The sequence below is a fragment of the Rhodoferax sp. genome, assembly GCF_028689295.1.
Classification (GTDB): Bacteria; Pseudomonadota; Gammaproteobacteria; order Burkholderiales; family Burkholderiaceae_C; genus Rhodoferax.
The window spans coordinates 57,672-113,244 of the sequence record NZ_JAQTWL010000011.1 but is presented as its reverse complement, the minus strand read 5'-3'; the positions used below and the strand labels follow the sequence as shown (position 1 = coordinate 113,244).

The window sequence follows — 55,573 nt, the reverse complement described above, 5'->3', positions numbered from 1 at the left end:
GAGCCAGTTCAATACCGAGTTCATGGTGACTTTCTCAGGTGTAGCGCCGCGCGATCCAGTGGTCCAGCGACAGTTTGCCCGCGCCGTTCACCATCAGCAGCAACAGCACGGCGGCCCAGGTGCCGTGGGTGGGATAGGCGTCGGGATAAACGAACAACTGGATGGTCAGCGTCATGCCCAGCAGCGCCAGCGCAGACAGGCGGGTGGCCAGCCCGAGCAAGAGCAGCAGCGGTAAAAAATGCTCGGCAAAGGCGGCCATTGTGGCGGCAATTTCCGGCGGGATCATGGGCAGCTGGTATTCTTCGCGGAACAAATCCACCACCGAGTCCGACAGGCGCGGCCAGCCCAGCGTGAATTCCTGGTTGACGATGTCGATGGCAAAACCCTGGATTTTGGTCTCACCGGACTTCCAGAATACCGCTGCAATCGAGAAGCGTGCCAACAACGCCACCAGCGTATGGGGAATGCGCGTGCAGACGGCGACAAAGCGCTGCATCAAATTGGGGATCAAACCACGCGCTGATGTGGCGCTCAAGGGTTCAGTGCGTGTGTTCATGAGGTGGGGCTCCGAAGGTGGTGTGGGTGATGAGCTGCCAACGCAGCAACAAGCCCAGGGTGTGGGTCAAATCGAACTCGGCATCCATCGTGCTGGCTTCGCCCGTGGCCACCAGCAGGCTCACACCGTCTTGCAGGCGGGTGACAAACAGCGCCGTGGCAGCGTCCAATGCCAGCGTGTCCACGTCGAGCCCGTGCCTGAAGACCAGCACCGCCTGGGGCACGTCGGGATCGACCGTGCTGATGCACAGCGCCCCCTGATGCGCCGCCCACAGCGAATCAATGGCATAGGGCGACGACAGCACCTGCACCGACGGGTGCAACACCAGGCTCAACACCGTGAGTTGCTCCGGCTCGGCCAGCGCATGGTGCAAGATGTCGGTGTTGATGGGTGGCACATCCGCCGCGTGGTAAGCCTGAACCCGGGCCATTTCCAGGCGTGCGACATCGGCCAGATATGGCACCAACGCGGCAGGTGGGAAGCTGCTGACAAAATCAGCGAACTGGTCCCCGTAATACGCCATGAGGCGCGAACGCGGCGGCTGGGCCTGCACAAACACCTTGGCCATGGCGCGAAAGAAATCTTCACCCACCATTTCTTGCACGACAGGAAAGGTGTCAGCCAGCGCGTCGATCAGCGACACCGTGACATTGTTGCGATAGACCGCAAAACGCGTGGCGGGGTCCGAGCCGTTACAGGTGGTCAAGCAGCCGGGGCAAGGCAACTCCGGGTTCAGCAAGGCTTGCGCGAAGGTGGTCTGGTAGCTCATGCCATGACCTCTTCAGCCAGCAGCATTTGCAAACGCTGCTCGGCCAAACCGGCTTCCGAGAGCAGCACCGGCCAGACCGGGATGTCGTTGTCACGCTCAAGCAAGGTGGGCTGGGCGCCGGTCAGTCCCAGCGTGAAGTCATAAAGCGCCCACACCGCCTGCGCCACTGGCGCGCCGTGGCTGTCGATCAGCAGCGGATCGCCGTTGCCATCGGTTTGATCGGCAAAGCCGGCCAGGTGAATCTCGCCCACCGCGTGCAGCGGCATGGCACGGATGGCGGCGTGCGCATCACGCTGGTGGTTGATGCTGCACACATGCACGTTGTTCACGTCCAGCAGCAAACCGCAACCGGTGCGGCGCACCACCTCGGTCAAAAAGGCGCCCTCTTCCCAGGTGGACGCCGCAAACTCGACATAAGTGGCCGGATTTTCCAGCAACATGCGCCGCTGCAGGTGCACCTGCACCTGGTCGATGTGGTCGCACACCCGCTGCAAGCTGGCCGTGTTGTACGGCAACGGCAGCAGGTCGTTCAGAAACGCCTTGCCATGGGTGGACCAGGCCAGGTGCTCGGAAAAGGATTGCGGCTGGTAACGCTTGAGCAGCATCGCCAGCGCATCCAGATGGTCGGTATCCAGCGGCGCATCGGCGCCAATGGACAGGCCGACGCCGTGGATCGAGAGCGGGTAGCGCTCGCGGATACGGGTCAGGTAATGGTGAAACGGCCCGCCGGCCACCATGTAATTTTCGGCATGGACTTCGAAGAAGCCGATGTCGGGCTCGGTGGCCAGAATGTCCTGAAAATGCTCGGGCTTGAGCCCCACCCCGGCCCTTGCGGGCAGAGTGGAGGCAGCTGCACCCGGGGTCAGCAGGGGCAACATGACGCTTGCGGCCATACCGGGTGCTCCAGTTGACTGTGACCTTATCAGGCCTTGACTTCCTTGAACTCTTTGAGCTGGCCATGGCCGGTGGGTGAGGTCTTGGACACGGTTTTTTCGCACGTGCCCTTGGGCACCATCGACCAGGCGTTGCCCTGGTAGTCCACTTTGGAAGTGCCAGCGCACGTGGTGCCAGCACCGGCTTTGCAGTCGTTTTTGCCTTTGAGCGCCACGCCAAAGCACTTTTCGGTGTCAGCAGCCTGTGCAGCCGTGGGCGCGGCGGCAATGCCCAAAGCGGCACTCATGGCCAGGGCCAGGCCAGCGGCAGAGGCGGTACGGCGGGTCACAGGAGATTGGGATGCGGTTGTCATGAGGATGTCCTTTAATGCATGAATGGTGGATAAAAAAGTGATCGCTTTTCAGCAAATGACCACTTGATGGTCACTGCTGCTGGATTGGTCGAAGCAGCAGCGGGTTTCTTACGGCGTGTAAATAAAAAAAAATTTGGCATCATGAAAATGTCATCTGCGTTCTCTTCAATTTTGACTGGGCAATGGGCTAGTGGTAGGCGTGGGCATTCATGGGCAAGTTTTTGATTTGCACTGCCGTACAAGTGCTATTGGGACAGCAATGCGTCAAGCTTGCCTGCTTTGTCCAGCGTCGTCAAATCATCAAAACCACCCACGTAAAAATCACCGACGTAAATTTGCGGCACAGTACGCTGGCCGGTTTTTTGCATCATGACTTCGCGTGCCCCCGGCTCCTGATCGACCAGAATTTTGTCGATCTTGGTAACGCCTTTGCGTCTGAGCAAGTGCTCGGCACTTTGGCAATAGCCACAGCTCGCTGAGCTGTACATCGTGACATTGATCATCATTTTTTTCCTTGAGAATGGCTGTTTGGTTTGACCTCGTACGGCGCAGGAAGCAAAGAAAATCAAAGCGTTTTTGGAGCCTTGTCCTTGAGGCGAAGCCAGTTCTTGTCGGACTTCGCCAAGTTGCCCTTCACGTCTTCGAGCCAGCGCGTTTGCGCTTCTTTGTGCACGTTGAGATACAACTTGCCGTCAACCACACGCCAAAGTTGCGGATTGACATCGAGCTTTTGTTCCAGTGCGACCCCCATGGCGCAAAAGCCGCCATAGGCAGGAATGTATTTGGCAGGGTTGGCAGCGAATGTGTCACGGTTCTGCAAGTTGGCGAACTGGTAGGTCGCACCGCCGTGTTTTGCAGAAATTTCCGCTTTACCCGCAGCCGGACCACTTGGCGAGAAGTACGACACCGGGTCATACCCCTTTAACGCGATGCCATTTGCATCAACGTTCAAGGCGCTTGTTGAATTTTCGTCATAAGCAAGAGCAAGCTCGGGGAGCGCAAATGATGCGATTGTCATCAGCGCGCTGGCTGCAACAAAATTACGACGTGACGCACGAAACTGATTAGACATGGTGATTTCCAAAAGTGTAAGAGTTGATGAAGGTCGTTAGTGAGGCAAACCGGTAAGGCAACATCGCTATCGACGGGGTTAACTTTAATGGTCATAATGATACGAAAAGTAGTTAAAAATATCATAAATATGATTATTCGTTTCAAATATCATGGACAGACTCTCCGCATTACTTGAGCACTTTTCGCTGCACGCGAGTGTTTTTTACACTGGCAACATCTGTGGCATTCATGACTTTGCGCAAGATAGCCTGCATGGACATATTCATCTCATCAGGCGCGGTCCGGTGCGGATCATTGGTGTGAAACAGCAAGTTTTAGATGTCATAGAACCCACCTTGTTGTTTTTGCCACGTCCTCATACTCACCGGTTGATAGCGGATGAACGCACTGGCGCGGACATCGTGTGTGCGACGGTTCAGTTTGGCGGGGGGCGCAGAAATCCGGTAGCCGACTCCTTGCCCGATCTTGTGATGATTGAACTATCTGCTTTGCCAGGTGCGCACGAACTGTTGGGGTTGATGTTTGATGAAGCCTTTGCCAACAATGACGGCCGTCAGGCAGTGCTTGATCGTCTGTGTGAGGTGCTGATGATCCGGCTGTTGCGCCATTGCATTGACCAGGGTTTAACTCAGGGCGGCACATTGGCGGGGCTGGCTGATGCGCGACTTGCCAAAGCCATTGCAGCCATTCATGAAGACCCCGCCAGCAAGCGCAATCTGATGAGTTTGGCCGCATTGGCAGGTATGTCACGTGCGCGCTTTGTCGTGCGGTTCCGTACCATCACCGGCGAAACTCCGGCGAACTATATGGCGACTTGGCGAGTCATGGCAGCGCAGCGGCTGCTCAAGCAAGGCTTACAGCTCAAACACGTGGCTGACAATGTCGGCTACGGCAGTGCCAATGCACTCACACGTGCGTTTATTCGAAAGCTAGGTTGTTCGCCAACGCAGTGGCTCAATGGTGAAAAAATGGCACGCCAGAATCCGGATTGAGACAATCGACAGGTCAAAAATGCAGTGTGCGCAAATGCGAGGCCATCGAATCGACGAACGAACGGACTTTCGCCGACGAATGACGACCTTCACGGTGCATGATGTGGATCGGTACTGGGGGGCTTTCGAATTCGCTGAGCACGATCTTCAGTTTGCCAACGTGTAGCGGTTCGGCAATTTGGTAGGTCAGCAAGCGGGTAATACCCATCCCGGCCATGGCCGCATTAGCTGCCGAGTCGTTGTCACTGACACTCAATATCGGTTGTAACTTGATCGTCTGTGTTTGGCCGTCGCGCAGAAAACGCATTTCATCATTTGGATTCAAGCCTCGCGCAAGGATAACTTGATGCGTGTGTAAATCCTGTGGCGTTTGCGGAATGCCGTGCTTGTCCAAATAGTCGGGTGATGCGCACAACACCCTCCTTGCTGAGCCGACTCGCTGCGCCCGGTACGATGAGTCCGGCAGTTCGGCAATGCGGATCGCCATGTCCACACCTTCCTCCAGCATGTTGACAACCCGGTCAACAAACAGCGCATTGACTTTCATTGCCGGATATCGGCGCAGGAACTCAATGATGACTGGCATCACATACAGCCGACCAAACAATACCGAGGCCGTGACCGTCAATTGACCTCGCGGCTCGGCATGGATACCCAAAGCGGCATCATCGGCTTCATTGGTCAAAGCGATGATCTGTTTGGCATCCTCATAGTATTTCTGGCCAGCCTCGGTCATCCTCACATAGCGGGTGGTGCGGTTCAACAATTTGACGCTCAAACGGTCTTCCAGAGCTGCCACCGCGCGCGTCACTGCGGGTGGTGACATATGCAGCTTTCGGGCACCGCCAGCAAATCCTTGGCTCTCAACTACCGCGATGTACACACTCATCAAGTGAAATCGATTCATTTAGTGTTCCGATTAATGGAATAGTAAATTGATAATTTTATGTATTCTTAACTTTATTGGAACAAGACACACTATGTCCACCTGCTGAATTTCTCACAGGTCAAGCAACCATTTTTGGAGAATTTATATGAGCCGTATTACTGCCGTCAGCAACGAAAACGCCAACACCGAACAACGCAGCTTGTTGGACGCGATTCAAAGCCAGCTGGGCATGGTGCCAAATTTCTTGCGGGTGTTCGCCCATTCACCGGATGCCCTGAAGGCCTTTCTCGGCTTGCATCACATTGCCAACAAGGGTTCACTGGACGCGGCCACCCGCGAACGCATCGCGCTGGCACTGGCGCAAAAAAACCAATGTGAGTACTGTCTGTCTGCCCACTCTGCGATTGGCCGCAAGGCTGGTTTGAGTGGGGCAGAAATTGAAGCCAACCGGGCTGGCTCCAGCATGGATGTCAAAGCCTCTGTTGCAGTCAAATTTGCCCGCGCTCTGGCTGAGCACAATGGCGAGGTCACCAATATGGAGTTGCAATCGATGCGTGATGTCGGCTACAGCGATGCTGACATCGTTGAGGTGATCACCCACGTTGGCATGAACATACTGACCAACATCCTCGGTAAATCCAGTCGGGTTGAGATCGACTTCCCGAAAGTGGCGCTGAAATTGGCAGCCTGACCAAATCGCCCACGCAAAGTGCAAGGTTCAAGATTGAACCTTGCACGGACTATTGCTGCTCAATGGGTACCACATCAAGGCGTTATGTCCATCCAGCGCGCCTGGTGGCAATGCCCAGGCAAATGCCAATGTTTCAATTCAAATTTAAGGAGCAAGGTCATGGCCATGGCGTTTGCAAAAATCAGTTTTACCCCGGATGTACAGGCGGTTCAAACCGAAATGGGTAGCCGATCTGCGTATCGGTCAACAGAGCTTGGGGAAACTGAGGTGCCAGCACTGAGTGCAGTCGAGCGGGCTTTTATAACCGAACGCGACAGCTTTTATCAGGCCACCGTGAGCCAGACTGGCTGGCCCTACGTGCAGCATCGGGGCGGGCAGGCGGGATTCTTGAAGGTGCTGGACGATCGGACCCTCGGTTACGCAGATTTCAGCGGCAACCGGCAGTACATCTCGGTGGGAAATCTTCGCGGTGACGACCGTGTCAGCCTGTTGCTGATGGACTACCCGCAACAACGACGTCTGAAAATCTGGGGCCGGGCGCGAATGGTGGACGAGCTCAACGAGCCAGAACTGCTGGCGCAACTGGAATCACCCGAGTCCCGCGCGCCTGTGGAGCGCGGTATCGTCATCCACGTTGAAGCATTTGACTGGAATTGTCCCAAATACATCACCCCACGCTACAGCCAGCAAGAAGTAGATGCGCTGCTCCTTGGGGCCAAACTGCCACAGCCAGTTCCTGCCGCCGAGAAAATCCCAGAGACTCTTGGAAATGGCGCATTGCCATTGACCGTCGTCGGCCTACAGCAATTGACACCGGACATTCGAACCTATGAGCTACGGCATACCAATGGCGAAGCGTTGCCACCGTACCGGGCTGGGGCGCATATCCGCGTGCCAGTTGCGATGCCTGATGGCGGTATCACCTCTCGCACTTATTCGTTGACCACCGCCGATGACGACTTGCGTCAGTACCGCATTGCAGTTTTCCGGATCGTCAATGGCGATGGCGGCTCCCGCGCATTGCATGACGGATGGCAACTAGGCACGCGCCTCAACGTCGACGTGCCTGGCAACCATTTTCCGCTGCACGAGGACAGTCGCCCGGCATTATTGATTGCAGGGGGCATTGGTATTACACCAATCAAGGCAATGGCTGACGAACTGGCAGCACGCGGCCTGAGTTTTCAACTGCATTACGCTGGCAAAGCACCTGAAGAAATGGCATTTGTCGAAGATTTGCGGCGGCATTTTCCGAGTCGATGCCGGTTCTATTTCAGCCAGACGTCAGAGCCAAACCGGCTGGATGTGTCATTGGTGTTGGGTAGCGTATCTGCCGATGCAATCATTTACGTTTGCGGCCCGGACCGCTTGATTGACGACGTGCGCAAAACCGCCCGGCGACTCGGCATTGCCGACGAACGGGTGCAGTCTGAACGATTTATTTAACCAGGAAAACATCATGACCTCTGAGATCAAAGCCCCTGTGCCACCCTTTACCGCTGATTCTGCTGCGCAGAAAGTTCGCATGGCCGAAGATGCCTGGAACTCACGCGATCCAGATCGCGTGTCGCTGGTATATACCGAAGACACGCTCTGGCGCAATCGCGGTGAATTTCCGCAGGGTCGCGATCAAGTCCGTCAATTTCTACAGCGTAAATGGGCCAAAGAGCTGGAATATCGTTTGATCAAGGAATTATGGGCGTTTGCCGACGACCGTATTGCCGTCCGTTTTGCCTACGAATGGCACGATGATTCCGGTCAATGGTTCCGAAGCTATGGCAACGAAAACTGGGAATTCAACCGGCAAGGCCTCATGCAACGTCGTTTTGCCAGCATCAATGATGTACGGATCGCGCAAGAACAGCGCCTGCTTAACTGGCCATTGGGGCGCCGTCCCGACGATCACGCCAGTTTGGGCGAACTGAACTTGTGAAACACGATGTGACATGCCTATGACTTCCTACAGAAACCCGACCCGGGCATTAACTCAATCCGCCATGCCAAATCGCCGGCGCAGGCGAATGCCCAACCAGGTACCCGGCAAGGCCGCGGTAATCCACAACCAGCCATGCAGGCTGCCCGAGGCCACCCCCGACACAAACGCGCCAATATTGCAGCCATAGGCAATGCGCGAGCCGTAACCCAGCAGCAGACCGCCGAGCAGCGCGGCCAGCAGCGAGCGCCAAGGAAAGTCCCAGCGCGGTGCGAACCGACCAGCCAGCGACGCGGCACACAAAGCACCCAGCATGATGGCCAGGTCCATCATCGACGTGGTGTCATCGAGCACACCGCCAGCCAGCGCGCCGCTTTGAAAGTCACCCTGCCAGAAGCCGTCGGGCGCTGGCCGCCAGCCCAGCCACCCGGCCACCTTGGCCCCCCAGAGCGTGAAACCCCAGGTGATTGACCACGGATGACCCGCCAGCAGCAACGTGCTCACGTTCCCGAGTGCGAGCACCACGGCAGCGACCATGACCGGCCAGGGGCCAGAAAATACCCGCGCCAGCACGGCGCTGGTTGTCGATTCGTTAGTCGCTGGCCTTGGTACTGGCGCGACAGGCCGCGCCAGCCGCCACAGTAAAAATGACAGCAAACCGAAGATACCCAATTGCAGCGCCAAAGCCATGCGCCAGCCCAGCAGGTCGGCCAGCACGATGGCATCTTTTGAGGGCAGTTGTTGCCACCAGCCCATGTGCAGGCTGGCCCAGAACGAACCCGCACAGGCGCTCACCAGCACCAGCATCATGCGCAAGCTGCCGCCGCCCGCGGTGTACAGCGTGCCCGAGCCACAACCGCCGGCGATCTGCATGCCAATGCCGAACATGAACGCGCCCACTGCCACCGACACGCCCACCGGCGCCCAGGCGCCGCCCAACACCTGCCCGAAGGCTGTACCATTGGCAAAAACCGGCGCAAAGCACAGCGTGGTCAATGCCAGCAACAGCAATTGCGCCTGCACACCACGCATGTCGCGCGCCAGCAGCATGCGCCGGTAGGCGTTGGCAAAACCGAACGATGCGTGGTACAACGCCACGCCCAGAACCAGACCGGTCAGCCAAAGGGCAACCTGTCGCCAGCCATCAGCACCCAGGCGCACAGCTACCAGCAGCAAGGTGGCAAGGCCCGCCACCAGTGGCATAGGCTGGCGTCCGGCGGGCCAGGCTGGCAGCACCCGACTTTGACTAACCGCCGGTGGCATCGCGCACGATGCGCTCAAAGATGGGGTCGAGCTCAACCGCCATCGCATCGAGCTGCTCTGACTTGTAGGGGGCAAACACCGCGCTGGGAGTGCGGTAGCTCAGGCTGGCCGTGCCATCGGCGTTTTCGGTCACATAAAGCCGGATCGGCGCCTCGATACCGGCGGGCACGCTGGCCTGCAACATGCGCACGGCGAAGTCGTTGCGAAACACCATCAGCACCGTGTTGCCAGGAATGGTGATACCGCGCCCGGCAGCACCCGCGCTGGCGCTGGCCGATGCCACCAAACCCATTTTTTGCGCACCGATGGCTGCTTCCGTGCGCGCAACCAGCGTTTTGAAATCATGTTTGCTGGCCAGCGTCTGCGTGCCGGGCACGGTCGGCGCTTGCGCGTAAGCGGCACTGGCAGCTAGCAGCACCATGGGCAAAAGCCATGCGCGAACTTGTGAAATATTCAGGTAAGACATGATGAAATTCCTTTCCTTGCAGACGTTAACGGGATGAAATGCTGATTCAGCCCAGCAGAGCCTCGACACGACTGATCTGCTGTTCGACTGAAATGGGCATTGCGCTGGTGATGTCGAGCGCGCGGTCTTCGAACACGTCGGCCGCCGGATGCCGCGCAGCCCAGTTCGCCACGGTCACGTCGCGCTGCATCAGCAGACTTGCCATTTGCGGGCGAAACAGCACGAACATGGCGCTGATCCAGCGGTTCACCGGCCATGACGGCGCGGCGTGATCGATACGAAAGCGCGCCAGCAACCGGGCGGCGTCAGCGGCGCTGTACCAGGCCTCGTCGGTCACCCAGCGGTTGGTGGTGAACAAGCCCGTGGGGAAACCATAGGCGTTCATCGAGATGGCAATCAGGTGGCAAAGCGCGTCAGTCCCTTGCGGCCAGGGCTCGCTGGCCTGGCAGACCACGGGCACCATGCCCTCAGGCATGCCGGGCTGGCGCACAAAGGTATGAAAGTGGCCGTGTTCACCGTCGAGCCCGCGGTGCGCGTGGTAGTAATACTGCGACTGGCTGTCACGGTCGAACACGTCGTCGTCGGGGAAGTGGTTCAGCTCGATGAACTCGCCCTGGCCGCGCAGCATCTCACCGACGACGTTGAGTCCGCCCTTGTCCAGCACGCGGTAACACGCCATGACGTCCTGGCCCGCTGCGCGCATGGCGAGAAGCTCGTCGGTTGTCAGGTCGTGCAGATCATCCATCGTCGGGCACTGGCCGCTTTACTTCTTGGCGGCGCAGGGATTTTTGGCAGCACACGGATTTTTTGCCGCGCAAGGGTTCTTGGCAGTGCAAGGGTTCTTGGCAGTGCAAGGGTTCTTGGCAGTGCAAGGGTTCTTGGCAGCACACGGATTGGCAGCGGCGGCACCGCTCTTGGGTTTGAAGGTTTTCTGCACTTCGGCGGTGTAAGCGGTCAAGGCAGCGAGTTCACGCGAATCCCAGGCCAGCGGTTTGGCGGCCATCGGCACCACCATGCAGAATTGCACCATTTCATCAAGGGCGATTTTTTTCATGCCGCCACGGTCATCGGCCATTTGCACAAAGTGCGGATAGGGCTTGGCGAACGTGTTGAGGTAAGAGTTGCCATTGAAGTGGCATGAATTGCACGACAGCCCGTTGGTGCTGAGCTTGGTGTCGGAAAACAGTTTTTTACCCTCGGCGATGAGCTCGGCCGAATTGCCTTTGGCTAGCTGCGTGCCGGCTGGACGAGTCACCAGCTTGACATCCACTTTGCCACTGGCTGCGCAAGGGTTCTTGGCAGCACACGGGTTTTTCGCGGCGCATGGATTTTTGGCTGCACATGGGTTCATCTTGCGTGGCGCACATGGGTTGCGCGGCGCGCAGGGGCTTTGGGCAAAGGCGGCAGGAGCGCCGAAGGCCATACCAAAAACAGAAGCCAGAATGGCAGAGCGGATGGCGGAAGGTTGTGCGTTCATGGACGACTCCTCAGTTGGTAAGTGGTGGCAATGGGGGGGGCGCAAAGTGATGCTTCCCTGTTTGCTTAGACGTGGTAGGCATCAACTTCTTACACTGTGATATAAAAATTCTTATTTGCGATGGACCAACTCACCACCCTACTCAACCGCTTCTCGTTGCACGCCGGTGTGTTTTATACCGGCAACATCTGCGGCATCCACGATTTCCAGCAAGACAGCGTGCGCGGCCACCTGCACCTGATCCGGCGCGGTCCGGTGCTAGTCATGGGGGTGCGCCCCGGGAGCTTCACCATCACTGAGCCGGCGCTGTTATTTTTGCCGCGCCCCGACACCCACCGGCTGATCGCTGACGAGCGCAGCGGTGCCGACGTGGTGTGCGGCACGGTGCAGTTCGGGGGTGGCAGCAGCAACCCCATCACCGCCTCGCTGCCATCCGTTGTTATGGTGGAATTGCGGCGGTTGCCGGGCGTGGAAGCCTTGCTTGGGCTGATGTTCGACGAGGCCTTTGCCGAGCAGGACGGCCGTCAGGCGGTGCTCGACCGCTTGTGTGAGGTGCTGATGATTCAGCTGCTGCGCTACTGTATTGCGCAACACCTGACGCGCGGCGGCGCGCTCGCGGGCTTGGCCGATGCCCGCCTGGCCAAGGCGCTCAATGCCATGCACCTGAAACCGGAACAGGCGTGGCGACTGGAGGACATGGCCGCTCTGGCAGGCATGTCACGCGCCCGTTTTGCAGTGCATTTCCATCAGGTCACCGGCGAAACCCCAGCCGACTACCTGGCGAGCTGGCGCGTCCTGCTGGCGCAGGGCTTGCTGCAACGCGGGCTGGCGCTCAAGCATGTCGCTGGTGAAGTGGGGTATGGCAGTCCAAGCGCCCTCACCCGCGCCTTCCAGCGCAAATTGGGTTGCGCCCCTGGTGAATGGCTCAAGGGCACACAGGCGCAGTAGCGCGCCCATTGCGCCAGCACTGTAAGCATTGGCGGCCAAGCCCGACAAACTATGGAATGCCGCGGGAATTTCCCGCCAATCCATTGACCGTCGAGGAACGCCAGATGCAGACAACTGCCACCGAAGAGGCCGGCCACAAGCTCTACAAACTGCTCAACGGCGCGATAATTGTGCTGGCGTTGCTGACCGTGCTGGAGGGTTCCGCGCTCACCGAATGGAGCGCCATGGCCACCATCTTCATCACGCTCGGCGCCAATGCCGTGGCCGAGGCCTTCGCGCGCGGACTCGCCGATGAAATCACCTTCAAGCGGCGCCTGACATGGCCGGAGGGGCTCCATTTGTTGCGCCGATCGCTGGTGGTCGTGCTGCCTGCCGTCGTTCCCGCCCTGGCGTTCGCAGCCGTCGCACTGGGCTGGCTGTCGCTGGGCATGGCGTTTGCCGCGGCCTGCTGGTTGCTGGTGTTGGCGTTGTTTGCCGCCGGTTATATGGCGTGCGCGCTGAATGGCCACCAAACTTGGCGCGGCCTGCTGTATGGCGCGGTCATCAGCACCTTTGGCCTGGCCATTGTGGCCTTGCGCTTGCTGGCGTCGTGATCGCAAGGCAACCAGGAGATTGAACCATGGCAAATACCAAAACCCAACCCAAACCGTCCAGCACTAGCCCCGGCTGCGAATTACCTGGCCGCGTGGTGCTTGTCATGCAGGGCGGCGGCGCGCTGGGCGCTTTTCAGGCTGGCGTGTATGAAGCCATGCACCGCGCAGGCATCGAGCCCGACTGGGTGGTGGGCACCTCGATTGGGGCCATCAATGCCGCCATCATCGCCGGCAACACGCCCGAGCACCGGCTCGAGCGCCTGCGCGGATTCTGGCATCTGGTCGGCAGCGCCAACACCTCTTCGTCACTCTGGAACACCTTTGGCAAGCGCAACATGGTGCATAACCTGGTCACGCTCGGCCTGGGCATTCCGGGCTTTTTCAAAGCCAACCCCTACGCGCTGCTGGGCACGCACAACCCGGCTGGTGTGACACAGGCCAGTTATTACAGTACCGAGCCGCTGCGCGAGACGCTGGACGCGCTGGCCAACTTTGAGCGCATCAGCGCCGGCGCCACCCGGTTGACGCTGGGCGCTGTCAACGCGCGCAGCGGCCGGATGCGCTACTTTGACAGCCGTGACACCGCCCTGACGCCAGACCACGTGATGGCCTCGGGCGCACTGCCGCCAGCTTTTCCGGCAGTGATGATCGACGGCGAACCCTATTGGGACGGTGGCATCTATTCGAACACACCACTTGAAGTGGTGATGGACGACAACCCGCGGCAGGATTCGGTCATTTTCGCCGCCCAGTTGTGGCAGCAGGAAGGTGCCGTGCCCGAAACCATCGCCCAGGTCAGCAGCCGACTCAAAGACATCCAGTTTGCCAGCCGGGCGGAGAGCCACACCGAGCGCCAGCAGCAGCTTCATCACCTGCGCCATATCGTGCGCGAGCTGGGCTGCCTGTTGCCACCGGCGACGCGCGCCAAACCAGAGGCCAAGGCGTTGCTGGCCTGGGGCTGCAGCACCGTGATGCACTTGCTGCCGATGCAGGCACCCGCGCTTGACGACGAAGACCACACCAAGGACATCGACTTCACCCCGGATGGCATTCGGGCGCGTTGGCAAGCCGGTGTGGAATTTGCCCAGCGGCAGATTGCAGCAGCGCCGTGGAACCAGCCCGTTAACGCGGTCACGGGCATCGTGGTGCACAAATAGCGAAGGCAGAAGAATGAAACCCGCATTGGCCAAGTGGTGCCTCCTTTGCCATTTTTTCATGCTGTCTGCCTGGCTGGTCAGCAGCACGTTGCATGCGCAGGTCATGAACGGCGTCGACTTGAAAGATCCACTGATCGCGCCGGACCAGATCGTCTCGGGCGGGCCGGCCAAGGACGGCATCCCGGCCATCGACCGGCCGCGCTTCATCAGCGCGAAAGAGGCCGGCTTTTTGCAGGCCAACGACATGGTTTTGGGCCTGGCGCATCAGGGGGTGGCGCGGGCCTATCCGCTGCGCATCCTGAACTGGCATGAAGTGGTGAACGACCAGTTCGGCGCTGAGCCCATCACCATCACCTATTGCCCCTTGTGCGGCACCGGCATGGTGTTCGAGCGGCGCGTCAAAGGCCGGGTGCTCAGCTTTGGCGTGTCAGGCCTGCTCTACAACAACGACGTGCTGCTGTACGACCGGGAAACCGGCTCGCTGTGGTCCCAACTGTTGGCCCAGGCGATCAGCGGCCCCTTGAAAGGCCAGCGCCTGGCCCCGTTGCCGGTCACGCACACCAACTGGAGCGACTGGCGCGCCAGCCATGCAACAACCCAGGTGCTGTCAACCGACACCGGCAACAGCCGCTCTTACGATCGCGACCCCTACGCGGGCTATGACAGCAGCACCCAGATCATGTTTCCACTGGCCTTCCGCTCGGCCGGTTTTCATCCCAAGGAGCGCGTGCTCGGGGTTCAGATTGGCACTGCCACCAAGGCTTATCCGTTTGTCGAACTGGGCAAAACCAATGGCCTCGTGACCGACCAACTCGCTGGCACCCGCTTGACAATCCGTTTTGACCGTGCCGCATCGCGAGCCACGGTGCATGCGGCGGACGGCCGGAAATTGCCGGGCGTGGTAGCGTATTGGTTTGCCTGGTACACGTTTCATCCGGACACGGCGGTATTTCACGCGGCACAGCATTGAACAAGCAACAGGAACCTTCATGACTTCATTCGACACCCAGCTCTTTGTCATCGGTGGCGGCTCAGGCGGCGTGCGCGCCGCGCGCATAGCGGCCAGCCTGGGCGCGCACGTGACGATTGCCGAAAGCTTTCGTTATGGCGGCACCTGCGTCATCCGCGGCTGCGTGCCCAAAAAGCTGCTGGTTTACGCGTCGCACTACGCGCAGGAATTTCGCGACGCCGCGGGCTTTGGCTGGAGCGTGCCGCCCGCCACTTTTTCGTGGCCCAAACTGATCGCGGCCATGGACGCCGAGATCGGCAAGCTCAGTGCCATGTACGAAAAAAACCTGCTGAACTCGGGCGTGCAGGTGCTGCAGGGTGCCGCCCGCGTGATCGATGCCCACACCGTGGAAGTGAATGACCAGCGTATTCGCACCGAGCACATCCTGGTGGCCACGGGCGGCACGCCGTTTTTGCCCGCGTTGCCCGGCATCGAACATGCCATCACGTCCAACGAAGTGTTCAACCTGCCCGAGCAACCGAGGCGGGTGCTGATTGTGGGCGGCGGCTACATCGCGGTCGAATTTGCCGGTATCTTCCACGGGCTGGGAAGTGAAGTGACACTAGCCTACCGCGGCGAGCAGATTCTGCGCGGTTTTGACGACGACCTGCGCGCCCACCTGCACGACGAGATGGCACAAAACGGCGTGCGCATTCTGCTGCACAGCGAGGTGACCCAGATCGAAAAATCAGGCGACGGCAGTCTGCAAGTGGGTTTGCGTAGCGGAAGCGAGGGCACAGCAACCCAACACAGTTTTGACACCGTGCTCTACGCCACCGGCCGCTTGCCCAACACGCAGGGCATGGGCTTGGCTGAGGCGGGGGTGGCGTTGGACAAAACCGGGGGCATCATCGTCGATGCCTATGGCCACAGCAACGTGCCCAGCATCCACGCCGTGGGCGATGTCACCAACCGCATTGCGCTCACGCCCGTGGCGATTCGCGAAGGTGCCGCGCTGGCGCAGACGCTGTTTGGCACCGCGCCCACGACCGCCGACCTGACTACGGTGCCATCCGCCGTGTTCAGCCAGCCGCAGATTGGCACGGTGGGCCTGACCGAAGCGCAGGCGCTCCAAGCAGTGCCGCAAATCGACATCTACCGTACCAATTTTCGCGCCCTGGGCCGTGGCCTGGCCGGTGGCAAAGAGCGCACGCTGGTCAAATTGATCGTGGACAGCGCCAGCCAGCGCGTGCTGGGCGCGCACATGGTCGGCGACGACGCGGCCGAAATCATCCAGAGCCTGGCGGTGGCTATCCGCATGGGTGCCACCAAAGCCGACTTTGACGCCACCGTGGCGCTGCACCCGACTTCGGCGGAGGAGTTTGTGACCCTGAAAGACAAAACCACCCGCAGCCGATCGGACCAAGCAAGCGCATGACACCACAAGCCGAAATTTTGCAGGGCCTGCTGCTGCCACAGGCCAGCATTTCACCCAAGTATTTTTACGATGCAGCAGGCTCTGCGCTGTTTGAGCAGATCACCCTGCTGCCAGAGTATTACCCGACGCGAGTCGAGCGCCAGATCATGACCACGCATGCTTCAGACATTGCCTGCCGCATGGGTGCGGGTGTGACGGTGATCGAGCCGGGTGCGGGCAATTGCGAAAAAGCGCGTGCGTTGTGTGAGCTGATTCACCCCAGACTTTTTGTGGCGCTGGATATCTCGGAAGATTTTCTGCATCAAGCCGTGGCTGGTTTGCGCGCTGCTTTGCCGGGTGTTGAAGTCAGCGCTGTGGTGGCAGACCTGACGCGTGCAATCACACTACCCGTGGATTTGCCAATGGCGCAGCGACTGGTGTTTTACCCCGGCTCGTCCATCGGCAACTTTGATCCACCGCAGGCCCTAGCCTTAGTCACCCGTTTGCGCGGTTTGCTTGCCGACGACGGCGCATTGCTGATCGGCGTTGACTTGGTCAAAGACATGGCGGTTCTGCACGCTGCCTACGACGACGCGCAAGGGGTCACCGCCGCTTTCAACCTGAATGTGCTCAAGCACGTCAATCGGGTCGTCGGCAGTGATTTTGATGTAACGCAGTGGCAGCACCTGGCCTTTTTTAACCCGGTAGCGTCGCGTATTGAGATGCACCTTCAAGCCAGCACTGCCACCGATGTGCACTGGCCAGGGGGCGGGCGCAGCTTTGCCCAAGGTGAGCGCATCCATACCGAGAACAGCTACAAGTACCAGGTAGCGGATTTCGTTGAACTACTCAAGCGTGCGGGACTGTCGCAAACCCAAGTCTGGACCGATCCGGACAACTGGTTTGCCGTGATCCTGGCACACCCATGAGGTACTTTCTGGAGTCTCAAAGTGAATCTTGCGTCATTGGCTTCAGACTATCAGGCGGTGCGCCAGCACACGCTGGCACTGGCTGCCCCGCTGAGTGCCGAAGACTGTTGTGTACAGTCCATGCTTGAGGCCAGTCCTGCCAAATGGCATCTGGCGCACACCACCTGGTTTTTTGAAACCTTTGTGCTGGAGCGCTGGCAGGCGGGCTTCAAGCCTTTTGATGCCCTCTTCAGGGTGCTGTTCAATTCTTACTACAACGCGGTGGGCGACAAACACCCGCGCGCGCAACGCGGCCTGCTCACCCGCCCCGGTCTCGATCAGGTGCTGGCCTATCGTGCCGATGTTGATCAACGAATAGTGCAATTGTTGACAGACTGTGGACCGGATGCCGAGCTGCTGACAATGGTCACGCTCGGCCTGCAGCATGAACAACAGCACCAGGAGCTGCTGCTGACCGACATGCTGCACCTGCTGTCGTGCAACCCGATGCAGCCCTCCTATCAAGTCGGATCCATCGTGCCAGGCGAGGCAACGCCTTTGTCCTGGTTGCGATTTGATGGGGGTTTGGTGGACGTAGGACATGTCGGCGACGGTTTTTGTTTTGACAATGAGCGTCCACAACATCGGGTGTTTTTGCAGCCTTATCAATTGGCCAGCCGGTTGGTGAGCAACGATGAATTCGCAGTTTTCGTTGCCGCTGGCGGGTATGACGACCCGGTTTACTGGCTGGCCGAAGGCTGGGATTGGCGCACGGCGCAAAACCGTGCGCACCCACTCTATTGGCGCAGCTGCGCAACAACCTGGCAGGCGTTCACGCTGCAGGGGATGATTGCACTCGACCCGCACCAACCAGTGCGCCATGTGTCGTATTACGAGGCCGATGCCTATGCGCGCTGGGCCAGTGCGCGTTTGCCGACCGAGTTTGAGTGGGAACACGCCGCACTGAGCCACTCTGCATCGGCGCTGAACCAGTTGTTTGACACGGCGTGGCAATGGACGGCATCAAGCTATGCTCCCTACCCCGGATTTCACACTGCGGCCGGTGCAGTGGGTGAGTACAACGGCAAATTCATGGTCAATCAATACGTGCTGCGTGGCGGCTCGGTGGCCACGCCTGCGGGTCACTCGCGCGCCACTTACCGCAACTTCTTTGCGGCCAGCGCCTGTTGGCAGTTCACCGGTATCCGGCTGGCGAGCGACGTTCAGACTGGCACGGGGGGCAGGGGTTCGCCGGTGTAGGCCATAGAGCCGCCTGGGCTTGATGGATTGATTTTCAAACGCAAGGCCTCACCCGCACAACGTGATCGGCTCCATCGCATCGCTTTGCGTCAATACCCGCCCAATTGCCGCCGTATGAACGTAGCCCAGTTCACGCAGTGCTGCAATGCAGGCATCTGCCCTGTCTGCGGGAACACTGGCCAACAGTCCGCCTGCGGTTTGCGGGTCAAAAATCAGCGGGTAACGCGGGTGGTGCGCCTTCGCCTGCTGGTTGCGCAGGGCGTGGCGCAGCCGCACATTGGCGCTTTGCAGAGAGCTGACGATGCCAGCAGCCACGCATTCCTGTGCGCCATCGAGCAGGGGCAGCGCGTTCAAATCAATCTCTGCATCCACACCCGAGGGGCGAGTCATTTCCACCAGGTGACCCAGCAGACCAAAACCGGTCAGGTCGGTGCAGGCGGTAGCGCCGAATTCGCGCAGGCACTGCGCGCCACGCTGGTTGGACAGCACCATCGACTGCAGTGCGGCGTCAATCCAGCGACCCTTGGCGGCCAGGCGGGCGTGGGCGGCAAACAGGGTGCCGGTGCCAATCGGTTTGGTCAGAATCAGCACATCGCCCGCGCGCATGCCGTTTTTGCGCAAAATCTGCGCCGGGTCGTCGTCGATCAGGCCGTTGACGGCAAAGCCCAGCGCCAGTTCCTTGCCCTCGCCGGTGTGGCCACCCACCAGCGCGCAGTTGGCCTCGTTCAAGACCTCCAGCGCGCCGGTCATCATCTGAAACAGCAGGTCTTCCACCTTGCTCTCCAGGCCCGGGGGCACGGTGGCGATGGCCGTGGCCGATTGCGCCTGCGCGCCCATGGCCCAGAGGTCGCCCAGCGCGTGGTTGGCGGCAACCTTGCCAAACAGGTAGGGATCGTCAATGAACGATCGGAAGAAGTCCACCGAATGCACCATGGCCTTGCCCGGCGGCACGCGCACCACCGCCGCATCGTCGGGGTCGCTCAGGCCTATCAGCACATCGTCGTGCTGCACCGGGTGCAACTGGCCCAGCGCGCGCGACAGCACGGTGGCCCCCACCTTGGCGCCGCAGCCGCCGCAGCGCATGGCCATGGCGGAGATGGCTTGCAAAGACTCTTCTGAGGTGAGCTGCACCGCGCCGGGTATGTTAGCCGATGCAGCGTGCGCACCCCTTGCGTGGGCGTCCATAGGCGCCAAGTCCTGAAACTTGCGCATAAAGTCCCGGTCGATCCAGTCCTTCCAACGCCACACCCAGGCCCCGGCAAACCCGAGCCAGCCGCGCGAGGCCACGGCGTACTGGTTGCCAGTGCTGATGAGCGCCAGCCAGCGCCGCTGCGGATGGTAGGGTTTGAGCGCCGCGCCCTGCACACTCATGCGCAGGTTGCGCGCCAGCGGGGGGCCTTGGCGCACGGCAAACACGCCAGCTTTTTCCAGCGGATGGTTCACCATGGCGGCAATGTCGCCAGCAGCAAAAATGACGGGGTCGGTGACGGTTTGCAAGGTATCTGTGACCTGTATGAAACCATCGGCATCCAGTGCCAGGCCGGTGTCTTTGAGCCATGCGGCACCACCGGCACGAGTGACCCAAATGATCTCGTCGGCCTGCACCACCTCGCCCGAGCCCGTTTGCACCTGCCCCGCCGAGACTTGCGTGACCGCCGCATCGCAGTGCACCTGCACACCGCGCGCGGCCAAAACCGTGTCAAAGGTGCGGCGCACGCGGGCGTTATGGGTGGGCAAAATGTGGGCGTTGTTGGTGAACAGGTGAAACACCAGATCATTCGGGTTGCGCCCCAGTGTGCGCAGTTCATGGCGCAGGCGGTATTGCATGGCCAGCAGCAACTCCACACCGCCCGCACCTGCGCCCACCACCGCGACCGTGGTTGTGCCAACGTGTTTCTGCACGCGCTCAAGCAGCGCCAGCCAGCGCGCATTGAAGCGGGTGATGGGCTTGACGGCAATGGCGTTTTGCAAAGCGCCCGGCACATCGTGGAGTTGCGGCGTGGAGCCGGTGTTGATCGACAACACGTCGTAGGGCACCGGCGGGCGGTTGCGGCACAGCACACGGCGGTTGACGCGGTCGAGCCCGATCACCTCGTCGCGGTACAGGCGCGCGCCGGCGAACACCGCCAGGCGACTGAGGTCGATGTGCACGTCGTCATAGCTGTAATGCCCGGCCACGTAACCCGGCAACATGCCCGAATAAGGCGTATGCACGTCGGTACAAATCACGGTCAGGCGCACGCAGGGAATCGGCTGCATGCCAAAGCTTTTGATGACCCCCACATGGCTGTGACCGCCACCGACCAAAACAATGTCGCGCAGGATGGGTTGTTCAGGGGTTTGCATCGAGTAAATCATTCACCAAATCCCGCACGGCGGCTTGCTCGGTGGCGGGTGAAAACAGGGGTACGCGCAGGGCGCACTGCCGGGACAACTGGGCACAAAAGCCATTGTCGTGATCAAGTTCCGCGCGGCAGCGCAGCAGCAAGTCCGCCAGTGCGGTTGCGTCGCCCAGCGCAAAGTAACCGCGATAGTCCGCCCCCAGCATGCCCACGTTGCCGGGAATGTTTGATGCCAGCACCGGCGTGCCACTGCACACTGCCTCCAAAATCACTTGCGCGCCGCCTTCCATACGGCTGGTGTGCACCAGCACGTGCGCCTGCGCAATTGCCTGCAGCGTGGTGTCATGCGCCATGCCGCCCAGCCAGCGGTACTGCGGGCACGCCACCATGCAGGCGCGGGCTTGCGCGCCTAACGCGGGCTCCAGCGCTTCGCCAATGTGGTCGATAAAGATGTCTGTGTGCGGTTGGAGGATGCGGGCTGCATCCCACAGGGTTCGTGGCGATTTCTCATCGCGCAAATGTCCCGCCATCAGCACCCGCAACTCAGTGGTGGGCTTGGGTAGCGCCTCTTGCGCTGCGGCGGACTGAAAAATCACCCTTGCCTTGTGGCGCAAGGCAGGGGGAAGCGCTTCTGCACCGCACTCCTGCAGCACCACGAGCTGGCGGGCATACTGCAAAGAGGCCTGCGCTTGAGTGTCGGATTGGATGTCTCGGTACAAATCGGTGCCGGTCAACACCACGCCAAGACCTTGTGCATTTTCCGCGGCGCCCTTGGACCGTGCCCAACGTGCGATGGACTCGGCAGATCGCCGGGCATGCAGGGCCAGCATCACGTCAAAAGGTTCGCCGTTCCATCCCAGGGCAATCGTGGCATCGAACGCCGGGCGCAACATGCGCGACCAGCGCCACGCGGTGTGCCAATTGCCATTGTTGGCAGAGGCAGCCGCTGGGCTGATGATGAGCACGCGGGGACGGGTCATGCGCTGAGCCATGCGCTCAATTGAACTCACAGTGTCACCGTTCGAAAACCTGCAAACACATCCGTGCGGTGCGGCTCAAAAAAATTGCGGTAGCGCGGATGGTGCATGCGGGCGTGGCTGGAGAACGCACCGCCGCGCAGCTCGCGGTGGTTGCCGAACCAGGGTTGCGAGTAAGCGTGATATGGGCCGGGCATGAAGCCGGGGTAAGGCGCAAAGGCGCTCGATGTCCACTCCCACACGCTGTGGCCCCAGTGAAAGTCGCATTGCGAGCTGGCCGCGTATTCCCATTCGCTGGCGCTGGGCAGGCGCCGCCCGGCCCACAGGCAGTAGGCCTGCGCTTCGAAGGCGTTGATGTGCATGACCGGTGCCGTGCCGTCCAGCGCCAGCCATTGGTCGAACCAGCGCGCCTGCCATCCGCCGCCCGAGGCGCGCCGCCACTGTTGCGGATGCGCCAGCCGCGACTGCGCGCGCCACGCCCCGGCCTCCTCTGGCCAATACAGCGCGTTGTCATAGCCCCCGGCCTCGACGAAGCGGGCAAAAGCGCCCGCGCTCACCGGCGCGCTGTCGATCTCGAAACCGTCCACCCGAACGGCCATGGCGGGGCATTCGTTGTCGAAAGCAAAACCGGGTTGCGCGGGGGGCCATCCGACGCAGGTGTCGGCACCCGGCACGGCCAGCGGCTGGCTGGTTGGCAACTGGGGTATGGTCAACCCGACAGGCACGTGGTATTCCAGCGCAGAGCGCATCCAGCAAAGGGCTTCGGCGTGCATATCCTCATGGAACAGGGCCAGGCGATGGAAGTACAGCGGGTCTTGCGCGGCATCGGTGGACTCGGCCGCGCCAGCCGCTACCGACGCGATGCAGGTCTCCAACTGGCCCGACAGCATCGGTTCCAGTTCCGCGCGTGTTGGCATGGCCTCATTCCAGCGCTGGGCGTGCGCCAGCCGCGCCGAGTCAAACAAACCATCCGGCCCGGCAAAGCGCGCTGGACGCGCCGCGTGCACCAGGCCCTGCGCGTCGCAATGATGGGGGCCTCGCAATATCCAGAACTCTGCAAACCAGGCGATGTGCGCCAGCTCCCACGCCACCGGGTTGATGCCAATCTGTCTAATCGGACTCCACTGCGCGGGGCTCAAGTCGTCCACCAGCAACAGCGTGCGTTGGCGGCTCTCGCGCAGGGCCGCGACCAGCTCGGCACCGCAGAGTTGGCGCGAGTCAGACACGAGAGTCGCTCCGACAAGGTGCTGCGTTTGGCAAGTTCATGACTCTATTGGATCATGGGCTTTCCTGTGTCACCCGGCACGGTCAATTTCCTTGCGGAAATGGTGCTTCCCCGGAGTCATCACACAAATCGAGCGTACCAATTTGCGAGCCCATTTTGTGGATCAGGTTGAGTTGCTCCTGCACGTTGCGGCAATTGCCGCACATGCTCAGATGCACACGCAAACGCAGCTTGTCAACCATGTCAAGGGGTTCATCCAGTGACTGGGAAATCAGTTCAGCCGCTTTTTGGCATGAATGAAGAAGTGTCATTGGAGGCTCCCGGTAGTGTGTCCTTGGGTGGTCATGCACTGGCGCAGGCCCATGCGAGCCCGATGCAGGATCATGCGGCAATTTTCAGCGCTCAGGCTCAGGCGCTCACAAATTTCCGACGTTTCGAATCCGAGCCACTCGCGCATCATGAAGACCCTGCCGGCCTGGGAAGGCAGGCGCTTCAGACATCCCTCCATGACGGACATCATCTGGCGCTGGGTCTCCTGCCTTTCAGGTTGCTGCCAGGACGGCACGGCTTCCTTGTAGCTGCCCTGCTCATCATAAAGGTCTTCGGTTGAATCGACATCAACTTCATTTTCATCGATCTCAACCCAAGCGCGTCGGCGCTGATGTGGCGAGCGGTACCAGTCGGCAATTTTGTGCTTGAGGATGGCCACGGCCCATGTCATGAGGGAGGCCTCGCCGCGATGGGCTTCGGGCTTTTCCAGCACCGCCACCAGCGATTCCTGCACCAGGTCTTCAGCTTGCGCAGGCTCAAACACCATCATGCGGGCGTGGCGCAACAGGCGTTGCCGCAGTCTGACCCAAGAGGCACCCGAGGCATCAGGGTGCGTGGCAGAGGCTGGCAGCGCAATGGATTCGGTCTGGTGATTCATGGACACACTTTGGTAGCTTTGAAGATTCGACATGGGCTGAGATGCCGGATTCCTGAACACGATGCAAAGTAGTCGTCGCGTAAAGCTGTTTCTTACACTTCGTGAACCAGTGCGCGGGTTGATCAGGCCTGAACACGTCAGACCTGATCCCGTCGGCGCAATGAACACCCCGCTTTCAACGGTGTTCACCCTGAATGTCGAACCTGGTTTGCTCGCGCATCGCGACGACTTCCTGTTGAACCTGCTGCCGAGTCAGCTTGGATGTGCTTTGCTGGCGGCTGAGTCGCTCTGCCTGCCGCATTGCATGCTCGGTGATGTTGATCTGGCCTGTAGCTTTCGCCTCCTGCGACACGGCGATGACTTCGGCACGCGCTTTTCCGGGGTCGGAAGCGCCTTGCTGAGGAACGTAGTCATTGTGGTCGGCCAAGGCGGCAAATGAGGTGGCGACCAGGGCAGCGGCGATAAATACGGTTTTCATGATGTTTCCTTTCGGGTTTGCGACGCTACGGTATGCAGTGCCGTCATAGCCTTGGTCGCATGTCCGTCGGAAAACGTGACAAACATTTTTTTCAGCGCAAGCAGAAGAAATGAAACGACGGGTAGCAAAGCCGAGACGCACAAACACTTTGCCAGCGTCAGCAAGCCCTAGCATGAAAGCCTGTGGCGCTTTATGCGCGTCGCACGGTAAAACTTGTCAACCCTTCAGGAGAAACCCCGTGTCAACCACCCCCATCATCAAAAACCTGCACCCAATCGACCATGCCAGCGCACAGGGCAAGCCCAAGGAAATACTCGACATCGCCCTCAAGCAGGTCGGCTTCATCCCCAACATGTACGCCAACATGGCCAACGCGCCCGCCATGCTTAGCACCTACCTGCATGGTTACGCGCTGTTTCGCAGCGAATCGGGCTTCAGCCCGGCCGAGCAGGAAGTGGTGTTTCTGTCTGTGAGCCAATACAACGGCTGTAACTACTGCACGGCCGCCCACAGCATGATTGCCGACAAGATGTCGGGTGTGCCAAAAGATGTCTTGCAGGCCATCCGCACGCGCCAGTCGATTCCCGACGCTAAGCTCGCCGCGCTGGCGGCCATGGCGGTGGAGATGGTCGCCAAACACGGCCAGCCCGATCGCGCAGTCGTGCAGACTTTTCTGGACGCCGGTTACCGCGAGCAAGACCTGCTCTACATCATCCTCGCCGCGGCGGTCAAGGCATTGAGCAACTACAGCAACCAGGCGTTCGGCACCACAGTCGATGAAAAATTTGCTGCCTACAAAATAGTCTGATCACACACTCCCATGCCGCCCAATTTGAATACCAAAAACCCATGATCACCAACATCAAAGCGCTCACCTTCGATACCGGCGGCACCATCCTGGACTGGCACAGTGGCCTTTGCGGTGCCTTCCAGAAAATCGGGGAGCGCCATGGTGTGTCGCTCGACTGGGATGAGGTGACCAATGACTACCGGCGTCTGGCGATGAAAGGCATCGTCGGACAGATGCAGCCCGCGTTCAACATGGACGATGTCCATCGCGCGGCGCTCAATGAAGTGTTAGCCAAATACAGCCTTCAACAATTCAGCCAGCAAGACCGTGAACACATTTTCCAGGCTTGGCACCAGCTCACGGCCTGGCCGGATTTTCCACCGGCGCTGGCCCGTATCCGGAAAAAACTTCCTGCCATTTCGTTCACCATGTTGCCGCTGTCGCTCGTGCTGGACGTTTCCCGCAAAAATGACCTCGACTGGGATGCAGTGATCTCGTGCGAAATGATCGGCATCTACAAACCCAACTCGCAGGCTTACTTGAAAACAGCGCAATGGCTGGGCCTGGAACCGGCCGAGATTCTGATGGTCGCCTGCCACAATTTCGATTTGAATGCCGCCCGTGCCTGCGGTTTCAAGACAGCATTTGTCCGCAGACCGGCTGAATGGGGGCCAGCGGGTCCGCCGGATCCAACACCGCATCCGGACTGCAATAGGGTTGTCGATGACTTTGTAGCACTGGCAGATCAGCTGGGTGTGTGAGTCCGGGTGCTGCTAGCCGATCTATCAAGATCGATGAATAATCGGATGGCATGAAACTTTCCATCATCGTCCCGGTGATCAACGAAGCAACTACCTTGCCCGATTTGCTGGCGCAATTGTTGCCGCTGCAGCATGACGGCTGCGAGGTGCTGCTCGTCGATGGTGGCAGTTCGGACAACTCAACGGGCCTGGCCGAGCGCGCCGGCCTGCAACTGATTCGCTCGCAGCGCGGCCGGGCACTGCAGATGAATGCGGGGGCAGCGCAGGCCACGGGGGAGGTGCTGTTGTTCCTCCATGCCGACACCCGCTTGCCTGAGGGCGCGCCAGACCTGGTCACGCGCGCCCTGTCTGGCAAGGCGCATTGCTGGGGGCGTTTTGATGTGCGCATCGCAGGCCGCCATGCCATGCTGCGCGTCATTGGCACCATGATGAACCTGCGCTCGCGCTGGAGTGGCATTGCCACCGGTGACCAGGCCATGTTTGTCAGCCGCGCCGTGTTCGCGTCGGTCGGCGGCTTTCCCGCGCAACCGGTGATGGAGGACATCGAACTCAGCAAACGCTTGTGCCGCATCTCCCGACCGGCCTGTATCAGATCCTGCGTGATCACCTCCGGCAGGCGCTGGGAAACCCATGGTGTTTGGCGCACGATGCTGCTGATGTGGCGCCTGCGTTGGCACTACTGGCGCGGCGTGCCCGCAGAGCAATTGGCCAAGGCGTACCGATGAAACTCCTGCGCATCGTGATTTTTGCCAAGGCGGCGCTGCCCGGTTTCGCCAAAACCCGTTTGATACCGGCCCTGGGCGCCCACGGTGCGGCCGAACTCGCCCGGCGTTTGGTGGCGGATGCACTTGTGCGCGCTTTGGCGGCCCGGGTCGGGCCGGTTGAGTTGTGCGTCACGCCCGACACCGCTGACCCGGTGTGGCAGACATTTGCTCTGCCGCGCGGCGTGCAGTTGACCGATCAGGGCGAAGGCGACCTGGGCGCGCGCATGGCGCGCGCCGCCCGACGCGTGCTCGAAGGCGGTGAATCAGTCCTGCTGATCGGCACCGATTGCCCGGCACTCGATGCTCTGCGGCTGCAACAGGCCGCGGCGGCGCTAAAGCACGCCGATGCCACGCTGGTGCCGGCTTTCGATGGCGGCTACGTGCTGTTGGGGCTGAACAAGTTTCATCCATCACTTTTTTCCAGCATGGCGTGGAGTACCAATGACGTGGCTGCAGAGACGCTGCTTCGCTTTAACAAGCTGAACTGGCGCGTCAGCACGCAGCCCGCGCTGCATGACATCGACGAACCCGAAGATCTGAAATGGCTGGCAGCCGTATGACGTTGATCCGACTGGGCTTGCTCTCCCTGGTGACCATGCTGTGTTTTGCAGGCAATTCCATACTGTGCCGGCTGGCGCTGAAGCACACGACCCTTGATGCCGCCAGTTTTACGTCGTTGCGCCTGATCTCGGGTGCCGTGATGCTTGCCTGTCTGGTTTACGCCAAGCAACGTCTGCGGCCCAGGGCAAGCGCCGCATCAAGCCACGCGCCTTTATTGGGAGGAAACTGGATTTCAGCGCTTGCCTTGTTTGTGTATGCCGCTGCCTTGTCTTTTTCTTACGCTGACCTGTCCACGGGTATTGGCGCCCTGCTGTTATTTGGTGCGGTGCAAGCCACCATGATTGCCACCGGACTGTGCTTTGGCGAGCGGCTCAGCAGCCGCCAAATGGTGGGCATGCTGGTGGCGCTGATTGGCGTTGTGGCCATCCTGTTGCCCGCTCTGGATGCGCCACCGCTGGGCAGCGCGGCGCTGATGCTGGCCTCCGGAGCGGCATGGGGCGTTTACTCGTTGCGCGGTCGCGGCGTGGGCGATCCAACCCGCGACACGGCAGGCAATTTTTTGCGGGCGGCAGCCTTGTCCGTGTTGCTCGGCAGCCTGTTTCTGGCACGCCTTCAGTTCGATGCCGTGGGTGTGCTGTATGCGCTGCTGTCGGGTGCCATCACCTCTGGCGTGGGCTACGCGCTCTGGTACGCAGTGCTGCCCCACATGACCCGGACACGCGCCGCAACGGTGCAATTGAGCGTGCCGGTACTGGCCGCTCTGGCGGGCGCAGCGTTTGCGCAAGAACCCATCACGTTGCAGTTTGTGCTCACCTCGCTGGCCGTTCTGGGTGGCATTGCCCTGGTGGTGCTCGACAAAAAACCGGGCACTTGATCGGGCTGGCACCCCCCGGACTCTCGCAAAGCCAAACCACGCCCACTGGAACGTTCAGGCAAAAAGACCTGTCAAGGTGTGCAGCTCGGCCTGGACACGCTCAATCGTTGGAATCGACAAATAGTCGGCTACGCGCGCCCGAACATGCGCAATCAACACAGCTTCGCTGTTGTCCTGCGACCAGTCTTCGCCGCCCGCGCTATGGCTGCGCGGCCGGGTCGATTGGACCAGCCATTTGGCGCACCAGGTCACGGACCACAACCACATCAATTCACGCAGCGGCACGAACGCAGGGGCATAAGCCGCGGCCATGTCGCCAGCGCCGAGCATCCAGGTCACGTAGGCGCTGGCAACTTGGGCGGGCGAAAGCGCGAAGGCAGCGCTCACATCCCAGCTGGTCGAGGTGTATAGCGTGGCGTGTGCCAGATCCAGCGGCGGGTAGCTGTATCGGCACTTCTCCAAGTCAACCAGCACCGCCTTGCCGTTGGGCGTGATCAAAAAATTGCCCGGATGCGCGTCGAAGGTGATCAGGCGTGGCGCAAGCCCCTGGCAGGCTTGAGCGAGCGTGCCTTGCACCAGCTGCAGGCGCTGTTGCAGCAAGCGACGCGTTGGCGCCGCGATGCACGGATCGTCAAGGTAGCGCGCCTGCGCCCGCACCTCAGTCAGCATGCCCGCCAGCGGATCGCGGTCATTGAGCAGCGGCGCCCGCGCCGGGCCAGGCGCCACCGGCAAGGCGTGTATCGCAGCCAGGGCCCGCATGATGGCGTCGATGTGCGCCGGGCCGTCGGCGGAAACACCGTCGATGTCCTCGACCAGCAGCGCACCCCAGGGCAGTCCCGGCGATGGCGCAATCACATGCGCCAGCCGGGGCACGTGGCTGGACGGCGCCGCCCGCTCGAAGCAGGCAGCTTCGTAGCGCAGGTTGTCCACTGCGCCAAGCGCCATCTGGCTTTGTTTGGGAATGCGAACCAATAAGCCGGTGCCTTGCAGGCGCACATGCCAATGTGCCAGACCTTTGTCGTTGAGCAGTCGCAGTTCGGGGGCCTGCCCCAGCGTCTGGGCAAGCGCGTTACGCAGATTCGATATCAATTCAGTCAGTGGCATGCAGGTGGCTTCTGTGATGGGTTCGATGGGAGAGCCCTGACACATTGTCGTTAAAGACTGCCCGCCCTTCTTTCAGTGACAAGTCAACCCCGGTTCTGTACGTCAGCGAACAGACGTCGCGGCTCGATTCACTTAAATTGAGGCTTCCAAGGCCACCCGGCCTGTTCACCAGGAGCCTCATATGCTGCACTACGCTGTTGTATTTTTCGTTATCGCCCTGATTGCCGCCTTGTTCGGCTTTGGCGGCATCGCCGCTGGTGCTGTCAGTATTGCCAAGACGCTGTTCTTCATCTTTCTGGTGTTGGCCATTGCCAGTTTTCTGTTCGGCATGATCAAGAAGCGCTGATTGATCAGAGCAGCCAAAAACCAGTCTCTCCCTTGTCCATTTTTTTAACACGATCAAAGATTGAAGGAGCTCTCATGTTTAATAATAAAGCCACCGACATTGCCAACGCACTTGCAGACCAGGCCACCAATGCCGCCGATCAAGTGGCCAAGTCCAGCCAGCAGCTGGCACACGATGTGATGGACGGCGTGCGCGACACCTCGCACCAACTGCGCGTCAAGGCCGAGCACGCATCTGACAACACGGTGCGTTACATCCAGCACGAGCCGGTCAAAGCCATGCTGATGGCCGCCGCCACCGGTGCCGCCCTGATGGCCCTGGTCAGTCTGATCAGCCGCTCACGCAGCCACCACTGACCCGGCACCCGATTGCCGTCCATGCACCCGCTGCTTGAACTGTTGCTGGCGCGGCCGCAATTACTGGCCGACCATGCGCTGGCTTATGGCGAGCTTTTCACCGAAGAATTGGCCCAGGCGCGTAGCGCCTGGCAGCGCTGGGCGCTGTGGCGGGCCGCCGCCTTGTGCGGTCTGTTGTTGGCAACCCTGCTGGCCGGTGTGGCGCTGATGTTATGGGCAGCGCTGCCCGCTAGCGGCATGCCGATGCCCTGGCTGTTGCTGCTGACGCCCATGCTGCCCTTGGCGGCGGCACTGAGCTGCTGGGGAGTTGCTCAGCAACGGGGCTCGCCCCAGGCTTTTGCCCTGATGCGCGGCCAGATGAATGCGGACATGGCCATGCTGCGCGCAGCCAGACCATCGCCCTGAATCATGAACAACACCCAAACAAGTTGTGACCGGCTGATTCGCTCGCGTGACCGCTTGCGCCAGGCCTTAAACCAAGACGCGAGTCCAGGCGATGACCGTCCAAGGCAGCCCTTCGGAGCCACCACCGCAGAAGCTTGGGCCAAGCTCAAAGGCAGCACCAGCGCGAATATTTTTACCGCCGTCCTCCAAAACTGGTGGCACCAGCACCCGCTGCGCTTGGCTTTGCAGGTCTCTGCGCAAACAGCCGAGGTGGTGGCCACGCCAGTGGCCCAAAAACACCCCATCGCGTTGGTCCTTGGCGCCGGGCTGGCAGGCGCCTTGTTGATGCGCACCAAGGCTTGGCGCTGGCTGTCGGTGTCTGCCGTGTTCGCCGGACTCGCGCCGAAACTGATCAAGGCGCTGGGCACCCAACAGAAAGCCTGAAATGTCCACGCATGAGACCGCAGCGACCAACACCCAGTCCTCGCCGCGTGAACACTGGGCGTTGCTGATCCTGCTGGCGCTGGTCACCCTGGCGCTGGGCAGCATTCTGCTGCCGCTCTATGCGGCCATCATGTGGGGCCTGATTTTGTCGCTGCTGTTCACCCCGCTGCACCGTTGGCTGTTGCCGCGCCTCGGCCATCGGCCAACGCTGGCCGCCCTGTGCACGCTGTCGATCGTGCTATTGATCGTGATTTTGCCGATGATCCTGGTGCTGCTGCTGCTGGCGCAGGAAGCCGCCTGGCTTTACCAGGGCTTGCAGTCGGGCGACATCAATCCAAGCTTGTATTTCCATCGCGCATTCAACCGGCTGCCGGACTGGGTAGGCGCCATCCTGGACCGCTTTGGCCTGGTCAACTTTTCCACTTTGCAACGCCGGCTGTCAACGACGCTGGCGCAGGGTTCCCAGTTTGCCGCCACCCAGGTCTTCAATATCGGCCAAAACACGTTTGAATTCGTGGTGGGCCTGTTCATTGCGCTGTATCTGGCGTTCTTTTTGATCCGCGATGGCGACAGCACGGTGCGGGCCATCGGGCGCATGATTCCGCTGACCCCTGTGCACCGGCAACAACTGTGGCACAAGTTCGCCACCGTGGTTCGCGCCACCGTCAAGGGCAATCTGCTGGTGGCCCTGATTCAGGGCGCCCTGGGCGGTTTGGCATTTTTGGCGCTGGGTGTCAAAGGCGCCTTGTTATGGGCCGTGTTGATGGCTGCTTTATCGCTGTTGCCGGCCATTGGCGCCGCGCTGGTGTGGGGGCCGGTGGCGCTTTACTTTCTGATCACCGGCGCCATCTGGCAGGGCCTGGCGCTGGCTGCCTACGGGGTGCTGGTCATCGGCCTGGTGGACAACCTGCTGCGGCCGGTGCTGGTGGGCAAGGACACCCGCATGCCCGACTACGTGGTGATGATCACCACGGTGGGCGGCATGGCGGTGTTTGGCATCAACGGTTTTGTGCTCGGCCCGCTGATTGCAGCCATGTTCATGGCGGTCTGGCATATTTTTGACACCACGCGTTGACAACGTTTGCGCAATCGCAAGGCATGGTCATCAGGCACCACGCAAACTGACAGCATCATGAAATACAAAGACTATTACGCCATCCTGGGCGTGCCGCGCACAGCCAGCCTGGATGACATCAAAAAGGCCTACCGCAAACTGGCGCGCACCCACCATCCGGACATGTCCAAGGCGCCGGACGCCGAGGTGCGATTCAAGGAAATTGGCGAGGCATACGCCACGCTGAAAGACCAAGCCAAGCGCGCCGCCTACGACGAACTCGGCCACCCCGCCAGTGGCGCAGACTTCAAACCGCCACCGCAATGGCAGCAGGATTTTGCGCCGGGCGGCATGTCGTTCGAAGACCTTGACCTGGCCGATTTGCTGGCCGCCATGGGGCAGGGTCAACGCGGTCAATCGCGCCAGGCCATGCCCCTCAAGGGCCAGGATTTCGAGACCTCGGTCACCATTCCACTCGAACACGCCCGCCGCGGCACCACGGTCAACCTGACGCTGGCCGAGGGCACCGGCGAGCGCACGCTGCAAGTCACCATCCCGCCGGGCGCCTGCCAGGATCAGAAATTGCGCCTGCGCGGCCAAGGCGGCAAGGGCCGCAACGGCGGGCCAGATGGCGACATTTACCTGCACATCAAGCTGGCGCCGCATGCGGTGTTCCGGCCCGATCACCACGACCTGTACTTCAACCTGGCGCTGGCGCCCTGGGAAGCCGCTCTGGGCGCCGAGGTCGAAGTGCCGACGCTCGACGACCCCGTGCTGCTGACGGTGCCGCCGGGCACCCGCAGCGGGCGCAAATTGCGCCTGCGCGGGCGCGGTCTGGCGGCGGACCACAGCGACCTGTACGCCATCGTCCACATCGACGTGCCCGCCACGCTGTCAGCGCGTGAACACGAGCTGTTCCAGGAACTGGCCAAAGTCTCAACCTTCAAGCCCCGAGGGGCCTGACCCCAGGAGGAAATCCATGACACAAGCAAGCTTCGAGAGTTTCAGTCTCGACACCACCGAGATCATCTCGTTGACGGAACTCGCCCAGTGCTGCGGCATGAGCCCGGCCGAGCTCGACGAGCTGGTGGACTACAACGCCCTGGTGCCGCTGACCAGCCTGCCTGAGCGCGCCTTCAGCGCCCATTGGGTGACCCCCATGCGCACCGCTGCCAAGCTGCGGCTCGACTTTGACCTTGACCTGTTTACCGTGGCCATGCTGCTTGAAAAGCTGATCCAGATCGAGCTGCTGGAGCGCCAGGTGCAGGCACTGCAGGCGCTGGTGCCGGCCCACCTGCGGCAGACTTGAAGCGTCGCGGCGCGCAGCACCACTGATAAAAGCAGAGACAGAATAGGGCGCATGCAGACCAGCAAAGACTCCCCTTCGACGCACCCCGCCGACCCACGATCCTGGCACCAGCGCGAGGTGCACGAGCTCACCGCCGAGCACGCGGTGGATCCCGAGCACGGCCTGCATGCGGCCGAGGTCGAGCGGCGTCAGGCGCTGCATGGCCCTAACGAGCTGCCGAGCAGGGCGCAGCGCGGTCCGCTGGCCATTCTGGCGGCGCAGTTCACCGACTTCATGGTGCTGGTGCTGCTGGCCGCTGCCGTGGTGTCAGGGCTGATTGGCGACCTGATCGACACCGTGGCAATTCTGGTGATCGTGGTGCTGAATGCCGTGATTGGCTTTCTGCAAACCTGGCGCGCCGACCGCGCCATGGCGGCGCTCAAACAGCTCGCCGCGGCCCGGGCCACCGTGCTGCGCAGCAGCGAACGCCAGGAAGTGCCGGCGCGCGACCTGGTGCCGGGTGACATCGTGCTGCTGGAGGCAGGCAACAAGGTGCCCGCCGACATTCGGCTGATCCATAGCGCACAACTGCATGTGGATGAGTCTGCGCTCACCGGCGAGTCGGTCACGGTGGCCAAACACACTGCGGCCTTGCCCGATGCGGCTGACAGCGCCCTGGGCGACCGCCTCAACATGGCTTTCAAGGGCACCACCGCCACGTTGGGTCGCGGGCGCGGCCTGGTGGTGGCCACCGGTGCAAAAACCGAATTGGGCAAGGTGGCGCAGCTGCTCGACCCCGAAGACCGCACCACGCCGCTGCAACGGCGGCTGGCCGCCTTCGGCAAACGACTGGCGCTGGTGGTGATCGGCATCTGCGTGGTGATTTTTGTCGCCGGCATCTGGCGCGGCGAGCAGGCGCTGCTGATGGCACTCACCGCCATCAGTCTGGCGGTGGCCGCCATCCCCGAAGCCCTGCCGGCCGTGGTGTCGGTGCTGCTGGCGCTGGGCGCGCGACGCATGGTCGCAGTGAATGCACTGGTGCGGCGCTTGCCTTCGGTGGAAACGCTGGGTTCGGTCACCACCATTTGCTCGGACAAAACCGGCACCCTGACACAAAACAAGATGCGCGCCGAGCTGGTCTGGTCCGACGGTCAAAGCTGGCTGCCCGGTGGATCGCAAGCCGGGCCGGTGCTCCAGGAAACCCTGCGCGCCGCCGCGCTATGCAACGACGCGCATGGCAATCAAGCCCCGCAAGGTGACGGCACAGAACCGGCGCCAGAATGGCAAGGCGACCCCACCGAGACGGCACTGGTCGAGGTGGCCCTTGCCATTGGCATTGACAAGGCGGCGCTCGACGCTGAATGGCCCCGCCTGAAAGAGTTGCCGTTCGACTCCGAGCGCAAGCGCATGACCACGCTGCATCCCAGTGCCGAAGGCGTTACCGGCTACACCAAGGGCGCCCCCGAATCGGTGCTGCCCTGCTGCGACGCGCAATGGTCACCGGGTGGCGCACGGCCGCTGGACTCAGCCGCGGCAATTGCCCGGGCCGACACACTGGCGGCCCAGGGTCTGCGTGTGCTGGCGCTGGCGCGGCGTGACCTCTCCGCGTTGCCCGATGTGCTGGCGCCCGGCCAAATCGAGCAGAAGCTGCAGTTTCTCGGCTTGATCGCGCTCATCGACCCGCCGCGCCCTGAGGCAGCCGCCGCTGTGCGCGACTGCATCACGGCAGGCATCATGCCGGTCATGATCACCGGCGACCACCCCGCCACCGCACGCGCCATTGCCCAACGGCTTGGCATTGTGGCTGACGCCCAAGCCGAGGTGTTGACCGGGCAGGATCTGGCGGCGCTTGACGACGCCGCGCTGCTGCTGCGCGTATCGCAGGTGCAGGTCTATGCCCGGGTGGACCCGGCGCAGAAAATCCGCATTGTCGAAGCCTTGCAGGCGCAGGGCGAGATCGTGGCCATGACCGGCGATGGGGTGAACGATGCCCCGGCCCTCAAACGCGCCGACATCGGCGTGGCCATGGGCAAGGGTGGCACCGACGTGGCCCGCGAGGCCGCCAGCATGGTGCTGCTCGATGACAACTTTGCAACAATAGTGGCGGCGGTGCGCGAAGGTCGGCGCATCTTCGACAACATCCGAAAATTTGTGCGCTATGCCATGACCGGGAATTCGGGCGAAATCTGGACCCTGTTTCTGGCGCCGCTCGTTTTTCTGCCGATTCCGCTCTTGCCGATCCACATCCTGTGGGTCAACCTGGTCACCGACGGCCTGCCCGGTCTGGCGCTGGCGGCCGAGCCCGCCGAGCGCGGCGTCATGCAACGCCCGCCGCGTGCGCACACCGAGAGCCTGTTTGCCAACGGCATGTGGCAGCATATTCTGGGCATTGGCCTGCTGATTGCCGGCCTGTGTCTGGGCGTGCAGGCCTGGGCGCTGGCCACCGGCCACGCACACTGGCAAACCATGGTGTTCACCGTGCTCACGCTGTCGCAAATGGCCCATGTGATGACGATCCGATCCGAGCGCGATTCGCTGTGGCAACTCGGCCTGGGTAGCAACAAACCCTTGCTCGGCGCCGTGCTGCTCACCTTTGTGCTGCAGATGGCCACCATTTACGTGCCGGTGCTGAACCCCATCTTCAAGACCCAGCCGCTGAGCGTGGCTGAGTTGGGCATTTGTCTGGGCGCCGCGGCACTGGTGGGCGTGGCGGTTGAGCTTGAAAAAGCCTGGCGCCGCCGAAAGAGTCAAAGCCCGGCAACCGGGGGGATTGCAACATGAACCCAGTCGCCTTGGTCTGGCTGCAATTTCTGCTGTGCGCCGGCCTGATCGGCTTTGCCGGCGTGCGCCTGAGCCGCTATGGCGACGCCATTGCCACCCGCACCGGTCTGTCGCGCAACTGGGTGGGCCTGATTTTGCTGGCCACCGTAACCTCGCTGCCCGAGCTGGTCACGGGCTTGAGCGCGGTCACCGTGACTCACGCGCCCGACATTGCCGTGGGCGACGTACTGGGCAGTTGTGTCTTTAACCTGATGATTCTTGCCCTCATCGACGTCCTTTACCGAAAAGGCAGCCTTTACAAGGAGGTCGGCCCGGGTCATCTGGTTTCGGCCGGGTTCGGTGTCATTTTGCTCGCCGGTGCCGGGCTGGCGGTGGTGCTTGGCGCGCAGGGCATGATGCCTGCCTTGGGCCACATCAGCCTCACCAGCATGCTCTTGCTCGGCATTTATCTGGTGGCCATGCGCACCGTTTACGTGATCGAGCAACGCCACCCGGCGCGCGCCGACGAGGCCGAGCCAACAAGCATGACGCTCAAAGTCGCCTTGATGGGCTACGGCATGGCTTCCATCGTGATTGTGGGCGCCGGCATCTGGCTGCCCATCATTGGCGTTGAGCTGGCCCGGCTGATGGGTTGGACCCACTCCTTTGTGGGTACCCTCTTCATTGCCTTTGCCACCTCGGTGCCCGAGCTGGCCACCACCTGGGGGGCGGTGCGTATTGGAGCGCTGGACATGGCGGTTGGCAACCTGCTGGGCAGCAACCTGTTTGACGTGCTGATCCTGGCGCTCGACGACGTGGCCTATGTGACGGGGCCGATTTACACCAAGGTGTCACAAGTGCATGCGGCCTCGGCCTTCTCAGCGTGTGTGATGAGCGCCATTGTGATTGTTTCGCTGGCCAGCCGCCCCACTCGGCGCGTCGCAGGCGTGGCCACCTGGTCCAGCCTGGCGCTGCTGGCCTTGTATTTACTCAACGCGGCCATTCAGTTTTTGCACGTCTGAGTGTGCCGGTTCAGGTCGCTGGCGCTTGCGCAAGACCCATGTCGATGGCGCCCGCCAAGGCCTGCTCCACATCGTCGAGAAAGATGAACGCCAGCTGCGCCCTGGTCTGCTCCGGCACTTCTTCCAGGTCCCTGCGGTTGCGCGCAGGCAGCATCACGGTGCTGATGCCGGCTGCCAGCGCCGCCAGCACTTTTTCCTTGATGCCACCGACCGGCATCACCAAGCCGCGCAGGCTGATTTCACCGGTCATGGCCACCTGGCTGCGCACCGGCCGGTCCATGAACAGGGAGGCCAGCGCAATGAACATCGCGACCCCGGCGCTGGGTCCGTCCTTGGGCACGGCGCCCGCAGGCACATGGATGTGCACGTCCACCTTTTCAAAGGCAGCAGGCTCCAGCTTGAGGGCGGAGACCCGTGATTTCACCAGGGTCAGCGCCGCCTGGGCGGACTCCTTCATCACATCGCCGAGCTGGCCGGTCAGGATCAAACGGCCGCTGCCGGGCGTGCGGCTGGCCTCGATGAACAAAATGTCGCCGCCCACCGGCGTCCAGGCCAGGCCGGTGGCGACCCCGGCCATGCCGGTGCGCAAGGCCACTTCGTTCTCGAACTTCGACTGACCCAGGATCTCGCCAAGGTCGGGCGCATCAATCGTCTGCGCCGTGGCCTTGCCCTCGGCAATGCGCACCGCCACATGGCGGCAAACGGCGCCAATCTGGCGCTCCAGATTGCGCACACCGGCCTCGCGCGTGTAGTGGCGGATGATGTCCATCAGCGCGGCGTCGGTAAGCGTGAACTGCGCCGGCGAGAGGCCGGTCTCGTCGAGCTGGCGCTGCACCAGGTAACGCTTGGCAATCTCTCGCTTTTCTTCCTGCGTGTAACCCGCCAGATGCAGCACCTCCATGCGGTCGCGCAGCGGCCCGGGAATGGTGTCGAGCATGTTGGCGGTGGCGATGAAAATCACCTGCGACAGGTCGTAGGGCACGCCCAGGTAGTTGTCGCGGAACGTGTTGTTCTGCTGCGGGTCGAGCACCTCCAGCAGCGCCGCCGACGGGTCGCCGTGCACGCCGGTGCCGAGTTTGTCGATCTCATCGAGCATCATGACGCAGCCGCGGGTGCCGGCTTTTTTCAGCGCCTGGATGATGTTGCCCGGCAGCGCGCCAATGTAGGTGCGCCGGTGCCCGCGAATTTCGGCCTCGTCGTGCACGCCACCCAGCGACACCCGGGCAAATTTGCGCCCGAGTGCGCGCGCGATGGACTGACCCAGCGAGGTCTTGCCGACGCCCGGCGGACCCACCAGGCACAGGATGGGGCCGTGGCCACCCGGTTTGAGCTTGCGCACCGCCAGGAATTCGACAATGCGCTTCTTGACCTGCTCCAGCCCGAAGTGGTCGTCGTCAAGCACCTGGCGCGCCTGCGCCACGTCAATGGCATCAGGCTCGGGTGCTTTCCAGGGGATTTCCAGCAGCCATTCCAGGTAGGTGCGCACCATCGAATATTCGGTCGAGCTGTCCGGCATGCGCTCCAGCCTTTTGAGTTCTTTTCTGGCCTGTTTGGCCACCTCCTCGGGCATGTCGGCATCAATGATCGCCTTGCCGAGGTCGGCCAGTTCGGCCGCGTTGTCTCCGCCCTCCTCGCCCAGCTTTTTCTGGATTTCCTTGATCTGCTCGCGCAACAAAAATTCGCGCTCGCGCTGGCCGATGCTGGCCTTGGTGCGCTGGTCAATGTCGCGCGACAGGTTCAGCACCTCGATTCGGTGCACCAGCATGTCAATGACACGGTCCAGCCGCGCGCGCAGGTTGACCTCTTCGAGCAGCTCCTGTTTTTCTGCGGGTTTGATGTCCACATAACCGGCCACCAGATCGGCCAGCATGCCGGGGCTGTCCACCTCCTGCACCGCCAGCAGCATCTCCTGGGGCACCTTGGGCAGCAGTTGCAGGAGCTCCACCGCGCGCTCCTTGAGCTGGAAAAAGCGGGCCTCGATGTCGCGGTCGTCCTCGCCGCCCGCATCGGCCACGCGCTCGACGCGGGCCACCATGAAATCAAAGCCGTCCAGGTAAGCCAGCGCCCGAAAGCGCTGTTGCCCCTGGCAAATAATGTGGTGCGAGCCATCGGGCGTGGTGACGTAGCGCAATATGGCGGCCACCGTGCCCATGGGCGCCAAGTCTTCGGGCGTGGGCGCGTCGGCCTCGGGGTTGCGCTGCATCACAATGCCGACCGGCAACTCGGCCTTGACCGCATACTGGGCCGCGTTGATCGAGCGCTCACGGCCAATGCTGATGGGCATGATCATGCCGGGAAACAGCACCATGTTGCGCACCGGCACGATGACCATGGCATCGTCGGGCAGCGCGCGCTGCAGCTCAGGCACGCCGGACGAGGGTTCGACCAGATTCATGATTCTCTTTCAAGCGTGAGGCGCAGACAGCCGTTCTGCAACAACATGTCAGCCACAGCGTAATCGGCATGTGGCAAGGGCACACGGCGCTCGAAGCGACCATAAGGGATTTCGAGTTGCAGGATCGTGCCGCTGCCAAAATCGGCGGCAAGAGAGCGCTCGCCATACACCACCAGCACCTGCTGCTCCAGCCGCACATCAAGCCGCTCTGGCGTGACACCCGGCAGCGCGATGAGCAGGCAAAGCATCTGCTCGTCGCCGTACATGTCCACCGGCGGCTCCCAGCGCGGCACGTCGCCGGAGCGGCCCAGTTGAAAAAACTGCCGGTGCAGCCGATGCGCGCCCTGCAACAGCTCGATGGCCTGCGTCAGCATCCAGGCATGCGGGTCAGCGGGTCGCACAGGCTAGGCCTCCACCGTCAGCTGGTTGTTGACGCGGCTCACACCGGGTGCAGACCAGGTCACACCTTCGGCCGCATTCTTCTCGGCCCACGAGTGCACGCGGCCGCGCAGGGTTACCTCGCTGCCCTCCACGATGACATCGATGCGGCGCGCTTCGCGCATGGCCTGGCGCGTCAGCGCGTCCTGGATGCGCTCCGACAGCTTGAGCGGGATCGGCAGCGTCTTGAGCTGGATGTTGTCGGTGATGCCCACCACCCCCTTGAGCGGACGCACCATGCGCTCCACTGCGCGGCGCTGGAAGTTCCAGTCGAGCTCGCCCGTCAGGGTGACCCAACCCTTCTCCACCGCCACCTTGACGCAGCCCTGCGGCACCGAGGTGTTCCAGCCCAGCGCGTGTTCCACGGCCAGCGCAATTTCGGTGTCGGTGCGCTGGTGCACCCCGCTCGGGATCACGTCGAGCTCGACCGCAATCGCCTTGACACCGCTGACGCGCTCGGTGGCCCGCTTGGCCGCCACCTTTTCAGCGTAGCTGTCAAGGTGTCCGGTCAAGGTGACAACACCTTCCTTGACGGTCACACCGACTTTGGTTTCGGAAATCAGCGGATCCCACAACAACTCGGCCAGCACGTCTTTCTTGATTTCTGCATCGGTCTTCATGGCATCTCCCGGTAGAAAGTGACAACAAAATAATCACTTTCTTCAGAATAGCCATGCCCGGCGGCAGTGCATTGCGAATAATCAATCCTCCATTCAGCTGCCATCAAAGACATCCCCGTTTCCCCTTGTGTGGTTCAGCACACAGACACAGCGCCGCCAGCTGTCGATACTGAAACCTGCAATGCAGCCAGCCTTTGGGTTGGCGCACCGCAACAGTTCCCTCGTCAACCCCGTGTTGACCCGGCTGCAGTAAGTTTTTGGAAACTCAAGAGGTATGTATATGAACAAATCACAACTCAATTTCAGGCCACTGCCATGGCTCATGGCACCGGTTCTGAGCGTTTTTCTGGCCGCTTGCGGCGGCGGTGGGCAAGAGCCCATTCTGGGAACTGGTGGCATTGCGGCCGTGGCTCCCACGGTCACCAGTGTCACACCACTGCCCAATGCCACGGGCGTTGCCAGCAACACCAAAACCATCACCGCAACGTTTAGCAAAGCGATGGACCCGGCCACACTCACCGGGGACAGCTTTATGCTGGCCTGCCCGACGGCAACAGCCATCACTGGTGGCATCGTCAGTTACCAAGCCAGCAGCAAAACTGCCACCTTGACCTTGCCTGCCAACACCGCGCTGGCCATAAATACATGGTGTGTTGCGACCATCACAACGTCGGCCCATGACAGCACGGGCATTGCCATTGCCGAAAACTTCTCCTGGCAATTCAGCACCGGAGCGGCACTTGACACCACCGCGCCAAGGGTCATCGACACGATCAATGCCAACGGTGCCAGCAACGTAGCCATCAACACCAAGGTGGGTGCCACGTTCAGTGAAGCCATGGATCCCTTGACCATCACCAACACCAGTTTCACTTTGAAACAAACGGTCAGTGGCGCCGCGGTATCTGGCAACACCAGCTATTCTGGCGTGAATGCCCTCTTTGACCCCAGCAGCGTGTTGACTGCCAATACCCGATACACCGCCACGATCACCACCGTGGCCACTGACCTGGCCGCCAATCCGATGGCAGCAGATTACAGCTGGAGTTGGACCACAGCTGCTGTGGCAGACACAACCGCCCCCTTGGTGATTCTGGTCAACCCTGCTGAATCAGCGCCCGGTGTTGCGGTCACCACCTCGGTGAATGCCACCTTCAACGAAGCCATGGACCCGTTGACCATCACTTTTGCCAACTTCAAGGTGGCTGGCGTCACGGGCACGGTCAGCTACAACGCGCAGAGCAAAATTGCGACCTTCAAACCCAATGTAAATCTCGCTGAAAACACCACCTACACCGCAACCGTCACCACGGATGTGGCTGATCTGGCTGGCAACACGCTGGCAGCCAGCAAAGTGTGGCAATTCACCACGGTTGCCACGCCGGTTGATGTGCCTCTCATCACCTTGAACACAGTCGCACCATTTGGCACGTTTGGCGGCAGCGCCGGCATGACCAACATGGGTACGCTGACCATCATCAATGGCGACATCGGTACCATTGCCACCGGCACCTCGATGATCACGGGTTTTCATGACAAACTGGGCGACATCTACACCGAAACAACCCTCAACAAGGGCTTTGTCAACGGCAAAATCTACACCTGCACCAACTCAGTGACAGGCCCCACGTCAACCGGCCCTAACGCTGTTGCCTGCGCTGCCGCCACCCAGGCGCGCCTGGATGCCCAAACCGCTTACCTGGCCCTGGTGGCAACACCAGTGGGTGGCGCAAGCCCGGCACCGGGTGCCAATCTGGCCGGTGTTACGCTGCAGCCTGGCACCTATGTGGCGCCTGGTGGCTCGTTCCTGATCGAAGGTGGCAACCTGACCCTCGATGCGCAAGGTGACGCCAATGCCACCTGGGTATTCCAGATGGCTTCCACGCTGACCGTCGGCGGCCCGGGTGCAGCCGCACCGCAAAGCATCATCCTGGCGGGCGGCGCACTGGCCAGGAACGTGTTCTGGCAAGTCGGCTCCACGGCCACCATCAACGCGGCCGGCGGCGGCACCATGGTGGGCACCATCATTGCACAAGCCGGAGTCAATATCTCGACCGCTGACAACGTCAACATCGTCACGCTGGAAGGCCGGGCCTTGTCTCTGGGCGCCTCGGTCACGATGGTCAATACCGTCGTCAACGTGCCAGCCCAATAACCCGGAGCGCAACATGACACTTAACAAAAGCAAATCCGTCCGCACCGCTGGCAAGCTCAGCCTGCTGACCCTCGCGCTCATGGCGGCCCCTTGCGCCATGGCTCAGGACATCTCGGGCTGGTACGCCGGCGCCAATTACGGCGTGACCGAGGCCACCATTGACGACGCCCGCATCACCAGCGGACTGCTCGGCAGCGGCCTGACCGTCACCTCGATTGAAGACAATGACCGCGACCGTGGCTACAAGCTCTTTGGCGGCTTCCAGTACAACAAGTATTTGGCAGTGGAAGCGGGATATTTCGACCTGGGCCGGTTCGGCTTTGTCGCCAACACCTCTCCCACCGGCACCTTGAGCGGCGACATCAAGGCCAGGGGTTTCAATCTGGATGCCGTGGGCATCCTTCCGATCACCGACAAGTTTTCCGCCTTCGGTCGCGTTGGTGTCACGTATGCGGACACCAAAGGCGCCTTTGCCGGCACCGGCGCGGTCAACGTGCTCGACCCCAGCCCGAGCGCACGCGACACCAACCTCAAGGTCGGCCTGGGCGTGCAATACGCCTTCACCGAGGCGCTGAGCCTGCGCGCCGAGATCGAACGCTACCGCATCAATGATGCCGTGGGCAACAAGGGCGACATCGATCTGGCCTCCATCGGCCTGGTCTATCGCTTTGGCGGCAAAACACCGACCCCGGTGGCGCAGACCTACAGGCCTGCACCCGTGATCGTCGCCCAGGCGCCAGCACCCGTGTACGTGGCACCGCCGCCGCCACCACCTCCTCCTGCACCCATGCCACAAAAAGTAAGTTTTTCGGCTGACTCGCTGTTTGACTTCGACAGCGCCGCCCTCAAGCCCACGGGTCGTGGCGAGCTCGACAAGTTGGCCGCAGATTTGCGCGGGGTTGACTTCGACGTGATCAACGTCACTGGACACACCGACCGCATTGGCCGACAAGCCTATAACCAGAAGCTATCCACCCGGCGCGCCGAAGCGGTCAGCGCCTACCTGGTGAGCTCGGCAGGCATTCCGGCCAACAAGATCAACGCCAGGGGCGTCAATGGTTCCGACCCCGTCACCAAGCCCGGTGACTGCGTCGGCACCAAAGTGTCCCCGGCGTTGATCGCCTGCCTGCAACCCGACCGCCGGGTGGACGTCGAGGTCAGCGGCAAACGCTAGTCTTTAACCACCAGATGGTGGTCAAACCAGGCCGCCGCCTGGCTGGCCACCTGCTCCAGCGTGCCGGCTTCCTCGAACAGATGCGTGGCACCGGGCACGATGCTCAACTTCTTGGTGCACGACAGCAAGGCATAGGCGGCCTGGTTGAGTTCAATCACCTGTGTATCCAGGCCCCCCACCAGCAACAAGGTGGGGGCGCTCACCCTCACCAGATCAGCCTGCCCGGCCAAGTCCGGGCGGCCACCGCGCGAGACCACAACCCGCACCCCGTCACCCATGGCAGCCGCTGCCCGCAAGGCCGCTGCCGCACCGGTGCTGGCACCAAAGTAGCCGATCGGCAGAAGCGCCGTCTGAACGTTGTCTTTGACCCATTGACTGGCCAGCAGCAGGCGCCGGGTCAATAGCGTGATGTCGAAACGCGTCTGATAGACCAGGTCTTCCTGCGGGGTCAGCAGGTCCATCAACAGCGTGCCCAAACCCTTTTCACGCAATTCCCTGGCGACAAAATTGTTGCGCGGGCTGTGCCGGCTGCTGCCGCTGCCGTGGGCGAACAGCACCAGACCCGATGGCTTGGCAGGGAGTTCCAGCATGCCCTCGATCAACACATGATCAACCGGGATGCTGACCAGTTGCGAGAGTTCGGTTGGATGGATTGACTTCATTGCAAGCTCCTTTGACTCAAAAGCTTAACGCGCGGTCGATCAGCATGACTTGTGAGTTATCAAAGCTTGTGCGCGAAAAAAACACCCAATCTACCCACTTTTGCTCCTTGGTGCGCCAGCGCACCGACGCCGAAATTGCCAACTCGTAAAGTCAAGTCATCGACCGGGATCGGCCCGGCGTTTCGCCCATCGGTGGTGGGGCTTTCACCATCAATATCCTTTGGAGTTTTCTATGCAAATCAAAACCACTCTCGTCGCCGCCATGATGGCCGCCGCCCTGCTCACCACCGCTGGCTGCGCTGTCAGTCGCGGCCAGGAAACTGTTGGCGCTTATGTCGATGACGCCGGCATCACCACTCTGGTGAAAGCCCGCATGGCCGAAAGCAAGCTGGTCAGCGCCTCCTCCATCAGCGTGGAAACCCTGAACGGCACCGTGATGCTGTCAGGTTTCGCCAAAAGCGCCACTGAAAAAAGCGCAGCTGAAAACATCGCCCGCGGTGTCAACAACGTGAAGTTGGTCAAGAACGAAATCGCCATCCGTCCTTGAGCCTGATCCAGGCACACGACTGAGCTTTTTCAACACACCATAAAGGACGCACCATGAACTGGGACCAACTCGCCGGCAAAATTCAGGAACGCTACGGCGTTGCCAAAGATGACGCTGAAAAACAAATCAGCGAATGGGAACGCAAAGCCACCGATGCGTGGTTTTCCAAGAAGTAGCAGTGAAATCGACCTGCGCCTGGGCTTAACCCACAAGCTCAAAGCCCCGGATCTGCCTATCGGATCACGGGGCTTCATTTTGGCCCCCCGGCGTTCGTTGCCAACAACTCAACCCCTGCAGATATTCCCTTTGCAATTCTCACCATGACCTTGCTGCGTGCGCTCAAATGGATGCTCAGTGCCGTGCTGGCACTCGTCATCGTGGCTGTCCTGTTTGTTGCCGTGTTCGGCTGGAACTGGCTGCGTGCGCCGCTGCAGCAAAAGGTACTCGGGCAAACCGGCCGGGTGCTGCTGATCCAGGGTGACCTTGATGTCCGTTTTGGCTGGCCCTGGCCGCGCGTACAAGCCCGTCAGGTCAGCTTCGCCAACCCGGCCTGGGCGGCGCAAGCGCAGATGCTGACGGCCGAAGAAGTGGCGTTTTCCATCCACGTGCCGCAACTCTTGGCGCAGCGCCTGTCCTTATCCGACCTGCACCTGGTCAAACCCGTGGTATTTCTGGAAGTTGGGGCCGATGGCCGCAAGACCTGGCTGCTGGACCGCGACCAGAAGGACGAAAACGCCCGCGTCGCCATCGACCGCCTCACGCTCGACCAGGGCGTCATTGGCTACGACGACGCGGCAGGCAAAACCAGCATTCGCGCCGAACTCTCGACCCTGGCCAAGCCTGCCGACGGGGAGCAGACAGCGGGTGTCTCGTTCAAAGCGGAAGGCAAATACAAAGGCCTGCCACTCATCGCCAACGGCACGGGTGACTCGGTGCTGGCCTTGCGCGACGAAAGCACACCCTTCGGCCTGACCATCGACACCACGGTGGGCAACACCCACGTTCAGGCTGAGGGCCATATCACCAGCCTGCTCAAGTTTTCGGCCATCGACATGCAGCTGGCGCTTAGTGGCGACAACCTGAACCAACTTTTCACCCTGACCGGCATCGCCCTGCCCGCCACGCGCGACTATGTCGCCCATGGGCATCTGGTGCGAAAGGGCAACACGCTGCGCTACGACGAATTCTCGGGGCGCGTGGGCACCAGCGACTTGTCCGGATGGTGGCAGGTTGAAACCGGTGGCAAACGGCCGTTGCTGACGGCTGACCTGGTCTCGAACCGACTCACGCTGGAGGACCTGGGCCCGGTCATTGGCGCACGCCCCGGCCATCTGGAAGCCGCCATCAAGGCGGTGACCCAGACCGGCGCCGCCGGGGCAGTCACGCCCAGAGCCAAGCGCGTGATTCCTGACATGCCCTTCAAATTTGAGCACTGGGATACGGTCGATGCCGACGTCAAGTTCAGCGCCCAATCGACGCGCCAGGCCAGTTACATGCCGCTGGAAGCCCTCACCGCCCATTTGAGCCTGAAGAACTCGGTGCTGACGCTGGACCCGCTCCAGTTTGGCGTGGCTGGCGGACACCTGGATGCGGCCATCACGCTGGACGGCCGCCACAACCCGATTGCGGCCAAGGCCCAGTTACGACTCAAACGGCTGGCCCTGGCCAAATTGCTGCCAGCCGATCAAAAAGGCAAGGCCAGCACCAGCCAGATCGGTGGCCAGATCGCGCTTGCCGGCAGCGGCAATTCGGTGGGCAGCATGCTGGCCCATGCCGATGGCTCGGTCGCGCTGCTGGTGTCGGGTGGCCAGATCAGTCAGATGGCGATGGAAAAAGCCGGCGTGCACCTTTGGGAAATTTTCCGGCTGACGCTCTCCGGCGACAAACAAATCAAATTAAGCTGTGCCGTGGCCAAGTTTGATGTCAAATCCGGCTTTATGCACGCCAACATCTTGCTGCTCGACACCGAAGTGACCACGTTGCTGTGCAGTGGCAGCATCGACCTGGCGCAGGAAAAACTGGATCTGACCCTGACCCAAAAAACCAAAAACACCAGCCCGCTGTCGCTGCGCAGCCCGATCCATATTGGTGGCAATTTCGCCAAGCCCATCATCAAGGTCGATCAAACCCGCATGGCTGCGCGCGCGCTGGGCGCCCTGGCACTGGGCGCAATCAACCCGCTGCTGGCCCTGATCCCGTTGATCGATGCCGGACCGGGCCAGGACAGCGATTGTGTGAAATGGCTACAGGGGAAAAAATGATGCGGAAAATTCTCAATCAACTGTTGCTGGTGCTGCTGGCCAGCATGGGCACGGTGGGTTGCGCCACCCTGCCCGACACCGATGCCCTCATCGAGCGCCACAGCGCGCAGGAGGCCAACTTCGAGACCGCGCGCGGCCCGGTGTCGGCCAAGCGCAACGCCGCCATCCTGGCGTCCCTGCAAGGCAAATCGGGCGACATCGACATCCTGGACAAGCAAATGGCACTGGAGCAGGCCATCAGCGACAGCCCTCTCGTGCTGGGCAACAAGGTCAGCCTGCTGCAGGACGGTGCGGCCACCTACGCCGCCATGTTCGGTGCCATCCGCCAGGCCAAGGACCACATCAACCTTGAGACCTACATCATCGAAGACGATGCCACCGGGCAGGAGTTTTCCGACTTGTTGATGCAAGCCCAGGCGCGCGGCGTGCAGGTCAACCTGATCTATGACAGCGTGGGCGCCATCAACACGCCCAGGGCATTTTTTGAGCGTCTGTCAAAAGCCGGCATTGCGGTACTGGAGTTCAACCCCGTCAATCCCCTCACCGCCAAAGGCTCCTGGCAAATCAACAACCGGGATCACCGCAAGCAGCTGATCGTCGATGGCCGCTCCGTCATTCTGGGCGGCATCAACATCAGCAATGTCTATACCTCGGGGTCGGCGGTGCTGCAACGCCTCCTCAAGTCACCAACCGACGGCGTGGTGTGGCGCGATACCGACTTGCAAATTGAGGGCCCGGTGGTGGCGGAATTCCAGAAGCTCTTTTTGCAGACCTGGGAAAAACAGCATGGCCCGGCGCTGGCCGCCAAAGCCTATTTCCCCAAGCTCGCACCGCAGGGCCAGGACATCGTGCGCGCCATTGGCAGCACGCCCGACGATCCCTACAGCCTGATTTACCTGACGCTGATTTCGGCCATCGGCAATGCCGAAAAAACGGTCCACCTGACCAACGCCTACTTTGTGCCTGACCCGCAATTGCTGAAGGCGCTCACCGACGCCGCCGCGCGCGGGGTGCAGGTGCAACTGATCCTGCCCAGCTACTCCGATTCCGAGCTGGTGTTTCACGCCGGCCGCGCCCATTACGCCGAGCTGCTGGCCGGCGGCGTGCAAATTTTCGAGCGCCAGGGCGCCCTGTTGCACGCCAAGACCGCCGTGATCGACAGTGTCTGGTCCACGGTAGGCTCCACCAACCTTGACTGGCGCAGCTTTCTGGACAACGACGAGGTCAATGCGGTGGTGCTGGGGCACGAATTTGCCGCCAGGATGCAGGCCATGCACCAGCAGGACCTGGACGCCTCACAGCGCATCACGCCGCAAGCCTGGGCCGGACGGCCGCTGGAATTCAAGGTCAAGGAGTGGCTGGCGCAGCATTGGGGGCGCTTGCTGTAGGGAGAATCTTTTTCATCTCAAGCGTTCGCTATCGCACAGAAAAAATCTCGCCATCCAGCGACAGTGGCCTTTGTTTCAACGATTGAAGAACTGGAGAACAGATGACACGAAACCCTCTTGGCCTGCGCATTGCAAGCACCACTTTGGCCGGTGTGATGACGATTTACATGGCGGGCTGCAGCAAGGCAGAAGAGCCAATTCGCGCCCCGTCGGCCAATACCACCATCGGCACTGAAATTGACGACAGCCTGCTGACCACCCGGGTCAAGGCGGCGCTGCTGGACAACATCGACATCAAGAGCCTCGACCTCAAGGTCGAAACCCGCAAGGGCGAAGTGATGCTGAGCGGATTTGTCGATAACCAGACCCAAATCGACCATGCGGTGGCCATTGCCCGCGCCGTGCCCGGCGTGATCAGCGTCAGCAACGGCGTCAACCTCAAGGGTGCGCCCACCACGATCGGCACCAAGATCGACGACGCCGTCATCACCGCCCAGGTGAAGACCGCCCTGATGGCTGACGCCAGCGTCAAAAGCGCCGACATTGCCGCCGTGACCCGTGACGGCATCGTCCAGCTCAGCGGCTTTGTCAATAACCAGCCGCAAATTGACCGCGCCCTCGCCGTGGCTGGCAGCATCAAGGGCGTGATCCGCATCAACAACGAGATGACGATCAAACACTAACCGGAGTATGAAAATGCAAACATTGAACAAATTGACAGCGCTTGCCGCTGTGGTGGGTACCTTGATGCTTGGCGCCTGCGCCGGCACGACCCCACTCGCCAATACCAACGCGGGCACGGCCTACCCGCAGCAGAACACCAGTTCCTACACGCAGTATGGCGTGGTGCAATCCATTGCGCTGGTGCAACAGGAAAGCCCCAGCGCCCCCATTGGCGCGGGCACCATTGTCGGCGCCGTGGTGGGTGGGGTTCTGGGTCACCAGGTGGGCGGTGGCACGGGCAACACGGCTGCCACCGTGCTGGGTGCGGCGGGTGGCGCCTACGTCGGCCATGAGCTGGAGAAACGCAACCAGACCCAGCAGGGCAACGTTTACCAGTTGTCAATTCGCCTGAACAACGGCAGCTACCAAACCCTGACGCAAACCGCCAACAACGACATCCGTGTCGGCGACAGCGTGCGCATCGACAACGGTGTGGCGCAGCGCTACTGAGACCTTGTGGGTCAGACCACTCGCGAAGCGACGTGCTCTGACCCCAACTGATTAGAGGTCTTGCGGGTCAGACCACTCGCGAAGCGACGTGCTCTGACCCCAACTAATCAGACTTGCCGGTGGCGCACGTCACTGAGCAGGCGGTTGATTTCCTTTTTGACCACGCCGTAGCATTCGCAGGCGTGTGACTCCAGCCCGGCACGGTCGAGCACGCCAATGTGGCCGCGGCGGTAGCGGATGTATCCCAGGATTTGCAGGTGTCCGGCCGCGTCGGTCACGCTTTCGCGGCGCACGCCCAGCATGCTGGCCACCAGTTCCTGTGTCATGACCAGCTCGCGCTCGGGCAGGCGGTCTTGCGTCAGCAGCAGCCATCGGCACAGTTGCTGCTCGACCGAATGGTGGCGGTTGCAGGCGGCGGTTTGCGCCATTTGCGTCATCAGGGCCTGGGTGTAGCGCAGCAGCAGGCGCTGCAGCGCACCGCCTTGGTCAAACGCCTCTTTCAACACATGGCGATCCAGCCTGTAAGCCTGGCCAGCAGTTTGCACCACGGCCGAGCTGGACGTGGTGTCGCCGCCCATGAACAATGAAATGCCCACCACACCTTCGTTGCCCACGCCAGCGGTCTCGGCTGACGCCCCGGTTTCGGTCACATAGTGCAGCGACACGATGGAGGTGGTGGGAAAGAAAGCGTGGCGCATCTGGGTGCCGGGGTCGTACAGCATTTGGCCCAGGGGCAGCGGCACCAGTTCCAGGTGCGCTGCCAGTAGTTCAAAGTCTTTTGGCGGCAAGGCGGCCAGCAGGTGATTTTGACTGGGGTTGTGAAGTGATGGCATGGTCGGGTTTATGTTGTTTTATTTATGATCTGGCAGTCAGTTCCACGCCGATGCCCCGGTAGCCGACAAAGCGGCTGTTGCTGTTGAACATGGGCTCGCCGCTGACCTGAAACGTCTGCTGGCTGCCATCGGCATTGACGCGGTGAAAGACAAAGTCCAGAAAAGGCTGCCGCTCGGCAATGGTGGCGCGCAGCTTGTTGCGCTCGGCCTCGTTCCAGCCGCTCACCAGCATGCTTTTCTTGTCGCCATTGAGCGTCTCCACCTGAATGCCCAGCATCTCCAGCACCGGGCCCGACACCTTGCTGAACTGGCCATTCTCGTCCTGCTCCCAATACCAGTCCGAGGCCAGTTCGGTCAGGCTGCGGTAACGCGCCTCGCTCTCGCGCAACTCGGCGGTGCGCTCGGCCACGGTGGCTTCGAGCAGCCTGTTGTAGTCGGCCAGCTTGCGGTACAGCAGGCGCACTTCGAGCATGTTGTGGATGCGCGTTTTGACCTCGACCAGGTCGAACGGCTTGCTGATGAAGTCTTTGGCACCGGCCTGCAAGGCGCGCAGCTTGTGACCGGGCTGGGCGGTCAGCACGATCACCGGCAGGTAGTCGTCGGTGAGGCTGGTCTTGAGCCCTTCCATCACCTGAAAACCGTCCATCACCGGCATTTGCAGGTCGAGCAAAATCACATCGAAAGCGTTTTGGCGATGCAGCGCGCAGACTTCCTCGGGCTTCATGGTCGAGGTCACCTGGGTATAGCCGGCGTCGGCCAGCAGCTGCTCCAGCAATTGCACATTGGCCGGCTGATCGTCCACGATCAGGATGCGTGCCTTGAGAATATCAACGGTCATGGGCATGGTTTTTTCCTTGTTGTCCGGCCTCGATTGGAACAGTATTTTCCAGATTGACCATGGTGCCCGGCCCAGTCCGGCTGTTCTGTGCGCTGGCGCACACAGGCTGCGTCAACGACAGCCGTTATTCGCGCCAGGCGGCTTCGGGCTGCCAACTGGCGGCCCAGGCGGGCAGATCGGCCGCGGGCATGGGACGCGCAATCCCGAAGCCCTGCGCCAGCTCGCAGCCCATTTGCAGCAGCAGGGTGCCGTGCGCGATGGTTTCGACGCCCTCGGCAATCACCGCGCAGCGAAAGGCACCGGCCAGCCGGATGATGCCTTCCAGAATCGCCTGGTCCTCCGGGTCGTCGATGACGCCGCGCACAAAGCTCTGGTCGATCTTGAGCAGCGCCACCCGCAAGCGCCTCAAATAGGTCAGCGAAGAGTAACCGGTGCCAAAGTCATCGAGGGCAAACTTCACCCCCATCTGGCGGCAGGTCTCGATCAGCTGCGCCACATAGACCACGTCCTGCAAGGCGCTGGTTTCGAGTATTTCCAGCGTCAGATCTGCCGGGCGCACCTCGGGGTGGCCCGCGAGCAGGGCCGCCAGGCGCACCACAAAGTCCGGCTGCTGCAATTGGTAGGCACCCACGTTCACGCTGACAGGCAGTTGCAGCCCCTGGGCCTGCCACGCGCCGATTTGGGTCAGGGCGGTGTCGATCACCCATTCACCCACCTCAACGGCCAGCGGGTGATCTTCAAACACCGGCAAGAACGCAGCCGGCGGCAGCAACCCGCGGGTGGGATGTTGCCAGCGAATCAGCGCCTCGGCGCCCACCAGCTGGCCGCTACGCATGTTCACCTTGGGCTGGTAGTACAAGACAAATTCGTGCTCGAGCAGGGCCTGGCGCCCGCGGACCAGGTCTTCGTGCAGGTCGCGCAGGCTGGCTTCCTGCTTGACATCGAACAACTGGTAGCGGTTTTTGCCCGCCAGCTTGGCCTGGTACATGGCCTGGTCGGCCTGGCGCAGCAACTGGTCGGCCTCGATCTCCTGGGCCTGCGGGTAAAAGGTGACCCCCAGGCTGGCCGAAACCTGAATCGGCTGCTCGCCATAGGTCAGGGCTTGGGCGGCGGCGTCGAGCAGGCGCTCCAGCAGCGGCAGGCTCGCCGTCATGCTGTCGAGGTTGACCAGCACGGCAACAAACTCATCACCGCCAATGCGCGCCAGCGTATCACCCTCGCGCACCACCTGCTGCATGCGCCGGGCAATATCGACCAGCAACAGGTCGCCAGCCTCATGGCCAAAACGGTCGTTGATGGTCTTGAAGCCGTCCAGGTCAATAAATACCACCGCCAGGCTTTTTCCGCTGCGCCGCGCCAGCGCCATGGCCTGCTTCAAGCGGTCGGCATTCAGCGCTCGGTTGGGCAGGCCGGTCAACACATCGTAGTAGGCCATGTGTACAAGCTGTTGCTCGTGCGACTTGATGCCTGTGATGTCAAAAAACAGTCCCACATAACGCTGCACCTCGCCTTGGGCGTCGCGCACAGCGCTGATGGTCAGCAACTCGGCATAGACCTCGCCGTTCTTGCGCCGGTTCCAGATCTCACCGTGCCAGTAGCCGCAGCTTGTCAGTTCATGCCACATCCTGACGTAGAAGTCCGGGCTCTGCCGGCCCGAGTTCAACAGGTGCGGGTTGTGCCCGAGAACGTCGGCGCTGGCATACCCGGTGATGCGGCAAAAGGCTTCATTGACTTCGGTGATCTTGCCCTGCGAATCGGTCACCACAATGCCCTCGCCGGCATGCCTGAACACGCTGGCTGCCTGTTGCAGCTTGTCAGCCACCTGCCTGCGCTCGGTGATGTCGCTCAGCACCAGGCGCAGCATTGTGGCGCCGTCGTCGCCGGGCACCGCCATCGCGGCCAGGTTGGCCCAAAAGAGCGCGCCATCCGCGCGAAACATGCGCAGCTCGATCACCAGTGACCCACCGTACGCCAGCAACTGTTTGCGAAACAGGTAAAAGCTGTCCTGGTCTTCATGCTGAATGAAGTGGTGCATGTTCTGAAGAATCAGCTTGTCGCGCGTGACACCCAACATGCTCGCCATGGTGAGGTTGGCCTGGCTGATCAGTCCCTCGGCATTGACCGTGCAATAGCCCACCGGGGCCATGTCATAAAAGTCGAAATAACGCGCCTGCGACCTGTCCAGCGCCTGTAGCGCGCGCTGCAACTCGTCGTTTTGCATCTCCAGTTCGATCTGGTGCACTTGCAGTTCATGAAGCAACTGCTGCGTGGCTTCGGCGGTGCGCATGGTCTCGCTCGCCGGCACGCGCGCCCACCGCTCGGCAAAGTGCGCCTCGGCGCGTTGGCGAAGCGACTTCTCGTTATCTGTCGAGGGTTGAGAATCAGGCCGTGTGAACATTCAGTGTTGTTCGTTGGTTTCCCTGCCGTTTTTGAGATGTGGAGCATTCTAGACCGCAACACTGTCGCGCCGCTACGGCGGCAGCAAGTTGACACAAGCATGCGACATGTCAATGTTTTGATTGCAAATTGGATCAAGACTGAGCGCCTGATCATCTTCCTGACACGAACCATGGCCCTTGCCAACCTGGCCCCATCTGACCTGGCCCTCACCATTGCCCCCGAAGCGCTCGGCTTCGCGGACACCTCCGAGCTGCTGCAGCAACCGCTGCCCTGGATCGGGCAGGCGCGGGCCGAGACCGCGGCGCGCTTTGGCCTGACCATGGACCAGCCCGACTACAACCTGTTTGTGCTGGGTGAGGTCGGCAGCGGCCGCTCGACGCTGCTGCAGCAGGTGATGCGCGAGGTGGCGGCCACCAAGGCGGTGCCACCCGATCTGTGCTACCTGCACAACTTCGACGCGCCAGAGAAGCCGCGCGCGTTGCGCATGCCGCCCGGCCAGGGCAAGCTGCTGCGCCAGCTCATGGCACAAATGAGCAAGACGCTGCAAAAGGAGATTCCGCAACGGCTTGACGGCCCTGATTTCAAGGCCGAAAGTGAGCACCTTGAAAAATCCTATAAACGGGAGGAATCCGAAGCCTACGCCGAACTCGACGCGTTTGCCGAGGCCAGAAACTTTGCGCTGTACCGGGAGGACGGGCACCTGATCTTTACCCTGCTGGGCGCCAAGGGCCGGGCGCTGACCGAAAGCGAGGCGCGCTCGCTGCCCAAGGAGCAACGCGCCCAGGTCGAGCAGGCCGAGCAGGAACTGCGTTCCGAGATTGCCCGCTACCTTGACAGGATCCGTCCCATTGAACGACTCAAGAACGATGGTCTGGCCGCGCTGCGGCGCCAGACCATCAAGCCGCTGCTGGAACACGAGTTGCAAGAGATAAAGCTGGAGCTCAAGAAGCAGATCAAGGACGCGGTCAAGCTGGGCCATTACCTCGACCGGGTGATGCAGGACGTGCTGGACAACCTGGACGCCTTTCGCGTGGCCGATGCCGATGCCGGGCTGGACGACGAGCTGCGCCAGGAGGAACTGGCCACTGTGTTGGCGCGCTACCGGGTCAACCTGGTGGTGGACAATGAGGAATTGCGTGGCGCGCCGGTGATCATCGAAGACAACCCCTCGTTCCACAGCCTGTTCGGCAGCATCGAGTACCAGGCCGAAGAGGACGTGCTGCTCACCGATTTCTCGCGCATCCGCGCCGGCAGCCTGCTCAAGGCGCACGGTGGTTTTCTCATGCTGCATGTGCGCGACCTGCTGAGCGACGAGCTGGTGTGGGAAAAATTGCGCCGCTTTTCGCGCACCGGGCGCTTGCAGATCGAAGAACCGATGCAAATGATCGCCCCCATGGCCAGCGTGTCGCTGGTGCCGGAGGCGCTTGACATCAGTGTCAAGATCGTGCTGATTGGCGCCACCGAGGAGTACTACCTGCTCCAGGAGGCCGATCCCGAGTTCGCCCGGCGCTTTCGCGTCAAGGTGGATTTTGCCGAGAGCTTTGCCGCCAGCGCGCAAACCTATGCCGCCTCTGCCGTGTTTGTCTCGCACACCTGCCAGCGCCTGGGCCTGCCCCATTTCACGGCCGCCGCCGTGGCGCAAT

At 61.4% G+C, this 55,573-nt stretch carries 60 protein-coding genes (2 of these 60 only partly in view); 34 read left to right on the top strand and 26 right to left on the bottom strand.

Translation table 11 applies throughout. The features are described 5' to 3' along the window. The 7 genes from PHF15_RS11170 to PHF15_RS11140 form a co-directional block, all read right to left on the bottom strand. Positions 1-24: the start of a YiiX/YebB-like N1pC/P60 family cysteine hydrolase gene (locus PHF15_RS11170; protein ID WP_300121176.1), read on the bottom strand. Its footprint begins 768 nt before the window's first position; 24 of the gene's 792 nt are visible here — the first part of the coding sequence; the start codon lies at positions 22-24; the stop codon falls past the left edge of the window. Positions 25-34: 10 nt separating this feature from the next. Next, complete coding sequence (locus tag PHF15_RS11165) at positions 35-496, bottom strand: DoxX family protein (protein WP_300121188.1); 462 nt, start codon at positions 494-496, stop codon at positions 35-37. Positions 497-539: 43 nt separating this feature from the next. Further along, a complete protein-coding gene (locus tag PHF15_RS11160) occupies positions 540-1,325 on the bottom strand; it encodes a DNA-binding domain-containing protein (RefSeq protein ID WP_300121175.1) in 786 nt (261 codons plus the stop codon). Continuing rightward, positions 1,322-2,218, bottom strand: a complete 897-nt coding sequence (locus tag PHF15_RS11155) for a DUF692 domain-containing protein (protein ID WP_300121173.1) — start codon at positions 2,216-2,218, stop codon at positions 1,322-1,324. The genes PHF15_RS11160 and PHF15_RS11155 overlap by 4 nt, the downstream gene beginning before the upstream one ends. Before the next feature lie 29 nt (positions 2,219-2,247). Then, positions 2,248-2,571 carry a DUF2282 domain-containing protein gene (locus tag PHF15_RS11150; protein WP_300121172.1) on the bottom strand — a complete coding sequence of 108 codons (324 nt, stop codon included), beginning with the start codon at positions 2,569-2,571 and terminating at the stop codon, positions 2,248-2,250. A gap of 245 nt (positions 2,572-2,816) precedes the next feature. After that, the gene (grxC, locus tag PHF15_RS11145) at positions 2,817-3,074 is read right to left on the bottom strand and encodes a glutaredoxin 3 (protein ID WP_300121186.1); all 258 of its coding nucleotides are present in this window, start codon (positions 3,072-3,074) and stop codon (positions 2,817-2,819) included. Positions 3,075-3,136: 62 nt separating this feature from the next. Continuing rightward, complete coding sequence (locus tag PHF15_RS11140; RefSeq protein WP_300121170.1) at positions 3,137-3,643, bottom strand: YHS domain-containing (seleno)protein; 507 nt, start codon at positions 3,641-3,643, stop codon at positions 3,137-3,139. A 151-nt stretch (positions 3,644-3,794) separates the two neighbouring features. Here PHF15_RS11140 and PHF15_RS11135 point away from each other — a divergent pair, with 151 nt between their 5' ends. Next, entirely contained in the window at positions 3,795-4,637 is an 843-nt protein-coding gene (locus PHF15_RS11135; protein WP_300121168.1) for an AraC family transcriptional regulator, read from the top strand. A 13-nt stretch (positions 4,638-4,650) separates the two neighbouring features. Here PHF15_RS11135 and PHF15_RS11130 read toward each other — a convergent pair whose 3' ends face one another. Next, positions 4,651-5,544 (bottom strand): LysR family transcriptional regulator, encoded by an 894-nt coding sequence (locus PHF15_RS11130; protein WP_300121166.1) that lies wholly within the window; start codon positions 5,542-5,544, stop codon positions 4,651-4,653. 127 nt (positions 5,545-5,671) lie between these two features. Here PHF15_RS11130 and PHF15_RS11125 point away from each other — a divergent pair, with 127 nt between their 5' ends. The 3 genes from PHF15_RS11125 to PHF15_RS11115 all read left to right on the top strand — a co-directional run bounded on the left by PHF15_RS11125 (position 5,672) and on the right by PHF15_RS11115 (position 8,150). Further along, positions 5,672-6,217: a peroxidase-related enzyme gene (locus PHF15_RS11125; protein WP_300121164.1), complete on the top strand. Its 546-nt coding sequence runs from the start codon at positions 5,672-5,674 to the stop codon at positions 6,215-6,217. A gap of 159 nt (positions 6,218-6,376) precedes the next feature. After that, positions 6,377-7,663, top strand: a complete 1,287-nt coding sequence (locus tag PHF15_RS11120) for a pyridoxamine 5'-phosphate oxidase family protein (RefSeq protein ID WP_300121162.1) — start codon at positions 6,377-6,379, stop codon at positions 7,661-7,663. A gap of 13 nt (positions 7,664-7,676) precedes the next feature. Next, positions 7,677-8,150 (top strand): nuclear transport factor 2 family protein, encoded by a 474-nt coding sequence (locus PHF15_RS11115; RefSeq protein WP_300121160.1) that lies wholly within the window; start codon positions 7,677-7,679, stop codon positions 8,148-8,150. Positions 8,151-8,204: 54 nt separating this feature from the next. Here PHF15_RS11115 and PHF15_RS11110 read toward each other — a convergent pair whose 3' ends face one another. The 4 genes from PHF15_RS11110 to PHF15_RS11095 are packed head-to-tail and all read right to left on the bottom strand — an operon-like array spanning position 8,205 to position 11,356. After that, positions 8,205-9,353: a YeeE/YedE family protein gene (locus PHF15_RS11110; RefSeq protein WP_300121158.1), complete on the bottom strand. Its 1,149-nt coding sequence runs from the start codon at positions 9,351-9,353 to the stop codon at positions 8,205-8,207. A gap of 43 nt (positions 9,354-9,396) precedes the next feature. Beyond that, a complete protein-coding gene (locus tag PHF15_RS11105) occupies positions 9,397-9,879 on the bottom strand; it encodes a DUF302 domain-containing protein (protein ID WP_300121156.1) in 483 nt (160 codons plus the stop codon). Positions 9,880-9,925: 46 nt separating this feature from the next. Next, positions 9,926-10,624, bottom strand: coding sequence for a hypothetical protein (locus tag PHF15_RS11100; RefSeq protein WP_300121154.1), 699 nt, complete (start codon positions 10,622-10,624; stop codon positions 9,926-9,928). Positions 10,625-10,642: 18 nt separating this feature from the next. Then, positions 10,643-11,356, bottom strand: a complete 714-nt coding sequence (locus PHF15_RS11095) for a hypothetical protein (protein WP_300121153.1) — start codon at positions 11,354-11,356, stop codon at positions 10,643-10,645. Between the two features lie 120 nt (positions 11,357-11,476). Between PHF15_RS11095 and PHF15_RS11090 the strand changes: the two genes are divergently transcribed. From PHF15_RS11090 to egtB, 7 genes are all read left to right on the top strand, one after another. Then, positions 11,477-12,304, top strand: a complete 828-nt coding sequence (locus PHF15_RS11090) for an AraC family transcriptional regulator (RefSeq protein WP_300121152.1) — start codon at positions 11,477-11,479, stop codon at positions 12,302-12,304. Between the two features lie 104 nt (positions 12,305-12,408). Beyond that, the gene (locus PHF15_RS11085) at positions 12,409-12,897 is read left to right on the top strand and encodes a hypothetical protein (RefSeq protein ID WP_300121150.1); all 489 of its coding nucleotides are present in this window, start codon (positions 12,409-12,411) and stop codon (positions 12,895-12,897) included. A 26-nt stretch (positions 12,898-12,923) separates the two neighbouring features. Further along, entirely contained in the window at positions 12,924-14,054 is a 1,131-nt protein-coding gene (locus PHF15_RS11080) for a patatin-like phospholipase family protein (protein WP_300121148.1), read from the top strand. A gap of 58 nt (positions 14,055-14,112) precedes the next feature. After that, positions 14,113-15,024, top strand: a complete 912-nt coding sequence (locus PHF15_RS11075) for a DUF3179 domain-containing protein (protein WP_300121146.1) — start codon at positions 14,113-14,115, stop codon at positions 15,022-15,024. Positions 15,025-15,043: 19 nt separating this feature from the next. Continuing rightward, complete coding sequence (gene gor / locus PHF15_RS11070; protein ID WP_300121144.1) at positions 15,044-16,441, top strand: glutathione-disulfide reductase; 1,398 nt, start codon at positions 15,044-15,046, stop codon at positions 16,439-16,441. After that, on the top strand, positions 16,438-17,349 hold the full coding sequence (gene egtD, locus PHF15_RS11065) for an L-histidine N(alpha)-methyltransferase (protein WP_300121142.1): 912 nt from the start codon (positions 16,438-16,440) through the stop codon (positions 17,347-17,349). The genes gor and egtD overlap by 4 nt, the downstream gene beginning before the upstream one ends. 21 nt (positions 17,350-17,370) lie before the next feature. Further along, positions 17,371-18,588, top strand: coding sequence for an ergothioneine biosynthesis protein EgtB (gene egtB / locus PHF15_RS11060; RefSeq protein ID WP_300121140.1), 1,218 nt, complete (start codon positions 17,371-17,373; stop codon positions 18,586-18,588). Between the two features lie 48 nt (positions 18,589-18,636). Here the strand turns inward: egtB and selD are convergent, their stop codons facing one another. The 6 genes from selD to PHF15_RS11030 all read right to left on the bottom strand — a co-directional run bounded on the left by selD (position 18,637) and on the right by PHF15_RS11030 (position 24,538). Then, positions 18,637-20,934: a selenide, water dikinase SelD gene (gene selD / locus PHF15_RS11055; RefSeq protein WP_300121138.1), complete on the bottom strand. Its 2,298-nt coding sequence runs from the start codon at positions 20,932-20,934 to the stop codon at positions 18,637-18,639. Beyond that, positions 20,921-21,910 carry a selenoneine biosynthesis selenosugar synthase SenB gene (gene senB, locus PHF15_RS11050; RefSeq protein WP_300121136.1) on the bottom strand — a complete coding sequence of 330 codons (990 nt, stop codon included), beginning with the start codon at positions 21,908-21,910 and terminating at the stop codon, positions 20,921-20,923. The genes selD and senB overlap by 14 nt, the downstream gene beginning before the upstream one ends. Positions 21,911-21,936: 26 nt before the next feature. Next, complete coding sequence (gene senA / locus PHF15_RS11045; RefSeq protein ID WP_300121134.1) at positions 21,937-23,133, bottom strand: selenoneine synthase SenA; 1,197 nt, start codon at positions 23,131-23,133, stop codon at positions 21,937-21,939. Between the two features lie 82 nt (positions 23,134-23,215). Then, the gene (locus PHF15_RS11040; protein ID WP_300121132.1) at positions 23,216-23,443 is read right to left on the bottom strand and encodes a zf-HC2 domain-containing protein; all 228 of its coding nucleotides are present in this window, start codon (positions 23,441-23,443) and stop codon (positions 23,216-23,218) included. Continuing rightward, positions 23,440-24,060: a sigma-70 family RNA polymerase sigma factor gene (locus PHF15_RS11035; RefSeq protein WP_300121130.1), complete on the bottom strand. Its 621-nt coding sequence runs from the start codon at positions 24,058-24,060 to the stop codon at positions 23,440-23,442. Before PHF15_RS11035 ends, PHF15_RS11040 begins: the two co-directional genes overlap by 4 nt. 175 nt (positions 24,061-24,235) lie before the next feature. Beyond that, a complete protein-coding gene (locus PHF15_RS11030) occupies positions 24,236-24,538 on the bottom strand; it encodes a hypothetical protein (RefSeq protein WP_300121128.1) in 303 nt (100 codons plus the stop codon). Between the two features lie 238 nt (positions 24,539-24,776). On the opposite strand from PHF15_RS11030, the gene PHF15_RS11025 reads away from it, so the two are divergent. Genes PHF15_RS11025 through PHF15_RS11005 form a run of 5 tightly spaced genes read left to right on the top strand, consistent with a single transcriptional unit; the run spans position 24,777 to position 28,288 of the window. Further along, on the top strand, positions 24,777-25,346 hold the full coding sequence (locus PHF15_RS11025) for a carboxymuconolactone decarboxylase family protein (protein ID WP_300121126.1): 570 nt from the start codon (positions 24,777-24,779) through the stop codon (positions 25,344-25,346). 41 nt (positions 25,347-25,387) lie between these two features. Next, positions 25,388-26,089, top strand: a complete 702-nt coding sequence (locus PHF15_RS11020) for a haloacid dehalogenase type II (protein ID WP_300121124.1) — start codon at positions 25,388-25,390, stop codon at positions 26,087-26,089. 50 nt (positions 26,090-26,139) lie between these two features. Next, a complete protein-coding gene (locus tag PHF15_RS11015) occupies positions 26,140-26,814 on the top strand; it encodes a TIGR04283 family arsenosugar biosynthesis glycosyltransferase (protein WP_300121122.1) in 675 nt (224 codons plus the stop codon). After that, positions 26,811-27,413 (top strand): TIGR04282 family arsenosugar biosynthesis glycosyltransferase, encoded by a 603-nt coding sequence (locus tag PHF15_RS11010; protein ID WP_300121120.1) that lies wholly within the window; start codon positions 26,811-26,813, stop codon positions 27,411-27,413. Before PHF15_RS11015 ends, PHF15_RS11010 begins: the two co-directional genes overlap by 4 nt. Then, positions 27,410-28,288, top strand: coding sequence for a DMT family transporter (locus PHF15_RS11005; RefSeq protein WP_300121118.1), 879 nt, complete (start codon positions 27,410-27,412; stop codon positions 28,286-28,288). The genes PHF15_RS11010 and PHF15_RS11005 overlap by 4 nt, the downstream gene beginning before the upstream one ends. A gap of 54 nt (positions 28,289-28,342) precedes the next feature. On the opposite strand, the gene PHF15_RS11000 is transcribed toward PHF15_RS11005, so the two are convergent. Further along, on the bottom strand, positions 28,343-29,392 hold the full coding sequence (locus PHF15_RS11000) for a phosphotransferase (protein ID WP_300121116.1): 1,050 nt from the start codon (positions 29,390-29,392) through the stop codon (positions 28,343-28,345). A 181-nt stretch (positions 29,393-29,573) separates the two neighbouring features. On the opposite strand from PHF15_RS11000, the gene PHF15_RS10995 reads away from it, so the two are divergent. The 9 genes from PHF15_RS10995 (at position 29,574) to PHF15_RS10955 (ending at position 37,046) form a co-directional block, all read left to right on the top strand. Then, positions 29,574-29,738 (top strand): DUF1328 domain-containing protein, encoded by a 165-nt coding sequence (locus tag PHF15_RS10995; protein ID WP_300121114.1) that lies wholly within the window; start codon positions 29,574-29,576, stop codon positions 29,736-29,738. A 74-nt stretch (positions 29,739-29,812) separates the two neighbouring features. Next, positions 29,813-30,094, top strand: a complete 282-nt coding sequence (locus PHF15_RS10990) for a hypothetical protein (protein ID WP_300121112.1) — start codon at positions 29,813-29,815, stop codon at positions 30,092-30,094. Positions 30,095-30,115: 21 nt separating this feature from the next. Then, positions 30,116-30,499, top strand: coding sequence for a hypothetical protein (locus tag PHF15_RS10985; RefSeq protein ID WP_300121110.1), 384 nt, complete (start codon positions 30,116-30,118; stop codon positions 30,497-30,499). 3 nt (positions 30,500-30,502) lie between these two features. Continuing rightward, positions 30,503-30,922, top strand: a complete 420-nt coding sequence (locus tag PHF15_RS10980; RefSeq protein WP_300121109.1) for a hypothetical protein — start codon at positions 30,503-30,505, stop codon at positions 30,920-30,922. Between the two features lies 1 nt (position 30,923). Next, positions 30,924-31,997, top strand: a complete 1,074-nt coding sequence (locus tag PHF15_RS10975; RefSeq protein WP_300121108.1) for an AI-2E family transporter — start codon at positions 30,924-30,926, stop codon at positions 31,995-31,997. A 57-nt stretch (positions 31,998-32,054) separates the two neighbouring features. After that, positions 32,055-32,939, top strand: a complete 885-nt coding sequence (locus PHF15_RS10970) for a DnaJ C-terminal domain-containing protein (RefSeq protein WP_300121107.1) — start codon at positions 32,055-32,057, stop codon at positions 32,937-32,939. 16 nt (positions 32,940-32,955) lie between these two features. After that, positions 32,956-33,285: a chaperone modulator CbpM gene (locus tag PHF15_RS10965; protein ID WP_300121105.1), complete on the top strand. Its 330-nt coding sequence runs from the start codon at positions 32,956-32,958 to the stop codon at positions 33,283-33,285. Between the two features lie 51 nt (positions 33,286-33,336). Continuing rightward, the gene (locus PHF15_RS10960) at positions 33,337-36,045 is read left to right on the top strand and encodes a cation-translocating P-type ATPase (protein WP_300121104.1); all 2,709 of its coding nucleotides are present in this window, start codon (positions 33,337-33,339) and stop codon (positions 36,043-36,045) included. Beyond that, the gene (locus PHF15_RS10955) at positions 36,042-37,046 is read left to right on the top strand and encodes a sodium:calcium antiporter (protein ID WP_300121103.1); all 1,005 of its coding nucleotides are present in this window, start codon (positions 36,042-36,044) and stop codon (positions 37,044-37,046) included. Before PHF15_RS10960 ends, PHF15_RS10955 begins: the two co-directional genes overlap by 4 nt. Before the next feature lie 10 nt (positions 37,047-37,056). On the opposite strand, the gene lon is transcribed toward PHF15_RS10955, so the two are convergent. From lon to PHF15_RS10940, 3 genes are read right to left on the bottom strand one after another with little or no spacing between them, the layout of a single operon-like run. Further along, positions 37,057-39,441: an endopeptidase La gene (gene lon, locus PHF15_RS10950; protein WP_300121101.1), complete on the bottom strand. Its 2,385-nt coding sequence runs from the start codon at positions 39,439-39,441 to the stop codon at positions 37,057-37,059. After that, on the bottom strand, positions 39,438-39,842 hold the full coding sequence (locus tag PHF15_RS10945; protein ID WP_300121100.1) for an Hsp20/alpha crystallin family protein: 405 nt from the start codon (positions 39,840-39,842) through the stop codon (positions 39,438-39,440). The genes lon and PHF15_RS10945 overlap by 4 nt, the downstream gene beginning before the upstream one ends. A gap of 3 nt (positions 39,843-39,845) precedes the next feature. Next, positions 39,846-40,499: a BON domain-containing protein gene (locus PHF15_RS10940; protein WP_300121098.1), complete on the bottom strand. Its 654-nt coding sequence runs from the start codon at positions 40,497-40,499 to the stop codon at positions 39,846-39,848. Positions 40,500-40,779: 280 nt separating this feature from the next. On the opposite strand from PHF15_RS10940, the gene PHF15_RS10935 reads away from it, so the two are divergent. Then, positions 40,780-42,654, top strand: coding sequence for an Ig-like domain-containing protein (locus tag PHF15_RS10935; protein WP_300121096.1), 1,875 nt, complete (start codon positions 40,780-40,782; stop codon positions 42,652-42,654). Positions 42,655-42,667: 13 nt separating this feature from the next. Continuing rightward, positions 42,668-43,828: an outer membrane beta-barrel protein gene (locus tag PHF15_RS10930; RefSeq protein ID WP_300121094.1), complete on the top strand. Its 1,161-nt coding sequence runs from the start codon at positions 42,668-42,670 to the stop codon at positions 43,826-43,828. On the opposite strand, the gene PHF15_RS10925 is transcribed toward PHF15_RS10930, so the two are convergent. Continuing rightward, the gene (locus PHF15_RS10925) at positions 43,825-44,490 is read right to left on the bottom strand and encodes an alpha/beta hydrolase (protein ID WP_300121093.1); all 666 of its coding nucleotides are present in this window, start codon (positions 44,488-44,490) and stop codon (positions 43,825-43,827) included. The genes PHF15_RS10930 and PHF15_RS10925 overlap by 4 nt on opposite strands. Positions 44,491-44,722: 232 nt before the next feature. Here PHF15_RS10925 and PHF15_RS10920 point away from each other — a divergent pair, with 232 nt between their 5' ends. The 6 genes from PHF15_RS10920 to PHF15_RS10895 all read left to right on the top strand — a co-directional run bounded on the left by PHF15_RS10920 (position 44,723) and on the right by PHF15_RS10895 (position 49,859). Continuing rightward, on the top strand, positions 44,723-45,037 hold the full coding sequence (locus tag PHF15_RS10920; RefSeq protein ID WP_300121091.1) for a BON domain-containing protein: 315 nt from the start codon (positions 44,723-44,725) through the stop codon (positions 45,035-45,037). Between the two features lie 53 nt (positions 45,038-45,090). Next, positions 45,091-45,213, top strand: coding sequence for a hypothetical protein (locus tag PHF15_RS10915; protein ID WP_300121089.1), 123 nt, complete (start codon positions 45,091-45,093; stop codon positions 45,211-45,213). A 144-nt stretch (positions 45,214-45,357) separates the two neighbouring features. Continuing rightward, positions 45,358-47,298 carry an AsmA family protein gene (locus PHF15_RS10910; protein ID WP_300121087.1) on the top strand — a complete coding sequence of 647 codons (1,941 nt, stop codon included), beginning with the start codon at positions 45,358-45,360 and terminating at the stop codon, positions 47,296-47,298. Next, positions 47,295-48,686, top strand: coding sequence for a phospholipase D-like domain-containing protein (locus PHF15_RS10905; protein ID WP_300121085.1), 1,392 nt, complete (start codon positions 47,295-47,297; stop codon positions 48,684-48,686). The genes PHF15_RS10910 and PHF15_RS10905 overlap by 4 nt, the downstream gene beginning before the upstream one ends. Positions 48,687-48,787: 101 nt before the next feature. Then, a complete protein-coding gene (locus tag PHF15_RS10900; RefSeq protein WP_300121083.1) occupies positions 48,788-49,369 on the top strand; it encodes a BON domain-containing protein in 582 nt (193 codons plus the stop codon). Positions 49,370-49,382: 13 nt separating this feature from the next. Beyond that, positions 49,383-49,859, top strand: coding sequence for a glycine zipper 2TM domain-containing protein (locus PHF15_RS10895; RefSeq protein ID WP_300121081.1), 477 nt, complete (start codon positions 49,383-49,385; stop codon positions 49,857-49,859). A gap of 107 nt (positions 49,860-49,966) precedes the next feature. Here the strand turns inward: PHF15_RS10895 and PHF15_RS10890 are convergent, their stop codons facing one another. The 3 genes from PHF15_RS10890 to PHF15_RS10880 all read right to left on the bottom strand — a co-directional run bounded on the left by PHF15_RS10890 (position 49,967) and on the right by PHF15_RS10880 (position 53,928). Continuing rightward, entirely contained in the window at positions 49,967-50,692 is a 726-nt protein-coding gene (locus PHF15_RS10890; RefSeq protein ID WP_300121079.1) for a Crp/Fnr family transcriptional regulator, read from the bottom strand. Positions 50,693-50,714: 22 nt separating this feature from the next. After that, complete coding sequence (locus PHF15_RS10885; RefSeq protein WP_300121077.1) at positions 50,715-51,536, bottom strand: response regulator; 822 nt, start codon at positions 51,534-51,536, stop codon at positions 50,715-50,717. Positions 51,537-51,654: 118 nt separating this feature from the next. Continuing rightward, the gene (locus PHF15_RS10880) at positions 51,655-53,928 is read right to left on the bottom strand and encodes an EAL domain-containing protein (protein WP_300121075.1); all 2,274 of its coding nucleotides are present in this window, start codon (positions 53,926-53,928) and stop codon (positions 51,655-51,657) included. 171 nt (positions 53,929-54,099) lie between these two features. Between PHF15_RS10880 and PHF15_RS10875 the strand changes: the two genes are divergently transcribed. Next, on the top strand, positions 54,100-55,573 hold the 5' portion of the coding sequence (locus tag PHF15_RS10875) for an ATP-binding protein (protein WP_300121073.1). Its footprint extends 959 nt past the window's final position; 1,474 of the gene's 2,433 nt are visible here — the first part of the coding sequence; its start codon is at positions 54,100-54,102; the stop codon falls past the right edge of the window.

Bases quoted from the DNA above. Each gene is read 5' to 3' on its own strand.
- PHF15_RS10975 (WP_300121108.1), top strand. From the start codon at position 30,924: ATGTCCACGCATGAGACCGCAGCGACCAACACCCAGTCCTCGCCGCGT.
- PHF15_RS11125 (WP_300121164.1), top strand. From the start codon at position 5,672: ATGAGCCGTATTACTGCCGTCAGCAACGAAAACGCCAACACCGAACAA.
- PHF15_RS11120 (WP_300121162.1), top strand. From the start codon at position 6,377: ATGGCCATGGCGTTTGCAAAAATCAGTTTTACCCCGGATGTACAGGCG.
- PHF15_RS10920 (WP_300121091.1), top strand. From the start codon at position 44,723: ATGCAAATCAAAACCACTCTCGTCGCCGCCATGATGGCCGCCGCCCTG.
- PHF15_RS10890 (WP_300121079.1), bottom strand. From the start codon at position 50,692: ATGCCATCACTTCACAACCCCAGTCAAAATCACCTGCTGGCCGCCTTG.
- PHF15_RS10905 (WP_300121085.1), top strand. From the start codon at position 47,295: ATGATGCGGAAAATTCTCAATCAACTGTTGCTGGTGCTGCTGGCCAGC.
- PHF15_RS11130 (WP_300121166.1), bottom strand. From the start codon at position 5,544: ATGAATCGATTTCACTTGATGAGTGTGTACATCGCGGTAGTTGAGAGC.
- PHF15_RS11100 (WP_300121154.1), bottom strand. From the start codon at position 10,624: ATGGATGATCTGCACGACCTGACAACCGACGAGCTTCTCGCCATGCGC.
- PHF15_RS11085 (WP_300121150.1), top strand. From the start codon at position 12,409: ATGCAGACAACTGCCACCGAAGAGGCCGGCCACAAGCTCTACAAACTG.
- PHF15_RS10930 (WP_300121094.1), top strand. From the start codon at position 42,668: ATGACACTTAACAAAAGCAAATCCGTCCGCACCGCTGGCAAGCTCAGC.
- PHF15_RS11155 (WP_300121173.1), bottom strand. From the start codon at position 2,218: ATGGCCGCAAGCGTCATGTTGCCCCTGCTGACCCCGGGTGCAGCTGCC.
- PHF15_RS10970 (WP_300121107.1), top strand. From the start codon at position 32,055: ATGAAATACAAAGACTATTACGCCATCCTGGGCGTGCCGCGCACAGCC.
- PHF15_RS10900 (WP_300121083.1), top strand. From the start codon at position 48,788: ATGACACGAAACCCTCTTGGCCTGCGCATTGCAAGCACCACTTTGGCC.
- PHF15_RS11020 (WP_300121124.1), top strand. From the start codon at position 25,388: ATGATCACCAACATCAAAGCGCTCACCTTCGATACCGGCGGCACCATC.
- PHF15_RS11165 (WP_300121188.1), bottom strand. From the start codon at position 496: ATGCAGCGCTTTGTCGCCGTCTGCACGCGCATTCCCCATACGCTGGTG.
- PHF15_RS11095 (WP_300121153.1), bottom strand. From the start codon at position 11,356: ATGAACGCACAACCTTCCGCCATCCGCTCTGCCATTCTGGCTTCTGTT.
- PHF15_RS11030 (WP_300121128.1), bottom strand. From the start codon at position 24,538: ATGAAAACCGTATTTATCGCCGCTGCCCTGGTCGCCACCTCATTTGCC.
- PHF15_RS10955 (WP_300121103.1), top strand. From the start codon at position 36,042: ATGAACCCAGTCGCCTTGGTCTGGCTGCAATTTCTGCTGTGCGCCGGC.
- PHF15_RS10915 (WP_300121089.1), top strand. From the start codon at position 45,091: ATGAACTGGGACCAACTCGCCGGCAAAATTCAGGAACGCTACGGCGTT.
- PHF15_RS11035 (WP_300121130.1), bottom strand. From the start codon at position 24,060: ATGAATCACCAGACCGAATCCATTGCGCTGCCAGCCTCTGCCACGCAC.
- PHF15_RS10895 (WP_300121081.1), top strand. From the start codon at position 49,383: ATGCAAACATTGAACAAATTGACAGCGCTTGCCGCTGTGGTGGGTACC.
- PHF15_RS11160 (WP_300121175.1), bottom strand. From the start codon at position 1,325: ATGAGCTACCAGACCACCTTCGCGCAAGCCTTGCTGAACCCGGAGTTG.
- PHF15_RS10910 (WP_300121087.1), top strand. From the start codon at position 45,358: ATGACCTTGCTGCGTGCGCTCAAATGGATGCTCAGTGCCGTGCTGGCA.
- PHF15_RS10980 (WP_300121109.1), top strand. From the start codon at position 30,503: ATGAACAACACCCAAACAAGTTGTGACCGGCTGATTCGCTCGCGTGAC.
- selD (WP_300121138.1), bottom strand. From the start codon at position 20,934: ATGCAAACCCCTGAACAACCCATCCTGCGCGACATTGTTTTGGTCGGT.
- PHF15_RS11140 (WP_300121170.1), bottom strand. From the start codon at position 3,643: ATGTCTAATCAGTTTCGTGCGTCACGTCGTAATTTTGTTGCAGCCAGC.
- PHF15_RS10965 (WP_300121105.1), top strand. From the start codon at position 32,956: ATGACACAAGCAAGCTTCGAGAGTTTCAGTCTCGACACCACCGAGATC.
- gor (WP_300121144.1), top strand. From the start codon at position 15,044: ATGACTTCATTCGACACCCAGCTCTTTGTCATCGGTGGCGGCTCAGGC.
- PHF15_RS11015 (WP_300121122.1), top strand. From the start codon at position 26,140: ATGAAACTTTCCATCATCGTCCCGGTGATCAACGAAGCAACTACCTTG.
- grxC (WP_300121186.1), bottom strand. From the start codon at position 3,074: ATGATCAATGTCACGATGTACAGCTCAGCGAGCTGTGGCTATTGCCAA.
- PHF15_RS11005 (WP_300121118.1), top strand. From the start codon at position 27,410: ATGACGTTGATCCGACTGGGCTTGCTCTCCCTGGTGACCATGCTGTGT.
- PHF15_RS11010 (WP_300121120.1), top strand. From the start codon at position 26,811: ATGAAACTCCTGCGCATCGTGATTTTTGCCAAGGCGGCGCTGCCCGGT.
- PHF15_RS10940 (WP_300121098.1), bottom strand. From the start codon at position 40,499: ATGAAGACCGATGCAGAAATCAAGAAAGACGTGCTGGCCGAGTTGTTG.
- PHF15_RS11110 (WP_300121158.1), bottom strand. From the start codon at position 9,353: ATGCCACTGGTGGCGGGCCTTGCCACCTTGCTGCTGGTAGCTGTGCGC.
- PHF15_RS11115 (WP_300121160.1), top strand. From the start codon at position 7,677: ATGACCTCTGAGATCAAAGCCCCTGTGCCACCCTTTACCGCTGATTCT.
- PHF15_RS11090 (WP_300121152.1), top strand. From the start codon at position 11,477: ATGGACCAACTCACCACCCTACTCAACCGCTTCTCGTTGCACGCCGGT.
- egtD (WP_300121142.1), top strand. From the start codon at position 16,438: ATGACACCACAAGCCGAAATTTTGCAGGGCCTGCTGCTGCCACAGGCC.
- senB (WP_300121136.1), bottom strand. From the start codon at position 21,910: ATGACCCGTCCCCGCGTGCTCATCATCAGCCCAGCGGCTGCCTCTGCC.
- PHF15_RS10880 (WP_300121075.1), bottom strand. From the start codon at position 53,928: ATGTTCACACGGCCTGATTCTCAACCCTCGACAGATAACGAGAAGTCG.
- lon (WP_300121101.1), bottom strand. From the start codon at position 39,441: ATGAATCTGGTCGAACCCTCGTCCGGCGTGCCTGAGCTGCAGCGCGCG.
- PHF15_RS11135 (WP_300121168.1), top strand. From the start codon at position 3,795: ATGGACAGACTCTCCGCATTACTTGAGCACTTTTCGCTGCACGCGAGT.
- PHF15_RS11000 (WP_300121116.1), bottom strand. From the start codon at position 29,392: ATGCCACTGACTGAATTGATATCGAATCTGCGTAACGCGCTTGCCCAG.
- PHF15_RS10990 (WP_300121112.1), top strand. From the start codon at position 29,813: ATGTTTAATAATAAAGCCACCGACATTGCCAACGCACTTGCAGACCAG.
- PHF15_RS10960 (WP_300121104.1), top strand. From the start codon at position 33,337: ATGCAGACCAGCAAAGACTCCCCTTCGACGCACCCCGCCGACCCACGA.
- PHF15_RS10935 (WP_300121096.1), top strand. From the start codon at position 40,780: ATGAACAAATCACAACTCAATTTCAGGCCACTGCCATGGCTCATGGCA.
- PHF15_RS10885 (WP_300121077.1), bottom strand. From the start codon at position 51,536: ATGCCCATGACCGTTGATATTCTCAAGGCACGCATCCTGATCGTGGAC.
- PHF15_RS11040 (WP_300121132.1), bottom strand. From the start codon at position 23,443: ATGACACTTCTTCATTCATGCCAAAAAGCGGCTGAACTGATTTCCCAG.
- PHF15_RS11075 (WP_300121146.1), top strand. From the start codon at position 14,113: ATGCTGTCTGCCTGGCTGGTCAGCAGCACGTTGCATGCGCAGGTCATG.
- PHF15_RS11080 (WP_300121148.1), top strand. From the start codon at position 12,924: ATGGCAAATACCAAAACCCAACCCAAACCGTCCAGCACTAGCCCCGGC.
- PHF15_RS10985 (WP_300121110.1), top strand. From the start codon at position 30,116: ATGCACCCGCTGCTTGAACTGTTGCTGGCGCGGCCGCAATTACTGGCC.
- PHF15_RS11150 (WP_300121172.1), bottom strand. From the start codon at position 2,571: ATGACAACCGCATCCCAATCTCCTGTGACCCGCCGTACCGCCTCTGCC.
- PHF15_RS11105 (WP_300121156.1), bottom strand. From the start codon at position 9,879: ATGTCTTACCTGAATATTTCACAAGTTCGCGCATGGCTTTTGCCCATG.
- PHF15_RS10995 (WP_300121114.1), top strand. From the start codon at position 29,574: ATGCTGCACTACGCTGTTGTATTTTTCGTTATCGCCCTGATTGCCGCC.
- PHF15_RS10925 (WP_300121093.1), bottom strand. From the start codon at position 44,490: ATGAAGTCAATCCATCCAACCGAACTCTCGCAACTGGTCAGCATCCCG.